This is a genomic window from Streptomyces lydicus, assembly GCF_000717345.1.
GTDB classification, from domain to species: Bacteria; Actinomycetota; Actinomycetes; order Streptomycetales; family Streptomycetaceae; genus Streptomyces; species Streptomyces lydicus.
The window spans coordinates 56966-114636 of sequence record NZ_JNZA01000021.1 but is presented as its reverse complement, the minus strand read 5'-3'; the positions used below and the strand labels follow the sequence as shown (position 1 = coordinate 114636).

Genomic DNA, 57671 nt, shown 5'->3' with positions numbered 1-57671 from the left:
CTCGACGAGGACCCGGTGCACCTCCGGGTCGGTGTCCAGGCAGGCGTCGGAGAGGACGCTGAGGCCGAAGTCCAGGTCGTTCGCCTGGCACAGGGTGGACAGCACCACGGCGCTGGTGGCGATGCCGGTGAGCACGAGGCTGTCGATACCGCGTGCTCTCAGCACCACGTCGAGGTCGCTGCCCGAGAACGCGCTCGCCCGCCTCTTGGTGACCACCACGTCGCCCGGCCGGGGCGCGATCTCGGGGTGGATCTCGGTGCCCGGGGCGCCCTCGACGAAGAGGCCGGCCCGTGCGATCGCAGCGAGAGCCCTGTTGTGCGTGCCGACTTCGGGGAAGCCGGGGCGTAACGCGATGACCACGTAGATGACGGGGATGTTCGCCGCCCGGGCTCCGTCGATCGCCCTGCGCAGGCGGGGCAGGTATCCGGAGCCGTCGTCGGCGATGTCCACGATGTCCCGTTGGACGTCCATCACGAGAAGGGCGCTGCTCATGTCGTCTCCAGGAACGAAGTCGGTTCGCCGTTGAGCCGGGCCGGGTTGCCCATGTTCGGATGCTACGCGGCTCGAACGCGCCCTGAACGCCGTGTGCGCCGTGCTCGTATCAGAGGTGGGGAGAGGCAGGGTCGCCACCGAGTCGGAGGTCGCCGACCCCGTCGAGGATCTTCTCCGAGGACGCGACATGGCGGCTCGCGGTGATGAGGTCGCGCAGGCACCGGTCGAGCGGGGTGCGCTCGGTGTAGACCGAGGCCGATCCCACGGTGTCGTACAGGAGTTGGACCGCCTCCCGGCAGGCCCGGTGGGCGAATTGGCGGGCCAGCGCGGCCGTGCCGCGTTCGGGCGCCCGGCCCGCCGCCTGTGTGGCCCAGACATCCTGCAACGTGGAGTACACATAGGCATCCGCCGCGCCGATCAGCGACTCGGCGTGCGCGAGGTCGGCCGGGGCGCCTGGCCAGGGCAGCGCGGAACGCCTGGCGGCGAGGATCTCCCTGGCGGCGTTCAGCGCGGACCTGCCGATGCCCAGCGGCACGCCCGCCATCTTGAGGGCGAGGTTGTCCGCGCGCAGGTGGAGCGGCTCCTGCCGGGTGCCGGACGGCACGAGACCGAAGGTGTGCCGTTCCGGGACGAACAGCTCGGCGACCTCGAAGTCGTGGGAGCCGGTGCCGCGCAGCCCGGTGGTGTTCCAGGTGTCGAGCACCCGCGCGTGCGCGGCGTCGAAGACGGCGATCCTCGGGGGGCCGTCCGGGGTCTGGAACCCGGCCATCACCCGATCGGCGTGGGCGATCCCGCTGCCGTAGGTCCAGCGGCCCGACAGGAGGTAGCCGCCGTCCCGCCGTACGGCCCGCCCGGCCGGCGGCAGCACCGTCGCGGTGATCAGGTCCGGGTCCGGGAACAGCTCGGTGAACACCTCCGCGGGCAGCGAGACCACGGCCAGCGCGGCGTTCAGCGCGACGGCCGCGCACCAGGCGACCGAGGCGTCCCCCTCCGCCAGCAGATCGACGGCCCGGGTGATCTCCGGCACGGTCATCTCGACGCCGCCCAACGAGGGTGGCAGGGCGGCGCGCAGCAGCCCGGTGGCCTTCAGGCCGTCGAGGACGCCACCGGGAATCCGGCCCTTCTGCTCGATCTCCGGCGCGTACGCCGGGAGGCCGGAGGCATACGCCTGTACCCGGTCCATGACCGAGGCGGCGGTGGGGCCCGCCTCGGCCCGGTGCGGCAGTTCCATGACGGTCATCCGGTTCTCCTGGGTCGGCTGCTTCTCTTGGTTCGGCGGGTACGGCGGGGTCGGCTCACAGGTCGTCCAGGGCCTTGCCGAACTCGGCTGCCAGGGTCTGGAGGTTCGGGGAGCACATGACGCTGTAGTGGTCGCCGGGCACGTCGACGCTCTCGGCCTGGTCGCCGAGGAGGTCCAGCCACTGCCGGGTGGTCGGCGCGGTGGCCCCGTCCATGGCCTGCAGGAGCCGGACCCTGCCCCGGTACGCGGCGGGCTCGTGGTCGGCCAGCGCGCGGCTGAGGCGCAGGAACCGGCCCGCGAGCCGTTCCAGGGTGACGGCGTCGATCTCTTCCGGCAGGACGGCGGCGTGCCGGGCCCGCGTCAGCAATTCCTCGATCGCGGACCGGTCTCCCGTGGGCTCGAACTCGGCCGGCTCGGGATTCCAGTCGCCTCCCGCAAGTCCGGCCAGGTCGCGGGCGAACCGGGCCAGCAGCGCCGCGTCGGAGGTGGGTTCGGCGCGGCCGGGCGGTTCGAGCAGGTCCACGGCCGCGACGAGTTCGACCGTCTTGCCCCGCCCGGCGAGCAGGTGGGCGGTCTCCAGGGCGAGCACGCCGCCCATGGACCAGCCGCCGAGCCGGTACGGGCCGTCCGGGAACCGTTCGGTGATCGCGTCGGCGTAGTGCGTGGCCAGGTCGGCCACGGTCTGCGGCGCCGGTTCGAGGTCGGGGTACTGGAGGGCGTGCAGCGGTTGGTCGTCGTCCAGGAGGGCGCCGAGCCCGGCGTAGCAGAGCACATCGCCACCGACCGGGTGGACGAGGAACAACGGTGGCCGGGTCCCGGTGTCCCGGAGCGTGACCAGGGCTGCCCGGCCTTCGTCGCCGGGCCGGTCGCGCAGCACCTCGGCGAGCGAGGCGACGGTCGGCCGGGCGAGCAGGGTGGCCACCGGCAGCGACCGGCCGGTGCGCTGCCGGATCCGGGCCATCATCCGCACCGCGAGCATCGAGTCGCCGCCGAGGTCGAAGAAGTTCGCGGTGACGCCGACCGACTCGGAGGCGGGCTCGAAGAACTCGGCCCAGATCTCGGCGAGGAGCCGTTCGGCCGCATCGCGCGGTGCGACCGCCTCACCGGAGCGCGGGGCCGTCTCCTCGGGCGACGGCAGGAGGCGGCGGTTGACCTTGCCGTTGTCGGTCAGCGGCAGCTCGTCCAGGAGGACGATGCGGGCGGGCACCATGTAACCGGGCAGTTCCCGGCCGAGCGCCTCGCGCAGCTCGTCCTCGGAGGCGCCCGACACGGCGTACCCGACGAGCCGTCTGGGGCCGCCCCGCTCGCCCTCGGCCACCGCGGCCGCCGCGCGGACGTCCGGCCGGCGCAGCAGGGCCGCCTCGACCTCGCCGAGTTCGATCCGGTGCCCCTGGATCTTCACCTGGGAGTCCGCGCGCCCCAGGAACTCGATGGTGCCGTCCGGCAGGTAACGGCCGAGGTCCCCGGTCCGGTAGAGCCGCTCTCCCGTCACCGGGTGGCGCAGGAACGCCGCACGCGTCTTCGCCTCGTCGCCGAGGTAGCCGCGGGCCAGGCCGGCACCGGCGATGTACAGGTCGCCGGGGACCCAGGCCGGGCGCGGCCGCAACGCCTCGTCCAGCACATGGAAACGCTGGTTCCGCATCGGCCTGCCGTACGGGATGCTCGTCCACTCCGGGTCCACGCGGGTGATCGGGTACTGGATCGACCAGATGGACGCCTCGGTCGCGCCGCCCAGGCTCCAGACCCGCGCGTTCGGCAGGGTCGAGGCGATGGCTCCGGGGAGGGTGACGGGGATCCAGTCGCCGCTCATCATCACCACGCGCAGCGACGGCGGGCCGCCGAGGGCCCGCACATGCGCGACGAACATGTCCATCAGCGCGGGGACGCTGTTCCAGATCGTCACGCGGTGCCGGTTCACCAGTTCCAGCCAGGCGGCCGGTTCACGCTGCGCCGACGCGTCGGGCAGCACCAGGGCTCCGCCGGCCGCGAGCAGGCCGAACACGTCGTAGACGGAGAGGTCGAAGTTGAGCGCGGACAGGGCCAGGACGCGGTCGCCCGCGGTCACGTCGAACCGGTCGTTGACGTCCTGGATCGTGTTGACCGCGCTGGCGTGCTCGATCATCACGCCCTTCGGCACCCCGGTGGAACCCGAGGTGAAGATGACGTAGGCCAGATCGTCGGGCCTGGCCGGGGAAGGCGGCAAGGGGCTGCTCGCAACGGTCTCCGCCGGCTCGGTGTCGACGTGCAGCGAGCGGATTCCGTCCGGCAGGTCGAGCCCGTCCGCGACCGCCGACCGGGTCAGCACCAGCTCGATACCGGCGCTCTCCACGATCATCCGCAGCCGGCGGCCGGGCATGGCCGCATCCACCGGCACATAGGCAGCCCCGGCCTTGAGGATGCCCAGCGCCGCGACAACCTGCTCCCAGCTCTTGTCCATCACGATGCCGACGAGCACGCCCGGACCCGCGCCGCGGTCGATCAGCCACCGGGCGATCCGGTCGGAGCGGCGGTCCACCTCGCCGTAGTCGAGGGTCCGCGTGGCGGTGATGACGGCGGGCGCGTCCGGCCGGCTCGCGGCCTGCCGGAGGAACCCGTCGTGCAGCAGCGCGGAGGGGACGGGGGCGTCCGTGGCGTTGACCGTCTGCCGAAGCTCCAGGTCGGCCACCGGCGCGAGTACGGACGGCGGGCGACGCCACGCCCCCTCGCCGCACAGGTCCCGCACCAGGTCCAGGTAGGCGTCCCACATCCCGTCCACGACGCCGTCGGGGAACATCTCCTCCACCACGTCCCAGTTGAGGACCAGTTCCCCGGCCTCCTCCAGAGCCTGGTGGTCGAGCCACACCTGCGGGGTCCGTACCGAGCTGGACGCCAGCCTGCCGGCGGCGCCGAGCGTGGTCAGTGCCGTGAGCGCGCCACGCTCACCGTCGCCCTGCCCCGAGAAGCCGATCGTGCTGGTGAACACCACGGGCATGCTCGCCAAACCGGTACCGCCCCGGGCGCGGTTGAGCTCGCGCAACACCTCGACGCCGCTGACGTGCCCGTGTTCGAGGTCCGTCAGCAACTGGTTCTGCAGCCGCCTGGCGCCCGAGGTGAAGTCCTCGGCGGGGGCGGCGTCCACCTCCAGCAGGGTGGTCGCGCTGAGGTTTCCGATGATCCTGCCGACATCCTCGTGCAGCGGCCGCCGGTTGAACGCCAGCAGGTTGAGGGTGAAGCGCGGCGAGGCGCTCCAGGCTCCCAGCACCTGCGCGTACGCGGTGCACAGGGCGGCCGAGGGCGAGATGCCCGCCGCGGCGGCACGGTCCTTGAAGCGCTGCCATGCCGCCGGCTCGATCCGGCCCGTGCGGTGGGTGAACACCGGCCGCCGGGAAGAGGGCACCCCCGGCCGAAGACTGGGGGAGGGGTCCGGACGCAGCGGCAGGCGGGGCGCGGACGGGAGGGAGGCGACGCGCGCCTGCCAGTAGGCGAGCGACTTCGCACGCTGCGCGGCATCCGCCTCGGCGGCGGCGAGCACGTAGTCGCGGTAGGTGAGGGCAGGGGCCGGCCTCGTGGGCGTCCCGGAGCGGTAGACCTCCGCCCATTCCTGGAACAGCAGCCCGGCGCTCCGGCCGTCCATGATCAGCGCGTCGACATTGAGGTGCAGCCGGGTCGTGCGCGCGTCGAGCAGGGTCGCCCGGATGTCGAACAGCGGCCAGACCTCGGTGTCGAAGGTCTGGTGCCGCATCTCCTCGTGGATCTCCGCCAGGCGGCGGGCCCGTTCGGCGTCGTCGCACGTCCGCAGGTCGACCGTGGCGATCCGGTAGTCGGGGACCTCGGCGAGCACCCGCTGGTGCCCCTCCCTGGACACGACCGCGCGAAGCATGTCGTGCCGGTTGACGAGATGCCGGAAGGAGGCGGCGAGCCGGTCGAGGTCGGTCTCCTCGACGTCGACCTCGACGAGGAAGGAGGTGGATACGTTGCCGAGCTCGAAGGCGTCGGTGCGGCCGACCAGATAAGCGTGCTGGAGGTCGGTGAGCGGGAACGGCTCGTGGCGCGCCGCCGGGTCGGCGACCAGCGCGCTCCCGGGCTCCTCGGTCCGGTCCGTGCTGCCGCGGGCCGCCTGGACGGTCCGCGCGATCTCGGCGACGCTCCGGCCGTTCAGCAGGTCGGGCAGCGGAATGTCGACGCCGAGCCGCCGGGCGAGGGTGTGCCGGATGTCCATCGCGATCAGCGAGTCGATGCCCAGGCTCCGCAGCGGCAGGTGCAGGTCGTCGCCGGTGACGGCGGCGCCGCGCGCCCGGCCGACGATGCCGACCACCAGCTCGGCGGCGTTCCCGGTCCCGGGCGCGGCCGGCCCTTCCGTTTCGGGCGCGGCGGGCTCGGGCGCGCCGGGCACCGCTTCCAGGCGTACGCCGTCGGCGAGCGCCACGGGCGTACCGTCGGCGCCGACGAGCCGTACCTGCGCGACCAGCGGCCCGCCGGGTGCCGGTGCCTGTTCCCGGTGGGGGCCTCCCGTCCAGAGCCAGTAGCGCTCGCGCTGGAACGGGTATCCGGGCAGCGAGGCGGGCGGCCCGGCGGGCTCGCCGTGCACCCGCGTCCAGTCGATCCGGACGCCCCGCGTGTAGAGCGCGCCGACGCTGTCGAGCAGCGTGCGCCGGGCGTCCCCTCCCTCTGGCCCTTCGCGCAGCGACGACAGGAACGCGCTGTGCCCGGTCGCCCGGAACCGGTCGAGGAGCGGCGAGGCGGGCCCGATCTCCACGAAGGTCCGGTGTCCGTCGCGCAGCAACGCGGCGACGTTGTCGGTGAATTGCTCCGGCTCGGCGGCGTCCGCCGAGGTCCGGACCGCCGCCCGCAGCGCGTCTTCCAGGGACATCGTGCCCGTGACGCACGCGGCCACCAGCTCACCGGTGCCGTGGCCGAGGACGGCGGCGGGCTCCACGCCCCACGACCGCCACAGCTCGGCGAGCGCGTACGCGACGGCGAACGGCGACGGCCGGCCGCCGGACGCCTCGGCGCACCGGTCCAAGGCGCGGCCGAAGGCCGGCTCGGCCTCGGCCAGTTCGGCGGCCGCGTCGGCGTGGAGGGGGTCCGGGCGGCCGGTGAAGAGGAACACCGGGCCTTGACCGGTCTCCGGGGCCCGCGCGCCGACCCGGACGCCGGGCGGCGGCGCCTCGCCCTGGCGCGTCCGGGTGAGGAGGTCCCGCAGCTCGGCACAGGAGGAGGCGACGGCCGTGAGCCGGTGCGTGAAGTGCGCCCGCCCGAGGCTCGTGGTCCGGCAGATCGACGCGAGCTGGTCGCCGTCGGCGCCGTCGGCGAGCAACTCGGCGTAGCGCGCGGTGAGTTCGGCGAGCGCGGCCGGTGTCTTGGCCGACAGGGTCAGCAGGTGCGGCCCGTCCTGCCCGGCGGGCCGGAGCTCCTCGCCGGCCGGTGCCTCTTCGAGGACGACCGGAGCTTCTTCGATGATCACGTGCGCGTTGGTGCCGCTGATGCCCTGCGAGGACACCGCAGCGCGTTTTGGCCCCGACGTCTCGGGCCACGCGGTCTCCTCGGCGACGAGCTCGACCGCGCCCGACGGCCAGTCGACGTGCGGGGTGGGCTCCGCCACGTGCAGGGTGGCGGGGAGCCTGCCGTACCGCATCGACAGCACCGTCTTCATGACCCCGGCGACTCCCGCCGCCGCCTGGGAGTGCCCGATGTTGGGCTTCAGCGAGCCGAGCCGCAACGGCTGGTCCCGCTCACTCCGGTAGGCGGCCAGCAGGGCGCGCGCCTCGATCGGGTCGCCGAGCGGGGTGCCGGTGCTGCTCGCCTCCACCACCTGGACGTCGCCGGGTGACAGTCGTGCGTCCTTCAACGCCTGCCGGATCACCCGCTGTTGCGCGGAGCCGCTCGGTGCGGTGAAGCCGTTGCTGGTGCCGTCCTGGTTCACCGCGCTGCCGCGCACCACGGCCAGCACGGGGTGGCCGAGCCGCCTCGCGTCCGACAGCCGTTCCACCAGCAGCACGCCCACGCCCTCGGACAACCCGCTGCCCGCGGCGGCGGCCGAGAACGGGCGGCACCGGCCGTCCGGCGACAGGCCCTGCATGCGGGTGAACTCGGTGAACAGCTGCGGTGTGGCCATGATCGTCGCGCCGCCCGCCAGCGCCATCGTGCACTCGCCGCGGCGCAGCGACTGGACGGCCAGGTGCAGCGCGACCAGCGAGGACGAGCAGGCCGTCTCCACGGTGAGCGCCGGGCCGCGCAGGCCGAGCGTGTAGGAGATCCGGCCGGACGCGACGCCGCCCGCCGTCCCGGTCGTCAGGAACCCCTCGGCCTCCTCGGGCACGTCGCCGGACCCCAGCCCGTAGTCGTTGCAGGACAGCCCGGTGAACACGCCGGTCTCGGTGTCGCGCACCGACTCCGGGTCGATCCCGGCGTCCTCGAAGGCCCGCCAGGCGGTCTCCAGCAGCAGCCGTTGCTGCGGATCCATGGCCAGGGCCTCGCGCGGGCTGATGCCGAAGAAGCCCGCGTCGAAGTCCGCCGCGTCGTAGAGGAAGCCGCCGGAGCCCGTCAGGCTTCGGCCGCCGTTCCCGGGGTCGTGCAGGCCGTCGTCCCAGCCCCGGTCCCGGGGGAACGCGCCGACGGTCTCCCCGCCCGAGGCCAGCAGCCGCCACAGGGCGGCCGGCGAGTCGATCCCGCCCGGGTACCGGCACGCCATACCGACGATCGCGATCGGCTCGCGGTCACCCTCCTCCAGCTCGCGCAGGCGCTCGCGTGCCTGGTGCAGGTCGAGGGTGACGCGCTTGAGGTACCCGAGCAGCTTCTCGTTTGATTCTGATCCCATGACGGATCGGTCCTCCGTAGGCGGGTCAGGAGCCGGAGAGCTCACGGTCGATGAAGTCGAGGAGTTCCTCGGCGGTCGCGGCTTCGACGAGTGCCGTCACGTCCGCTTCGATGTCCCCGAAGGAGTCCTCCGGGGCGGCCGGTGTCTCCTCGGGCGGTACGAGTTCGGCGTCCAGGACGGCGACGAGCTCGGAAAGCGTCGGCGCCTCGAACAGCAGGGTGAGGGGGAGCTTGAGGTCCGTCGCCGTGCTGAGGCGGTTGCGGAACTCGACCGAGGTGAGCGAGTCGAAGCCGAGCTCGCCGAACGGCCTGTCGTCCTGGATCGCCTCGGGCCGGGAGCCCAGAACGGCGGCCATGTGGGTCCGGATCAGGTCGGCCAGGATCCCGGCGCGTTCACCGGGGGTCAGGCCGGGCAGCTCGTCGCGCAGCGGCCGGTGTCGCAGGTGTGCGGGGACGTTGCCGGGCCGCCCCGCTCCGGCGGCCGCCACCACCCCGCGCAGGACCGGCGGCAGGTCCGTTCCGAGGTCGCGCAGGACCTCGCGGTCGAGCCGGACGGGCGCCAGGACGGCGTGCGGTGACGGCAGTGCCGCCTCCAGCAGGGCCAAGCCGTGCTCGGGAGCCATCTCCACGAGCCCGGCCCGGGCGAAGCGGGCGCGGTCGGCGGCGGTGAGGGCGCCGATCATGCCGTCCGGGTCGTCCCACAGACCCCAGGCCAGTGCGAGGGCGGGCAGCCCCTGCGCGCGGCGGTGCACGGCGAGTGCGTCGAGGAACGCGTTGGCGGCGGTGTAGCCGCCCTGCCCGGCGCCGCCGAGCGTCCCCATGACCGAGGAGACCAGGACGAACGCGGTGAGCGGGTGACCCGCGGTCAGCTCGTGCAGATGCCAGGCCCCGTCGGCCTTGACGCGCATCACCCGGTCGATCTGTTCGGCAGTCAGCGAGGTGACCGGCGCGTCGTCCACCACGCCCGCGGCGTGGATCACGGCGGTCAACGGGTGCCGGTCGGGGACGGCTTCGACCATCGCGGCGACGGCGTCCCGGTCGGCGACGTCCACGGCCGCGAACCTCACCTCGGCGCCGAGCCCCTTCAGGTCGGATGCCAGCCCGGCCGCTCCGGGCGCGTCACCGCCGCGGCGTCCGGCCAGCAGCAGCCGTCGTGCGCCGTGTGCGGCGACCAGGTGCCGTGCGAGGGCCCGGCCGACGGCGCCGGTCCCGCCGGTGATCAGGACGGTTCCGTCCGGGTCGAGGACCGGCGGGACGGTGAGCACGACCTTGCCGACGTGGGTGCCCCGGCGCAGCAGCCCGAAGGCTTCGGGTGCGCGCCGGACGTCCAGGTCGGTGACGGCGGGCCAGGTGAACGCGCCCTCGGCGAACAGCTCGACCGCTCGGTTCAGGAGGCGGCCGAGGTGCTCGGGCGGCAACTGGAGGAGGTTGCACGCCCGGTAGCGCGCACCGGGATGCGCGGCGGCCACCTCCGCCGGATCGCGCGGGTCGGTCCTGCCCAGTTCGACCAGGAGCCCGCCAGGACGCAGCAGCCGCAGCGACTCGTCGACGAGCTCGCCGGTCAGCGAGTTCAGGACGACCGCCATGCGCCGGCCACCCGCGCCGAAGCGTGCGCCGAATCCGGGTTCGCGGGACGAGGCGAGGTGGTCGTCGTCGACGCCGAGGGCACGCAGTGCGGGCCACTTGGCGGGACTCGCGGTCGCGTAGACCTCCGCGCCCAGGTGCCGGGCCAGCTGGACGGCGGCCATGCCGACGCCGCCCGCCCCGGCATGGATCAGGACGCAGTCGCCCGCGCGCACGCCTCCCAGTTCGAGCAGAGCGTGCAGGGCGGTCAGGTGGGCGACCGGTACGGCGGCGGCCCGGGTGAACGACCAGCCGTCGGGGACCTTGACGAGGGTGCGGTGGTCGGCGTGGGCCACCGTGCCGAACGCGGCGGGGAACAGGCCCATCACCCGGTCGCCGATGGCCAGTCCGGTGACACCGGGCCCGGTCGCGGTGACCACACCCGCGCCTTCCAGACCGAGCGGCCCGGGGTCGCCGGGGTGCATGTCGAGCGCGCCCAGGACGTCGTGGAAGTTGAGCCCGGCGGCGCGCACCGCGATCCGGACCCGGCCGGGGCCGGGTTCGGCGGCGGCCTCGGGGCAGGGCCGGACCTCCAGGGCGGTGAGGGTGCCGCGTTCGGGGATGTCGAGGCGCCAGGCCGGCGCGTCGTCGGGGAGCCGGAGCGCGGGGTCACCCACCGCGGACACGAGCCTCGGCACGAGGACGGTGCAGTCGGCGCCGCCACGGACCGCCACCTGGTTCTCGTCCGACGCCAGTGCCGCGGCCGGAACCTCGGTGGCGTCAGGGGCGAGATCGACCAGGACGAACCGGCCCGGGTGCTCGACCTGCGCTGTCCGCACCAGGCCCCAGATCGCCGCCTGCGCGAGGTCCCGGACGGTCTCGCCGGGCCGGACGGCCACGGCACCACGGGTCACCAGCACCAGCCGGGACCCGGCGAGCCGGTCCTCGGCAAGCCACCGGCCGAGCAGCTCCCGCGTCCGGTGGGCCGCGTGCCTGGCCGCCGTCGCCGCACCGGTTCCGTCCTCGCCGGCCGGGCAGGCCACGACGGTGTGCTCGGGTGGCTCAGCCGCCGCGAGCAGCGCGTCCAGGCTGAGGGCGTCCCACGGGACGGGCACCTGTCCGGCCGGCGATCCGGCCGCCGGCTCGGGCAGCGGTTCCCAGTCCAGCGCGAACAGGGAGTCGCGCGCCACGGCGGCGGGATCGGCCGGGCGGCCCGCGGCGACCGGGCACAGTTCCAGCGACTCGACGAGCCCCGCCGGGTCTCCCGAGGCGTCGAGCAGGGTCAGGGGGAGCCCGCCGTCCACGGCGGGCGCCGCGTGCACCCGCAGGGACGCCTGGCCACCCGTACCGAACAGGGACACTCCGCGCCAGCGCAGCGGCTGCATGCGCTGCCCCGCGCGGCCCGGGGCGTCGGCGATCAGGCCGTGCAGGGACGCGTCGAGCAGAGCCGGGTGCAGGTGGTAGGCCCCCGCGTTCGCGGCCTCCGGCTCGGGCAGGACGGCCTCGGAGAACTGCTCGCCGTCGCGTCGCCAGGCGGCTCGCAGCCCCTGGAACACCGGCCCGTACTCGTGCCCTTGCAGGCCGAGGTCCTCGTACATGCGGGCCAGCGGTACCGGCGTCGCGTCGGCCGGCGGCCAGCCCATGGGGGCCGGTGCCGTGGCCGTGTCGGGGCCGAGGGTGCCGGTGGCGTGCTCGATCCACTCACCGTCGGTCGCCCGGCCCGATATCCGGCAGGTCCGCAGGCCGTTGCCGTCCTCGCCCGCCACCCGGACGCGCACGTCGACGGCGCCGTCCTCCGGGAGTTCCATCAGGGTGGAGACCGTCAGTTCCTCGATCCTCCCCCAGCCTTCGGCCGGGGGTGCCCCCACCGTGCCGGCCTTCGCGCCCGCGTGCAGTGCCATCTCCAGGAACGCGGTGCCCGGTACGACGACGGTCCCCGACAGGGCGTGATCGGCCAGCCAAGGCTGGGTGCGGGTCGAGAGCCGCCCGGTGAACACCGTCTCGCCGTCGCCGAGTTCGACGGCCGCGCCGAGCAGGGGGTGGTCGCCCGGGGCCTGGCCGAGGTCGGCCGTGCCGGACGGCCCGGCCGTGCCGGTGAGCCAGTAGCGACGTCGCTGGAAGGGATAGGTGGGCAGGTCGACGTGGCCGGCGGCCGTTCCGGTGAGCCGTTCCCACGCCAGGGGCAGGCCCTGGACGTGGGCCTCGGCGGCGGAGGTGAGGAACCGGTGCAGGCCGCCGTCGTCGCGGCGCAGCGAGCCGGTCACGATCCCGTCGGCCCCGGCCTCCTCGAGGATCTGGCCGATGCTGCCGACCAGCACCGGGTGCGGGCCGACCTCGACGAACGTGGTGTGGCCGGAGGCGATGAGTGCTTCGACCGCCTCCTGGAAGCGCACGGTGTGCCGCAGGTTCCGGTACCAGTAGGACGCGTCGAGCTCGCAGCCCTCCTGCCAGTCGGCGGTGACCGAGGACATCATGGCGATCTCGCCGGTGCGCGGCGCCAGCCACGCCAGCTCGGCCAGGAGCTTCTCGCGGATCGGTTCGACCGCCGGGCAGTGCGAGGCGAAGGCAGCCGGGATCACCCGGGCGTTGATGCCCTCGGCCCGGTAGGCGTCGACCAGCTCGGCGATCGCGTCCGGGGCTCCGGCCACGGCGGTGGTGGCCGGTCCGTTGACCGCGGCGATGCTCAGCGTGCCGAGTCGTTCCCGCACCCGCTCCGCGGGCAGCGGGATCACGGCCATCGCCCCCGTGCCCATCAGGTCAAGGGCCATGCGGCTGCGCAACGCGATGGCGCGGGCGCCGTCGTCGAGGGAGAGCGCCCCGGCCACGACGGCGGCGGCGATCTCGCCCTGGGAGTGGCCGATCACGGCGTCAGGAACGACCCCGGCCGACCGCCACAGCTCGGCCAGCGACACCATCACGGCCCACAGAGCGGGCTGCACGACGTCGATCCGGTCGAGCAGGGGCGCGCCGTCCAGGACGTCGGCCAGCGACCAGTCGATGTACGGCGCGAGCGCGCGCTCGCACTCGGCCAGCCGGGCAGCGAACACGGGGCTTTCGGCGGCCAGCGCCGAGGCCATGCCCCGCCACTGGCCGCCCTGTCCGGGGAAGACCAGAACGGTCCGGCCGGGCTCGCCCGCGCGGCCGGTGACGACGCCGGGGGCCTGTTCGGCGCGGGCCAGCGCGTCCAGGGCCCGGTCGGCCTCCTGCCGGTCACGGGCGATCACCACGGCGCGCTCGTCGAGGGAGGTCCTGGCGGTCAGGGCCGGCGCCGCGCACACCGGGTCGAGCGGCCCGGCGGCCAGCGTCCGGGCCTGCGCCCGCAGCGCTTCCGGTGTCCGGGCCGACAGAACGACCGGCACCACGGGCGGCCGCACCGGCTCTTCGGCGGGTCCGTCCTCGGCGGGCGGCTCCGCCAGGATCACGTGCGCGTTGGTGCCGCTGATCCCGAACGAGGAAACGCCGCCGCGCCGGGGCTCGCCGGTGTCCGGCCAGGGACGGGCCCGGTCGAGCAGGGCCACCGACCCGGCCGCCCAGTCCACGTGCGGGGACGGCTCGTCGACGTGCAGCGTGGCGGGCAGGGTCGCGTTCCGGATGGCCTGGACCATCTTGATGACACCACCGACGCCCGCTGCCGCCTGCGCATGCCCGATGTTGGATTTGAGGGACCCCAGCCACAGCGGCCGGTCCCGGTCACGCCCGTAGGCGGCCAGCAGGGCGTTGGCCTCGATCGGGTCGCCGAGGGCGGTGCCCGTCCCGTGCGCCTCCACGGCGTCGACCTGCTGCGGCGCGAGCCCGGCATCGGCCAGAGCGTCCGCGATGACGCGCTGCTGGGCGACGCCGCTCGGCGCGGACAGCCCGTTGGAGGCGCCGTCGGAGTTGATGGCGCTGCCGGCGATGACCGCCAGCACGGGGTGGCCGTGGCGGCGGGCGTCCGAGAGCCGTTCGACGACGAGCATGCCCGCGCCCTCGCCCCAACCGGTGCCGTCCGCCTGCAGGGAGAAGGCTTTGCAGCGGCCATCGGCGGCCAGCACCCGCTGGCGGGAGAGCTCCACGAACATGCCGGGGGTCGCCATGACCGTGACCCCGCCGGCCAGGGCGAGCGAGCACTCGCCGGCCCGCACGGCCCGCACCGCCTGGTTCAACGCGACCAGCGACGCCGAGCACGCGGTGTCCACGGTCAGCGCGGGCCCGTTCAGGCCGAGGACGTAGGAGATCCGCCCGGAGATCACGCTCGCGCTGGTGCCGGTCAGCAGGTGTCCTGCGACGCCGTGCCCGGCCGCTTCCATGCTCGGCCCGTAGCCGGAATGCATCGCCCCGGCGAACACGCCGGTCCGGCTGCCCTCCAGCGTCGCCGGGTCGATCCCGGCGCGCTCCAGCGCCTCCCACGCGACTTCCAGCAGGAGCCGCTGCTGCGGGTCCATGGCGAGGGCTTCCCGCGGGCTGATCCCGAAGAACTCCGCGTCGAAGTCCGTCACGTCCCGCACGAAGCCGCCCCGGCGGACGTAGGACGTCCCGATCCGTTCCGGGTCCGGGTGATGGAGCGTCGCCAGGTCCCAGCCGCGGTCGTCGGGAAAGTCGCCGATGGCATCGGTTCCGGTGTCGACCAGGCTCCACAGATCATCGGGCGAGCGCACCCCGCCGGGGAACCGGCAGGCCATGCCGACGATGACCACCGGGTCGCTGTCGTCGGCGCGCTCCCGCACGACCGTCGGACAATCAGCGGTGGACGCACCGGCCTTCAGCTCACCGATCGCGGCGGCCAGCGCGGCCGGGCCCGGATGGTCGTACAGGAGGGTGCTCGCCAGATTCAGCCCCGTCGCGACCGACAGCCGTTCGCGCAGTTCGAGCGTCATGGCCGAGTCGAGACCCATCTCCCGGAACGTCCGGCCGGGCCGGACGTCGCCGGCCGAACCGGCGCCCAGCACGACCGCCGTGAGGCTCTGCACCAGCTCCAGCATCGATCGCCTGTCCACGGCCGGGGCCGGGGCCGGGGTGGCGTCAGGCGCCTGCTCGGTGACCGTGGCCCCGGGCATCCCGGGCGGCCAGCAGGAGCGGCGCTGGAACGGGTAGGTCGGCAGGTCGGTCAGAGGTGCCGAACCGGGCAGCAGCGCCGCCCAATCCACCGCGACGCCGTGCACGAACGCCTCGGCCGCCGCCGTGAGGAACCGATGACGGTCCCCGTGTCCGCGCCGGAGCGTGCTCAGCGCGGCGCCGTCCCCGCCGTACGCGTCGATCGCCTGCCGGACCCCCATCGCCAGCACCGGATGCGGGCTGACCTCAAGGAACGTCGAGTGGCCCGAGAGCAGCAGCCCCTCGACGGCCGGTCCGAACCGGACCGGCTCGCGCAGGTTGCGGAACCAGTACCCGGCGTCCAGCTCGGCGGTGTCGATCGGTTCGGCGGTGACGGTCGAGTGAAACGGCACGCCGATGGAGCGCGGGGCGATCCCGGCGAAGGCGGTGAGCAGTTCCTCCCGTAGTTCCTCGACATCCGCGCTGTGCGAGGCGTAGTCGATCGGAACCCGGCGGGTCCGCACCTCCTGCCCGTAGTGGGCGGCCAGCGCGTCGAGCGCGGCGCCCGGACCCGCGACCACCGTGTGCGCGGGGCCGTTGACCGCCGCGATCGACAGCGAGGTCGCCACCGCGACGAGGTCCCGCCGCACCTGTTCGGCCGGAAGTGCCACCGACAGCAACCCGCCGCGGCCCGCGATCCGGTTCAGCACCCGGCTGCGCAGGGCCACGATCCGCGCGCCGTCCTGGAGGGAGAGGGCGCCCATGGCCGTGGCGGCGGCGATCTCGCCCTGCGAGTGGGCCACCACGGCGGCGGGCTCCACCCCGACCGAGCGCCACAGCGCGGCCAGCGACACCATCACCGCCCACAGCGCGGGCTGGATCACCTCGTCGCCCTCCAGCGGCGGCGCACCGGGGACACCGCGCAGGACATCGGTCAGCGACCAGTTCACGTACGGGCGCAGAGCGTCGGCGCATGCGCCGATCCGATCGGCGAAGACCGGGGCGGTTTCGAGCAACTCCGCCGCCATGCCTGCCCATTGCGAGCCCTGGCCGGGAAAGACGAAGACCGGCCGGACCGGCGGCCCCTCGTGACGGCCCTCGACCACGGCCGCCGACGGCTGCCCGGCCGACCGTGCCGCCAGTTCGGCGAGGAAGCCGTCCCGGCCGTGTGCGACGACGACGGCGCGGTGTTCGAACGTGGTGCGCGTGACGGCCAGCGACCGGGCCACCGAGGCCACGCCGAGTTCCGGCCGCGCCGCCACATGAGCGCGCAGCCGTGCGGCCTGGTCGCGCAGCGCAGGTGCGTCCCGCCCGGACAGGACCCAGGGCAGCGCCCCGGCATCGCCTTCGCCACCGGCCCGCGCGGCACCTCGCCGCGCACCTTGCCAGTCCGAGAGGCCGTGCCAGTCCGAAAGGATGACGTGGCAGTTGGTGCCGCCGATCCCGAACGAGCTGACGCCGGCAATCAGCGGCTCCTCGGGCGACGGCCAGGACCGGGTCTCGGTGTTCACCCGCAGCTGCAGCGCATCGAGCGGGATCCGCTCACCCGGCCCGGAGTGGTTCAGGCTGGGCACGAGTTCGCGTGCGCCGAGGCACAGGACGGCCTTGATGAACCCGGCGATCCCGGCCGCGCCCTCCAGGTGACCGATGTTCGTCTTCACCGACCCGACCAGAAGCGGGGCGTCCTTCGTGCGGGCCGAGCCCAACGTCGCACCGAGTGCGGCGGCCTCGATCGGGTCGCCGACCCGCGTCCCCGACCCGTGCAGCTCGACGTAGCGGACCGTGCCCGGCTCGACGCCCGCGTCGGCACAGGCGGCGCGGAGCACCCGCTCCTGCGACGCACGGCCCGGAGTCGGCAGCGTCTCGGTCGCACCGTCGTTGTTCAGGGCACTGCCCCGGATGACGGCATGGATGCGGTCGCCGTCCCGGACGGCGGCTTCCAGCAGCTTGAGGACGACGACCCCGCCGCCCTCGCCCCGGACGTAACCGTTCGCGCGGGCGTCGAAGGTGAAGCAGCGCCCGTCCGCCGACAGCGTCCCGGCCCGCTCCAGGGCCAGGGTGCTCTCCGGCGCGAGGATCAGGTTCACCCCACCGGCCAGCGCAAGGTCGGACTCACCGACCCGCAGGCTCGCGCACGCCAGGTGCACGGCGGCCAGCGACGACGACTGCCCGGTGTCCACCACCAGACTCGGACCGTTCAGGCCCAGCGCGTAGGAGATCCGGTTGGCGATCACACCACGCTGCAACCCGGTCAGCGTGTGCCCGGTCACCGCGTCGGGACCCAGGCCGTGCAGCAGGGTCGCGAAGTCGTCGGCGATCGCCCCGAGGAACACGCCCGTCCGGCTGCTCTCGAGGACGGCCGGCAGGGTCCTGGCGTCCTCAAGGGCTTCCCAGGCCAGTTCGAGGGCCAGCCGCTGCTGCGGGTCCATGACGACGGCCTCACGCTGCGAGATACCGAAGAACCCGGGATCGAACCCGTCCACCCGATCGAGGAACCCGCCGCGCGCCGGACCCCGGCCGGCACGCCGATCGGTGATCGCGTCACCACCGCGGCGCAGCAGCCGCCAGAACGCGCCCGGCCCGTCTGCCTGCGGAAACCGGCAGCCGATTCCGACGACCGCGACCGCGCGTGAAGGGAGATCACGCATGCCGTGCTCAGCAATGTCCATCGTTGATGCGCCCCAGTGCTCTTGCCGAATGGCGGATCCCGCGACGGGTGTGGAGCCGTTGGCGAAGACGGTCCACACCCGGTCGCCCTGTCGTCTGCTACTGCGCGGCGCTCACCGGACTGCTCGGGTGTACCTCGCGTTCGATGCGCGGCATGATCTCCGGGACGTAGATCTTCTGGATGGCATCGCCGGAGTCGTGCGCCTCCCAGTGGGCGCGGCTCGCCCAGCGCTCGACGAGTACAAAGCGGCCCACGTCGTCCTGCGACTGGTATGCCTCCCAGCTGACGCAGCCGTCCTCGGCGAGACACAGCGGCCGCATCCGGGCCAGGGAATCGGCCACCGGTGCGATGTCGTCGGACTCGGGGACCCGGACGATGACAATGAGGTCGAACATCACTGCTCCTTGGAGTGGGGGGTGCCGGTCCGGCCGGCGTTACGGGCGACGGTGGGAAGCCACTGGGCGATCGGGGTGAAGCGGTAACCGAGGGCCGCCGCCCGGTCGTTCGCCATACCGAAGTCGGACGGGCAGGAGAACGGGGACAGGTCGGGGTCGCCGGAGGGGTCTTCCTTCTCGATCACGTCGGCCGTGAGCCCGGTGGCGCTCTCCACCGCGGCGCAGACGTCATAGACATCGGCGGTGTCCGGCGAGGCGACGTTGACCGCTCCGGTGGCATCGGAGAGCGCCGCCCAGGCGAGGAAGCCGGCGGCCTCCTCGGCCCGTACCAGCGACGTCCGGCCGGGCGCCGTGTGGGCGACGACCGGCTGCCCGGCCGTGACGCGGTCGAGGTGAAACTGCAGCCGACCGGTGAAGTCGCCGTCCGCGGCCAGGACATGGGCGACCCGGGCCAGCAGCACCGGCACCTTCGCGCAGCGGGTCAGCGCGGTTTCGGCCTGGCGCTTTCCCTCGCCGTAGTGGGCGTCCAGGTAGCCGGGCGCGGACCACGGAAGCGTGGTGTCGAAGTCGTAGTCCGCCGGGTCGAGTTCCTCTTCGCGGGCTCGGGCACTGAACGGCGGGGCCTGGAAGCGCCAGCGGAAGGTGTCCTTGTTGTACACCTCGATGGTGCTGGTCATGACGAACTTCCCGGCCCGTTCGCCGAACGCCTCGCACGCCTCCACGGCGGCGATCGGCGTGTAGCACATCTGATGAACCACCGCGTCGAACCGTTCCCCCGCCACCGCGGCGGTCAGTTCTCCGGGGACGTTGACATCGGCGCGCAGCCGCCGCACCGCGTTGCCGAACGGGTCGGGGGTCTGCCCCCGATTGACGAGGGTGACCCGGTGCCCGTCGTCCAACAGCTGTTGCACCAGGACCTTCCCGAAGAACCGGGTGCCCCCGATGACGCAAATATCAGACATTTTCCCTCACTGTTTCTTTGTTCTCCGTTGCCTCTGCGTCCTCAGTCTGCCGAGTGTCGGTGGCCGTACCGGAGCGCCGGCTGCTCAGGCAGATGAGTGCACAGCCCGCCGCCAGCAGGGCCGCGACGTACCAGTTGCCGCCCGCCACGCCGGAGGAGCGCGACAGATCGAACAGGATCCCCGCGGCCAGGGAGCCGGCCATGTTCCCCGCACTGCGGAAGAAGTGCATCGCGCCCATGGCCTTGGCCAGTCGGTGCTCGGGAACTCTGCGGGCAATCCAGAGGTCGAACGACGGTACGAAGAGAATCTCTCCGAGCACCACCGTCAGACAGCCGACCACCACCCAGGGGGCGGTGCGACCGGCCCCGAAGGAGACGAACGCGACGGTCATTCCGGCCAGGCCGACGGCCATGACCGCCCCCGGGCTGAATCGGTTGTTGAACAGCTTGAACAGCGGGTACTGGAGCACCAGGATGCTGAGACCGGTGATCCAGAACGGCGCGGACGGGGCCCACCCCGGCACATACTCCGCCATGTGCAGCGGGATACCGACCACAAATCCCAGGGACAGGAACCAGAACGCGGCGGACAGCAGGAAATAGCGGGTGGCGCCGCTTACGTCGATTCCCTTGAACGCGGTCAGGCTGAACAGCGGAACGCGTTCGCCCGCGACGTCCGGCGCACGCTGGAAACCGTCTCGGGGAATCAGCGCCGAGGTAATCAGGCAGAATCCGACGAAGAACACGAACACCACCGAAAACAGGGTCCGCAGTTCCACATGTGCCAGTACGGCGCCCAGCAATGCGCCACCGAAAAGGCCAACCTGACCCGCCATCTGGAACGCGGAGAATGCCTTGGGGCGTTCCTCCTCGGGAAAGGAGACCAGGACATTCTTCAGCCCCGGGAAGGAAATCCCTGAGCCGAAGCCGATGAAGAACGCGAGGACGCTGTACGCGAACACGCCATCGGTGAACCCCATGAGCCCGAGCGCTACGGCTTCCAGCGCGGTACCGAGGAATACGCCCCCACGGACACCGGCGCGTGCCGCGATCCCTTCGTAGCAGAAGGTGGCAAGCAGGCGGCCGACGTACGTCATACACATGACCAGGCCGGCCCAGAACCCGCTGTCGGACCCGCCGAGGGTGGCGACGAGTACGGGGAACCAGATGTAACTCCCCGTATTGGCAAGCAGGATGCCCCCGACCACGCCGACGAGTGCGCGCTTACGGTCCTTGATCAAAACTCCTCCTTCCGGTCCGCCCCGGCGGCACGCAGCTCGGCGATGGTGCGCGCGACGGCCTGCCGGTCGATCGGCACGCCCCGGACGACCGTGCTCAGCGGGAGGGCGGACAGCGGCCGGCCCGGAGCATGCAGGTTGTAGGTGGCGGCCGCGCCGACGCTCAGCGGATGGACGCCCCGGGTGTCGCCGCTCACTTCGTCGAAGTAGCGGCGGCCCCCGATCGTCGCCTGGTGCCGCAGCCGTCCCTCCAGCGAGGCGTCGTCGCCGCGCAGCAGGTCGAGCTCGCTCAGGAACGAGTAGCCGTGGTACGCACCCGTGTTGCCCGAGTCGGTACCGATCAGCAACGTGCCCTCGTGCAGGGTGGCCAGGGCGTTGCGGCGCATGTCGGCCAGCGCTGCCGTGCGGGTCTCCTGGCAGCCGTACTCGATGCCGTACGGCTTCTCGATGCCCTGGGCGAACTCCAGGTTGCGGAGGTCCTGGGTCTCGGCGAAGCCCTCGCGCCCGTACTCAGCCCGGAATTCCTCGCCCGTCATGATCATGGTCCGCAGGCCGGCCAGGGTGGAGACGAAGCGGGCCCCTTCGAACTCCTTCCAGTCGGCCGCGTCGAGCGTCCGATCGCGCACGGTGTGGGCGAAGAGGCGGAAGCCGCACTCGTAGGCCCAGCGGGTCTCCTGGAGGGTGTTGCAGTCGATGACGGCGGTGATGCCGCGCTCGGCGGCGATCCGGGCGGTGAATTCCAGCACCCGCCGGGACAGCCGGGAGAACTTCACCGGGCTGCCCGGCTGTTCGGTGCCGTCCGTGAACATCACCTTGAGGAAGGTGCCGCCCCGTTCGACGTTGGAACGTATCGCGTGTTCCAGATCGGTCTCGGTGCCGATCATGTGCACCGGGGCCGGGAACTCGACGCCGTGGCCGGTGAGGCCGGCGGCATTCGTCGTCGCGGTGACCGCGTAACCGCAGTGCACCAGCTCCGGGTAGGGCAGCGCCGATTCCGCGCGGCCCTGCTCCCAGTCCTCCTTGACCAGCGGGAATCCGAACATGTCGACGACGTGCGTGACTCCGCTGTACAGGTACTGCAGCGCGACGATCCGGGCATCTTCCAGCGAGTCGTCGAAGTTGGCGGGCAGCCCCACGTGGGCGTGGGTCTCGACGAAGCCCGGCCACAGCTCGGGCGTCGTGAGGTCATCGGCTTTCCGCTCGGCGACCGGGCGGATACCGGAGAAGTGCCCGTCCTCGACGGTGACGTCGAAGACCGCCGTCGGGTCCAGCTCCGGAATCGCGACGCGCATCACCGGGCCACCCGCACGGAGAGGGTGAACTCGATGTCGTCCAGGGCCGCCTGGACGCGTCCGGCCGCCTCGTCCCGGTCCTTGCCGGTGAAGATGAGGTGGCCGAGCCAGTCGAAGTTGCTCTTCGACAGGCGCGACACCTGACGGCCCGGCTTGGCGTACGCGAGGGCCTCGATGAAGCCGGGAGCGTCCTTGAGCCGGTCGAAGCCGATGGAGACCAGCTCGCCCTCGACCGGGGAGCCGAACCAGTGGCCGCTGGCGATGACGTCGCCGGGGATCGGCAGCTGGGGGCGCTCGCCGAGGGCCTGGCGGATCACCTCCAGGTAGGCGTTGACGCCGCTGGTGAGCTCCATCAGCTGCGGCACGATGCCGCCCGTGAGCCGGCCGTTGACCTCGCACAGCACCGGGCCGTCCGCGGCGAGGATGTACTCGGCGTGGATGAAGCCGAAGTCGATGCCGAGGCCCTGGAGGACCTTCTCGTTCATCGCGAACAGCTCGTCCTGGAGCGGGTGGCCGCGGAAATACGTGAGGCCCATCTCGATGAAGTACGGGAAGCCGCTCAGATTGCGGTCCGTGATGCCGAGGTTGACGATCTCGCCGCCCTTGAGCACGCACGCCTCGACGGAGACCAGCTCGCCCTCGACGAACTCCTCGACCACGATGTCCGGGATGCGGGTGACCCCGCGCCCGTAGTCGCCGACCGACGCCAGCTCCGCGAGGTACGCGGCGAGCTCCTCCTCGTCGCGGAGCAGCAGCACGTGCAGGCTCGCGGTGCCGTCGGAGGGCTTGATCACGCACGGGAAGCCGATCTCACGGACCGCGGTCTCCACGGCGTCGCCGGAGGTGGTCTCGGCGACGTGCACGAACCGCGGCTGACGCACGTCGGTGTCCCGCAGGGTGAGCCGGGTGCGGTGCTTGTGGCGGGCGTTGAGGGCCCCGTCGACGCTCATGCCCGGCAGGCCGAGGGAGCGGGCCACCGACGCCGCGTGCACCGTGTGGTACTCGCTGTACGTCATGACGCCGTGCACCGGCTTCGCCGCGTGCACCTCCTTGGCGAGCCGCTCCAGCTCGTCGATGGAGAACACCTTCGCGCTCTTGATCACGTCGCACCGGGGGTGCGCGAACGCGGCCTCGGCCAGCGGCGAGGCGCCCAGGTAGAAGTCGGGGTCGGCGGACACGAAGGTCACGTCGTGCCCGAGCTCCAGGGCGTTGGCGATGCCGGCGATGCCGTTGGGGTTGCATTCGATCATGAGGATATGCATGGGAATTTCCTTGTCTTCAGGGGGTTTTCGGGGTGACTGCAGAGAGACGGGCGACGGTCAGCGGGCGAAGCTGCCCGCGGGTACCGGCTCCGAGGCGCCGGTGCGCGTCCGGGCCACCGCGGACAGCACGGCGGGCAGATCGAGGCCGAGCGCCGCCATGACCTCGTGGTGGTCGCCACCGGTCGAGGGCCATCCCTGACCGGCCCCCACCGCCGTGACTTCGCACCGGGGCAGCAGCAGCGCAAGCGCCTCGGCCACTCCGCCCTGGCTGCGGTGTTCCTCGACGACGACGAACCGGGAGTGCCGGCGCGCCAATTCCGCGGCTGCCTCGGTCAGGTGCTCGTGGTCCAGATAGACCAGGTGGGCGTGGGAGGCCCCGGTGGCGGCGCGGGCGGCCAGCGACAGGCGGGTGCCCTCCTCGCCCACCGACACCAGGCAGAGGTCATCGGAATCCGCCAGGAACTCCCAGTTGACCAGGGGCAGTTCGGTGCCGGCCAGGGGGAGTGACTCGTACGTGGCGTTCCGGCCCGTGCGGATGTAGTGCGGCCTGCCACTGCGCGCCGCGGACCGGACCACCGCACGCATCTCGGCCTCGCCGAAGGGGGCCGCGATGGTCACGCCGGGAACGCTGCGGAGTACCGCGAGGTCCTCCAGGCAGTGGTGGGTGGTGCCGAACCAGGCACCGGACACACCCGCGTACGGTGCCACGACGGTGACCCCGGCGTTCAGGTAGCCCAGCGTCAGCTTCAGGCTCTCCGCGGCCCGCAGCGCCGCGAAGGGGGCGAAGGTGCTGACGAAAGGCTTGTAACCACCGGCGGCCAGTCCCGCTGCCATGTCGACCATGGCGCCCTCGGCGATACCCACGTTGAAGAAGCGGTCGGGGTGCGCGGTCTGGAAGGGATGGTTCTTGCCGCCCAGATCCGCCTCCAGGCAGACGAGGGAGGAGTCCTCGGCGGCGAGGGTGGTCAGCTCGTCGCGGTAGGCGTCACGGCCGGAGAGAGTCATCGGATCGCTCGCTTCCACTTCGCGGCGCGCGTGGCGTCGATGGTCACGTAGTGAGAACCCGCCTTGCCTTCCACGGCCGGCACACCCTTGCCCTTGACGGTGTGGGCGACGACGGCGAGAGGGCTGCGTGCGGCCGACCGGTCCCTGGCGAACAGCTCGGTCAGCGCGGCCAGATCGTGCCCGTCGGTCTCCACGACCTCGAACCCGAAGGCGGCGAACCGCTCGGTCAGACCGGGCAGCGGCGAGATGTCCGCCACGAACCCGTCGTTCTGCCCGCCGTTGCGGTCCACGACGAGCACGAAGTTGCCGAGTTCCTGTGCCGCTGCCACCTGGCAGGTCTCCCAGACCAGCCCCTCCTGGAGCTCGCCATCACCCGCGACGGCGATGCCCAGGCCGCTCTGTCCGCCGAGCCGGCGGGCCATGGCCCAGCCCGCCGCGTACGGCACGCCGTGCCCGAGGCTCCCGGTGGGGAACCGGACACCGGGCACCTTGGGTCCCGGGTGGCCGGTGTAGGGCTGGCCGGCCTGGCCGTACAGCGGCGCCGGGTTCTCCGGCAGCATGCCGCTGACGTGCAGCGCGGCATACAAGCCCGCGGCGGCGTGCCCCTTGCTCAGCACGACCTCCGTGCCGTCCGCGGCGGAGGCGCGGTGCAGCGCGGCGATCAGGATGTCGAGCACCGACAGGCTGCCGCCCAGATGGCAGCCGCGCTCGGACGCCGCCATGTCGACGACCAGCCGCCGGGCCTGCAAGGACCGCTCGGCCAGGGCGGACGCGAGTGCCTCGGCGCTCGGGGGACTGTCGAGCACGGCAGTCATCGGAGGCTCCCTTCCGGAAGGGCGAACCAGCGGCTCACCGCGTCGGCGAGCAGCGCGCGGGCGGCGCGGTACTCCTCGCCGCCGATGCGCTCCTCGTCGGTGTGGTCGAGGGCGGAGTCGCCCGGCCCGTACGCCACCATCGGCACGTCGTGCCAGGTGGTCGCCAGGGTGTTCATGTCCGACGTCCCCTTCTTCACCACGAAGCGGGGCCTGACCCCGGCCTCGGCAAAGGCTCGGGTGAACGCCTTGGCCAATGGGCCCGAGCGGCCACCCTGGTGGCCCGGGGTGGCGCGCAGCGCCTCGACCTCGACACCGTCACCGGCGTGCTGCAGCGCGGCGGTGCGCAGCGCCTCGAGATCGGCCCCCGGCGGCACCCGGAAGTTGAGGATGCCGTGCGCCCGGTCGCGCTCCCGTCCCCGCTCGCACCGGATGTCGATGACCGCGCTGAGCGCCTCCGGCGCGTGCTCCAGCACCGACGCGCGGATCTCACCGAGCACGCGGATCAGGCGGTCCGGGGCCGACACCGCGTCCATGCCGGCCGAGTGGCCGGTGGGCACCGAGGCGGTCACCGCCAGTTTGAAGAGCCCGAAGTAGCCGAGGGTCAGCTTCCCCGACCCGCTGGGTTCGCCGATGACGACGGCGTCCGCAAGATAGTGGTCCCGTACGTGGAACGCCCCCTTCGAGGAGGAGATCTCCTCCTCGACCGCGCCGACCACGACCAGTTGACCGTCCTCGGGTACGGCCGCCTCCGCGAGCACCTCGAGGAAGGCGGCGAGACTGCCCTTGGCGTCGACGCTGCCGCGCCCCCACAGCTCACCGTCCCGCCACTCGGCAGGCCAACGGTGCGGGACCGTGTCGAGGTGGCCCAGGAGCAGCAGCCGGCGGGAACCGGTGCCTCGGGACGCGACGAGGTTGCCCGCCGCGTCGATGCGGGCCTCGATGCCCCGCCCCCGGCACCATTCGGCGAGACAGGAGGCGAGTTCCGCCTCGTCGCCGGAGACCGAGGACACCGAGACCGCGCGAGTGAGCAGGTCGAGGTCGTCGGCGGGTCCGCGGGTGCGCCAGAACCGGGTCCATCCGGACGCCTCGCTCATGGTGTGCGGACCGGTGATGGCCACGTCGGCGCTGCTGTCCTTGAGGGCGATTTCGGCCGCGCGCACCTTCTGGCGCATGCGCCCACCGGCGTACCGCGCCCCGTCGCCCGGGTAGGCGTCGCGCAGCGTCGAGTCCGGGTCAGCCGGATCGGTCAGCAGTCCCGCGGTGCCGGTGACCAGCCGGAGGTGGTCGGCGTCCAGCGCGACCGCGAGCACCGCGGCCAGTACGTCGGCGTCCACGTTCAGTGGCGCCTCACCGTTCCGGTCCGCGACCGGTGGGGACAGACAGACCACGTCGTACGCGTCAAGCAGGGCGTTCAGCGCCTCGGTGTCGGCCTCGGCGGGTACTCCCGCCCGGTGGTCGCGGATCACGACAGGGCGGTCTTCGGCCGACAGCGCCTTCAGCGGTCGATTGGCCCGGCCGACGACCAGGCCGTTGCGCGCGGCGACGGCCGTGAAGACCCTCAAGCCCTGTGCACGCAGGCCGCGTTCGACGGCGGGCAGGGTGACCCGCTCGTAGGCGTCGACGAGGTGGTCCATCTCCTCGGGAGGGCAGTACCGCACCACGTCGCCGTTGGTCAGCCGGAGCGTGGGGACCGGGCGGCCGATGGCCGCGTAGTGGCGTTCGATGCCCGAGGCCCCGCCCGCCACCAGGAGCACCCGGGCGCCGCGGGCGACCACGTCGGCGATCTCCTTGTGGATGGCCGCGCGGTCGAGCGTCGCACTGCCGACCTTGAGGACATACAGCGGACGGGTCATGGCGACACCGCCGTGATCGGCAGTCCGGCTGTCTCGTCGAAGCCGTGGATGAGGTTCATGGCCTGGATGGCCTGACCTGCCGCGCCCTTGATCAGGTTGTCGAGGGCGGCCACCGTGACGCACTGGCCGTCGCGGACGGCGACCGCCACCTCGGCGACGTTCGAGCCGGTGACGGCCTTGAGCATGGGGAAGTCCTGCGGCGCCTTGGGCGCCGGGCGGACCCGCACGAACGGCTTGCCGACGTACGCCTTGGCGTAGGCGCGCTTGACGTCGAGGGAGGTGACTCCGGGCCGCAGCTCGGAGTACGCGGTCACCATGATGCCGCGCGTCACATCCATGCTGTGCGTGGAGAACCTCAGGTCGACAGCGGCGCCCGTGAAGTCGGCGAGGGCCTGCTGGACCTCCGGCGCGTGCCGGTGGCCGTGCAGCTTGTGCACCCGGAAGTTGCCACTGCGCTCGGCCGGCTGCTCGCCGCTCCCGCGGCCGCCGCCGGTGGATCCGGTCTTGGCGTCGACCACCACCCGGTCGGCGACCAGCGGGCCGGCGCCGGCGAACAGCGGGTACAGGGCGTAGACCGTGGTCACGGCCATGCACCCGGGGAGGCTGACGAACCGGCTCTCGGGGATGCCGGGGCTCAACTCCGGTACGTAGTAGGTGAAATCCTCCAGCGGCAGGTGGGCCGCGGTCTTCGGGTAGTGCTTGCTGACCTCCTTCTCGTCGCGCAGCCGGAAGTCCCCGCCCAGGTTCAGCACGCGCTTGGCCCGGTCGGCGACCAGCGGCAGCCGCTCGGGCAGTGCACCGGTGGGCAGGCAGCCGAAGGCGACATCGACGATGTCCGTGTTCGCGAGCTCCGCCAGTGGCCGGAACGTGAGGCCGGACGCCTTGGGGTGGTTGCGCAGCCAGGGGTGGCTGCTGCCGACGGCGGTGCCCGCGGCGCGCTCCGCCGAGAGGAACGCGAGTTCCACCTGCGGGTGCTCCAGGAGCAGCCGGATCACCTCGCCGCCGGTGTAGCCGCTGGCGCCGAGGACGGCGACGCGGATCTTCTCGTGCGTGGTGTCAGCCAAGGCGGGCCGCCTTGTCGTAGGGACGACGGTAGTCACGGGTCTCGACGAGCTTGCGAATGGCGTCCGGACGACGAGCGACCTTCCGGAAGGCGTCCGCGTAGCGCAGGATCCGCTCGTACTCCACCGGGGAGCGCAGCTCGCGGCAGAGGACGAGGGTGCTGTCGAGCATGCCGAGGGTGACCGGGAAGTCCTCGGGCCGGTAGTCGCGCACGGCGCCGGGGTTGAGGGTGAACGGGTAGCCGTTCCCGAAGCCGTCCCGGTGCTGGAAGGGCAGGTGGCACGGGATCGGGGTGTTCTGCCACTCGCGGGCCGGGACGCCCTCGGCGACCAGGAGCTCGTGCACGGCCTCCTTGACCGCGAACACCGGTATGTCCTCCAGGCCGACGGCCTCGGGGTGCAGGGTGGTGCGGTACATGTTGTACGCGTGGACGTGCCCGTCGGGTACGTGCGGCGGGGTGAACAGGCCGGTCTCGCGCAGGGCTTCGCCGAGCAGCGCGGCATTGCGTGCCCGGATCTCGTCGTAGTACGGCAGCCGCTTGAGCTGGCTGGCGCCGAAGGCCGCCGCGACCCACGACATGTCGTAGTCGATGCCGTGCCGCTCCAGATAGGCCCGGGCCCGGTCGTAGCTCTCCTCGGTGGCGAAGAACGCGATGCCGCCCTCGCCGCCGAGCGGGAAGTTCTTGTCGGCCATCAGGCTCTGGCCGGCGGCATCCCCCAGGGAGCCGGCCACCTGCTCGCCGACCTTCGCGGAATGGGCGTGCGAGGCGTCCTCGACGAGGGCGATGCCGTGCCGGTCGGCGAGGGCGCGCAGGGCGGCCACATCGGCGGGCAGGCCGTGCACGTGCACCGGCATCAGCGCGCGGGTGCGGTCGGTGATCGCGGCGGCCGCGGCCTTGGGGTCCATGCAGTAGGTGGCCGGGTCGATGTCGACGAACACGGGGATCGCGTGTGCGGCGACGACGGCCTGCGCGGTCGCGATGAAGGTGAACGCCGGCACGATGACCTCGTCGCCGGGCTGCACACCGGCGCCCACGAGGGCCATGTGCAGACTGGAGGTTCCGCTGGCGGTGGGCAGCGCGTGCGCCGCACCGACGTAGGAGCGGTACGCCTCGGCGAAGTCGGCGACAACCTTCTCGGGCGCCTGCCGCTGGGCGAGCATCAGGTTGAAGACGTCTTCCTTGGTGATGACCGGGAAGAGGGTGCGACGCGCCGCCTTGGGAATCATGGCCCCGCCGCCGAGGGCGGCGAGTTCGGCGTTGAGTTCGGCGGGGTCGGGCAGGGGCAGCGGGGCTGCCGGGAAATCAGTGATCATGAGCGTGCTCCGGTGGGGGCGGCGGGACGTGCCGCCTGGGTCAGGGCCATCCGCGCGCAGGCGGCCACGAGGGGGCTGAGCCGGTAGTTGAACTGGACCCCGGGCACCAGGGAGGTGCTGGCCTCTTCCTGCGTCCACATCGTGCGCAGGTCGTAGGCACCGAAGATCTTCAGTCGCTCGGCGCGGGCCCAGACCTTGTCGTCGTCGGTGAGGACGGCGGCGGCCGGCCCGAAGCCGAGTCCGGTGAGGTCCACGACGAGGGCGGGGGCGGTGGCGGCCCGGGTCAACTCGCCCAGCTGATCGGCATTCGCGGAGTCCAGCGCCACGTGGTCGTACGCGGCCGTCCCCCGATCCTCGACACTGACGCCGAGCCAGTTGATGCCGAGCCAGTTGAGAAAGCGGCCGGTTGCCGCGTCCGGCTCGGGGACGGCGACGGTGTCTCCGTGCCCGATGCCCTGGCCGGCGAGTGCCGCGTGGATCGCGGCGGTACGGCTGTTGACGAGGACGGCACGTGCGCGTCCGGTCTGCTTGGTCAGCAGTCGTTCAAGTCCGGGCAGTTCCCGGTCGCTCTTCTCGATGCTCATGACCACGCCCGTGGTGAGGACGCGGGCGAGCACCGTTGCGGTGTCGAACAGTTCCATTGGTCTTCTCCGTGTCACACGGCTGAGGCCGTGAGGATCTCCGCGACGTAGGCGGCGAGGTGGCCGGCCACGTTCACTCCGTGCTGGGCGGAGGAGCGGGCGAATTCGGGATTGGCGTTCACTTCGAGCACGAGCAGCTCGCCGGTGGACCGGTTCTCGACCAGGTCCACCCCGTAGAAGCCGGGGCCGAGGGCGTCGACGACCTGGTCGCAGAGCTTCTCCATCCCCGCGGTGATCTCGATGCGTCGGACCTCGGCGCCCAGGTGGGTGTTGGTGCGCCAGTCGTCCGACACCCGCTGGATGGCCACCACCGGGGTCCGCCCGACGACCACCACCCTCAGATCGTGGCCGGGCTTGTCGATGTACTCCTGCACGACGACAGGGAACTGCTTGCCCGTGGCATCGGTGGACTCGCGGCCCGCGGCCCACGCCTCCACGCAGTCGGCGTGGGTCATCTTGCTGACCCCGCGTCCCCAGGAGCCGCTGACCGGCTTGACCACGGCGGGCATGCCCAGGTCGGCGACGGCCTTGCGGACCTGGTCGAAGCTGAAGGCGTGCCGGGTGTCGGGGTGCGGGATGCCGTGCCGCGCGAAGAGCAACGCCTGCAGTCCCTTGTCGTTGCACGTCTCGATCGTGGCCGTGCGGTTGAGGGTCCGGACTCCGGCGTGTTCCAGGCGGCGGGAGACGCTGATGGCATCCCGGTGGGAAAGGTTCCTGATCAGGGCGAGAGCGGGCGGGCCGGAGTGGCCCGCCACGATCTCGGCCAGATCCTCCATGAGCAGCGGTTGCGCCGTCAGACCCTGGTCACGCAGTGCGCCGAGGAGCAGCTTCTCCTCCGGGCGCAGCATCGTGACCGAGAGCAGGACCTGGTCGGAGGTTGTCACTCGCCCCAGTCCTCTTCCACCTCAGGAGCAAGGTCCAGACGTATGGCCGTGGCGGACTTCTCGACGACCTCGTGTTCCTGACCGCAGGCCCCGCACTCGGTGATCTCGCCCTTCTCCCAGTCCTCGCGCACCTCGAATTCGGTGTCGCATACGAGACAGCTGGCGACAGTGGTCGCAAGTGTCATGTCCATGACTCCTCTAATTGTGGAATGGCGTCGTAAGATTTGCCGACGCCGTTACTTGCGCAGGGATTTCGGTCCGCGCGCATTCCGGGTCCTCCGGCACCAGTGGATGCCTCGGGATGTCGGAGGGCGCCACTTTCGGTGGCTGCAAGAAGCCTGCCTGGCGGTGATACCACTCACCTACCGGTCCGGTACCGCTCGCTGCGGTAGTCGCGACCTGGTATTTTCCAGGCAGCACTAGGGGGGTGCGCATTGATGGGTGCAGAAAGAAGCGGTTTACGCTTCAACGTTCTTGGATCCCTGGAATGCCTGGTCGACGGGCATCGGATCAAGCTCGGCGGGCCGCTTCAGGAGCGCATTTTGACGTCCCTGTTGCTGGAGTCCGGGCGGACGGTGTCCATAGATCGCCTCGCCGAGACAGCTTGGGGAGAATCCGCACCCGATACCGCCAAGCAACAAGTGCGTAAAGCTATTGCCGATCTTCGACGGCGCATACCGGAGGGCCCGGGGCTGATCGTTACCGAGGACGCCGGGTACCGCGTGTCCGTGGAGCCGCTCCAGGTCGACCTGCACCTCTTCTCGCGCCATGTCCAGAAGGCCACATCCGACCGCTCCGAGGGAGAGTTCAGCGCTGCGGCCGGTGAGCTGCGGAAGGCCCTGGAGCTGTGGCGGGGGCCGGTGCTGAACGGGACGGGCGGACCGGTCCTCGGCGCGGCGTCCACCGTCCTGGAGGAACGGCGCCTGGCCGCGGCGGAGGAGCTCTTCGCGCTCAGACTCCAACTGGGCGAGGACAGCGGCATCGTCAGCGAAATACGCGAGTTCGCCGACGCCTACCCGCTGCGCGAGGGGCTGCGCGCCCAGCTGATGCTCGCTCTGTACCGTGCCGGTCGGCAGGCTGAGGCGCTCCACGAGTACGCCGCCATGCGGGACTTGCTGGCGGAAGAGCTCGGGATCAGTCCGTGTCCGGACCTGGCCGGCCTGTTCGAGAAGATTCTTCGGGCCAGCCCCGAACTGGACACGCCCGCACAAGCGCCTTCGGCCCCTTCCCCCCGACCGTCCGAGGACGGGGCACGCGCCACCGAGAACGCCCCGTGCACCCTGCCGTATGAACTACCGGACTTCACCGGCCGTCACCTGGAACTCAGATTCCTGCTCGACCGGGGACAGGCGGGCGAAGGGGCGCGCATCGTCGCCGTTGACGGGATGGGCGGCGCGGGTAAGACCACCCTCATCGTGCGTGCGGCGCACCGCCTGGCCGCCTCGTACCCGGACGGACAGCTGTACATCGACCTGCGCGGCTTCACCCCGGGGGAACACCCTCTTGCACCCGAGGAGGCGACGCGCATACTGCTGCGCTCCCTGGGGACACCCGACAGCGCGATCCCCGATGACACCGAGAACCGTCTCGCGATGTGGCAGGCCGCCTCGGCCTCGCGGAGACTGCTCCTCGTCCTCGACAACGCGGCCGAGGCCGCTCAGATACGCCCGCTCCTGCCCGTCACGTCCGCGTGCCTGGTCCTGGTGGCCAGCCGTTGCCGGCTGCTCGACCTCGACGGGGCCCACTGGATATCAGTGGGCACGCTGGCGCCGCAGGACAGTGCGGAGTTGCTCACCCGAACTCTCGGCGAGGAACGCGTCGCCGCAGACCCGGAAGCCGCGAAGTCACTGGCCACCCTCTGCGGTCATCTGCCGCTCGCACTGCGCATCGCCACGGCCAGGCTCCACAATCGCCCCCGCTGGACGCTGCAGTACTTCGTCGACCGGCTCCGCGAGGAGGATGCGCTGCTCACGGAGCTCCGCTCCACCGAACGCAGTGTCGCCACGACCATCCAGCTCTCCTACGAGGCCCTGGGGGAGGAGCACCGCCGGGCGTTCATGCTCCTCGGAGTGCACCCCGGGCCGAACTTCGACCCTCATGCGGCCGCGGCTCTCACGGGCATGACGCCCAAGGACGCGGAGCAAATGCTGGAGGACCTGCTCGACTCGCAACTACTGCAGCAGCACGAGGCGGGGCGGTACTCCTTCCACGACCTCATCCGCAGCTTTGCCCGCAGCCTCTGGGACGATTCCGTGCGGCACGAGAAGGACACAGCCGTCGGCCGGCTGCTGAATTACTACCTGGGTGCGACCAACGAGGCGTGCCGGATCCTGTTCCCCGGACTGCGCCAGTGTGCGTCCGCTCCGACAGGCAACGCGCCGGGGCTGCCTGCCTTCGGTGACGCACAGACCGCCCGCCGGTGGTACGACCAGGAGAGCAGGGGCCTGCAGGCCAGCGTCCGACTGGGACAGAAACACGACTTTCACCGCTTGGCCAGCTACCTGGCCAGAAATACGGTGCTCCACCTGCATGCGCAGGGAGCCATCCGGGACTTCCGGGAGCTGGCGGAGGTCGCGGTGGCCGCGGCACGTCGGGCGGCGGATACCCAAGCCCTGTGTCTGAGCCTGGCCAACCTGGCCTCGGCCCACCAGATACTCGGAGAGTTCCAGTTGGCGACGGAGGCCGCGGAAGAGGGCCTGCGGGTGGCCCGGTCGCACGGGGATTCCGTCAGCGAGGCAGCCTTCCTGGACCTGCTCGGCTGGGCACACATCGTGCTCGGCAGCCTTTCCGAGGGATACGACCTTCTGTTGCGGGGAATCCGGCTTCACCGCGAGTTCGGAACCCTTCGGCGGGAATCCATCGCGCTGTGCAATCTCAGCACCCTGCACCTGTGGCAGGGGCGGGTCACGGAAGCGATCGCGGCCGCCGAACGGGCCGTCATGCTCTGCCAGGAAGTCGGCGAGCAGGAGCACGAAGTAGCCGCCCTCAACGACCTGGTCATAGCGCACCTGGACGGAGGCGACGACGCATCGGCACAGAGGTACCTCGACAGGGCCCTGGCACTCGGCGAAGAATCCGTGATGCCCAGGAACCGTGCCATGTCCCTGGCTCTATGCGCCGTTCTCCACCAGCGGAACGGTCAGGGTGACGAGGTGATGACGCACATTGATCAAGCACTCGCGCTCGTCAGCCCTCTGGGTACGGTGACATGGCAGTGCGAGGTCGAGAACATCGCGGGACTGGTCCACCAGCGCGGAGGCGACCACGAGAAGGCGCTCGGCCTGCACCGAAGTGCCCATCAGAGGGCACTGAGCATCGGCTACCGCATGGGTGTGGCGCACGGACTGCACGGCATGGCGAAAGCCGAGCAGTCGCTGGGACGGCATGACGTCGCCCAACAGCACTTGCGCAGCGCCGAGGAACTGTTCGCTGCCATGAACATCCCCCGAGCCATCCTGGGCTCGCCCGGCCGTGCGCCTGTGTGCTGCACTCTTGGCTCTTTTTGCTGCAGCACACAGGCGTCGGGCGTCAGTCAGTAGCCCGGCTTACTGGTGGGTGGAACCCGGCCCCTCGTTGGTGGCCAGAATGTGCACACCCTTCCCCGCCCCGTCGGCCTCAAAGTTGTGCACCACCACGCCGGTCCCGAAGGCAACGGTCAACGCGATGATCCCGATCAGGCCGGCCAGCTTGCTACGCATGTTTCCCCCTAGATGTGCCCGTTCCTCTCGAACAGAACCGATATTGGTGCAGTCATGGTCCGTTTTTGTTCCATTTGCATACCCTTGCCTCGCCCCAGGGCCGGAGGCCGAGAAGGCATCACGCCGACCACGGTCGTGAGTGGTCAGGGGTGAGGTGCTCCGCCAGGACCTGCCGTTCCACCAGAGGCTAGGGCGCTGTGCCCGAACTCGCCCTGGCAACTGGCCAGTTGGTGGTCGCGAGGGCCCACGCTCCACCGCCCTCGTGCGGCCATGCGCTGCCCGGAGCGCTGCGGCGAGGCCGCCGCAGGCCGCGACGCCGGGGTTTCGTCTCACCGGCGCAGGCGGAGTGATCAGCACCACAGCACCGGGGCGCGCTGTCCCTGTGTGTTAGCCTCAACCGTTTGGACGGCTGTGACAGCTGTGACGGCTGGTAATTCTGCCCGTCCGGTTCCCCTTGTCCGTCGGCTGCTCCTTTCCTGCCGGGCCTTCCTCGGTACGTTCCGCATACGGAAGGCTCTTCATGAACCCCCCGGACCACCTCGGCACCTCGCACGGCGACCTCGCTCAGCCGGTGCCCCTCACCCCGGCGGTGCCCCCGGTCGGCTCCTTCGCCGACCTGGAACTGCCGCCCGCGGTGCTGCGAACGCTCACCGAGCTCGGCGTGCGCGAGCCCTTCCCGATCCAGGCAGCCACGCTGCCCAACGCCCTCGCGGGACGCGACGTCCTGGGGCGCGGGCGCACCGGATCGGGCAAAACCCTCGCCTTCGGCCTGCCGCTGCTCGTACGGACGGCCGGGCGGCGCGCGGAGCCGAAGCAGCCCCTCGCCCTGATCCTGGTGCCCACCCGGGAGCTTGCCCAGCAGGTCACCGAAGCACTCGCGCCGTACGCCGACGCGCTCCGACTGCGGATGGCCGCGGTCGTCGGCGGCATGTCGATCGGCCGGCAGGCCGCTGCGCTGCGCGACGGGGCCGAGGTCGTCGTCGCCACCCCCGGCCGCCTGCACGACCTCATCGAGCGCGGGGCCTGTCGCCTGGGACGGGTACGGATCACCGTCCTCGACGAGGCTGACCAGATGTGCGACATGGGCTTCCTGCCGCAGGTCACCGAGGTGCTCGACCAGGTGCACCGCGACGGCCAGCGGATGCTGTTCTCCGCCACCCTGGACCGCGACGTCGACCACCTCGTCCGGCGCTACCTCCATGATCCCGTCGTCCACTCGGTCGACCCGTCCGCGGGCGCGGTCACGACCATGGACCACCATGTGCTCGTCGTTCATGGCCCCGACCGGTATGCCGTCGCCACCGAGATCGCCGCCCGCGACGGCCGCGTTCTGCTGTTCCTGGACACCAAGCACGCGGTCGACCAGCTCACCCGGCACCTGCGGGCCAGCGGGGTGCATGCCGCCGCCCTGCACAGCGGGAAGTCCCAGCCGCAGCGCACCCGGACCCTCGCGCAGTTCAAGGACGGGCAGATCACCGTCCTGGTGGCGACCAATGTCGCGGCCCGTGGCCTGCACGTCGACGACCTCGATCTCGTGGTCAACGTCGACCCGCCCACCGACCCCAAGGACTATGTGCACCGCGCGGGCCGCACCGCCCGGGCCGGTGAGTCCGGCCGCGTCGTCACGCTGGTCCTCCCGGGCCAGCGCAGCGAGATGAGCCGCCTGCTGGGAGAGGCCGGCATCGCGCCGACGACCACCAAGGTGCGCTCGGGTGAGGCGGAGCTGAGCCGGATCACCGGGGCCAAGGCTCCCTCCGGCACCCCGCTCGACGGTGGGCCCGCCGCAGGCCGGGCCAAGAACACCAATGTCCCCTTCCGTGGCCTGGGCACCAGCAAGGACGCCTCCCGCAGAACCGGCGGCAAGTCCCGCAAGGCCAGCGAGGCCCGTATGCTCGCCGAGGCCCGCAAGGCAGCCCGGGTGCGCCGCGGCGGCTGAGAAGCGCGGCGGCCTTCGGCTTCGGGCAGGGCCGGTGGCTCCCGGCGTGTGTGCCATGGTGCTCGCCATGAAGTCTGAGTCGAGCCGTCCGGTGCGCCACATCGACACGGGACGATGGCTGGCGCAGTTCGCAGACCGCATTCTGGTGGTGTGCCCGTGCTGCGGGGGTCGCGCTCTCGTCGTGCCCCGGCCAGATCTTGAGGCACCTCGGTATTTCAGTGAGCTGATGTTCATGCCGCGCCGTCTCGTGTGCGCGGCGTGCGGGGCCACCCACGAATGGGAAGCCGAAGTGCAGGGCGCCGCACTCATGGGCGCGGCCATGGGCGGCACCGAGGATCCGTTCTTCCGGCAGCCGCTGTGGCTGCAGACCCGTTGCGTCGGGCGGATTCTGTGGGCGTACAACGAGAAGCACGTCGATGAGCTGGGCGCCTACGCCCGCGCCGTGCTGCGCGAACATCTCGCTTCGCCGACGACGGCGATGTTCCCGCGGCTTCCGGTGTGGATGAAACGAGCCGACAACCGGCCCGAAGTCCTGGCGGGCCTGGAGAGGTTGCGGGCTCTCGCCGCACGCTCAGCACCGAGTGACCGCTCCGATGCCGCTCATCGGCGGGACGACCGGCCGCGATTGCGCGGGAGCACGTTCTTTCGGGGCGGCCCCTACTAGGAGCTGTCCGACGGATCGGACCGCCTGAAACGATCAGTTACGCGTCCGCCGTACCCGGCCGGGCACCGCCGATCGCGCAGCAGGCGCCGGGCGCTACGCACGAGCAGCCATCGGGCAAGTAGATTCACCATGAACCGAGTTACTGCTACGGACCGGCGTTCCTTCGCCGGGAGGAGGGACGCCCCATGGGTTCCCACGCCCGCCCCAACCGCATACACCGCACCGGAGTCCGGGTCGCGATGGTCGCACTTGTCGGTGCCGCCCTGCCGATCACCGCCGGCGGCCTCGCCGAGGCTGCCACCCCGGGTGCCACACACTCCGCGGACGACAACGGCCACAAGGGTGGCGAGGCCACCACAACAGCCGACCAGAAGCAGGGCAGGCAGGGGCAGTTCCGGTCCGCCCAGGCGGCGCAGGGCACTGCCCGGGGCGAGGCAGCCGGGGCGCAGGACGCGAAGGACCAGGCCGCTCCTCAGATCAACGCCGACCACGCCTTCCTGCTGGACGCCCGCGACGGCAGCCAGGAGCGGGAGCTGTGGGGCGGGGCCAAGGCGGACGAGAGCGTGCCGATGGCCAGCACCACCAAGATCATGACCGCCCTCGTGGTGCTCAAGCACCCGGAGTGGCTGAACCGGCAGATCACGGTGAAGCAGGAGTACCGGGACTATGTGCAGAAGGTCGGCGGCAGCACCGCCGACCTCCAGACCGGCGACAGGCTGACCGTCGAGCAGATGCTGCACGCCATGCTGATCCCGTCCGGCGACGACGCCGCGATGGCCCTGGCCGACAACTTCGGCTCCGGGGGCACGCAGGACGCGCGGATCGCCGACTTCGTGAACCAGATGAACGTCGAGGCGCAACAACTGGGCATGACCGGCACGCACTTCGACAGCTTCGACGGCATCTCGCAGGGCAACAACCACAGCACCGCCCGCGACCTGGCCAAGCTCGGCCAGCGAGCAATGCTGCAGCCGGTGTTCGCCGACGTCGTGAAGAAGACGCAGTTCAAGACCGAGGCTCCGGCGGCCAACGGCCACATCCGGTACTACACCTGGGACAACACCAACAAGCTGCTGAGCAGCTACGACGGTGCCCTGGGCATCAAGACGGGCAGCGGCCCGGAGTCCGGCTACGCCCTCGTCTTCGCCGCCAAGCGGGACAACCGCACCCTGGTCGGCGCGATCCTCAGGGATGACCAGGGCCGCTTCGACGACGCCGCCAAGATGCTCGACTGGGGCTTCGCCCACTGAGCGGGCAGCGCGTTTGAGCGCGTGCCTCGTGGCCTGCGAGGTGCCGTTGCGAGCCCTCCAGCGCGGATGACGGGAGAGTGCGGCCGAATGTCGCTGCGCGGCCCAGGGCGAGCCTGAGAAGGGCGCCTGCCAGGCATCAGCCCTGGTCAGGCGCCCTTCTCTCGCGTCTGGAAGAACCCGGCGTCTTCGGCGAGTAAGACGCCAGCAAGCTCGGGGTCAGTGGCCCGTATCGCCAGCAGCCCTGTTCCAGCTCCGTGCCGGCCGGTGCGCTGTGCCGCTCACCGGCCCCCCACGGTGCGCCGCAGGCCCGTGCCTGCGGCGCACTGTCGCATCCCACTCAAAGGAAGGACTGCGCCGACGGAGCTCCACGGCTGCCTTCGCCGACGAGCGGACCTTGTCCGGGTGACGGTCGTTCACTAGGCACATCCAAGACATGTGCTATGAAACACCTGGCATTACACGGCGTGGGGGCGAAGTGATGGCTTCATTCGAAGGTTGTCTGGTGGGTCGTGCGGCTGAGATGGCGGTGCTGTCCAGGCTGGCGGACTCCACGCTTGCGGGCGAGGGGCAGGCCGCGTTCGTCGTGGGTGAGGCCGGCCTCGGGAAGACCACGGTGCTGGAGCAGGCCGCAGCGGCCGCAGAGCGCAGGGGCCTGCAGGTGCTGCAGGGGAGTGCCCAGGATCTGGAAGAGGCATGGCCGTTCGCGTTCATTTCACGATGCTTGAGGCTGGAGGAGTCGCCCTCGGATGCCCGGCGGGCCCGGGTCGCCGAGGTGCTGCGTGGCGATGCCCGCTACGGGGTGCCGGGCGCCAAGAGCGAGGCGGCCGGGGCATACGCCGCGACGATCGAGGCGATGATCGGGCTGGTCGAGGACTTGTGCGCACAGGGGCCGCTGGCGCTGTTCCTCGACGACCTCCAGTGGGCGGACTCGGCAAGCGTGGCCGTGCTGCACAAGCTGGTGCGTTCGGTGCATCAATTGCCGCTTCTGGTGGTGGGTGCTCACCGGCCCGTTTCCCGAGCCGGGGAAGTCGACCACCTGTCGCGGAGCCCGATCGCCGGAAATCGCACCCTGCTGGAGCTGGCACCCCTCGATACGGAGGCCGTGGCGGCTCTGCTGGCAGACCTGTGCGGCCGGTCGGCCGGCCCGCGACTGCGCCGTATGGCCGAGGGAGCCGCAGGAAACCCGCTGTACCTCACCGAGTTGATCGCCGCGCTGAGGCGCGAGCACGCCATCGAGACCGGTGAGACCACGGCGGACGTCGCCGCCGGCTACTCGCTGCCGCCGCTGACCGCGCTGGTGACGCACCGGCTTCGCCATCTGCGTGATGACGTGCTGCAGGTGCTGCGTGTCGCCTCCGTACTGGGCGCCAGTTGTACCACCGCCGAACTCGCAGCGGCGGTGGACCTTCCGCTACGTGACCTGCTGGCCGTCATAGGGGAGGCCGAGGCAGCCGGGGTGCTGCGGGACACCGGTCAACACCTGCGCTTCCGGCATGAACTCATCCGGCACGCCTTGTACGACGCCGTGCCGGGGTCGGTCCGGGCGATGCTGCACATGAGAGCAGCGCAGTGTCTGGCCGAGGCCGGGGCAGCTCCCGAACGCGTTGCCGAGCACCTCCTCAACGGGCTGCCGAGCCCGGACTTCCTGATCACGTGGCTGGAAGGATCCGCGGCACGGCTCACCACGCGGGCCCCGACCATGGCTCTGCGACTGCTCACCACAGCGCTGGAACTCGGCGACCCCACGGCTGCCGGGTACGCCAACCTCCGTCTCCACCACGCCCTTGCACAACTTTCCTGTGGTCTCCTCGCCGAGGCGGAGGAAAGCGCCCGCTGCGCCCTGGCCAAGGCGCCTGATCCCGGGTGGGAATGCCTGATGCGCTGGATCGTCATCCAGGCCGCGTTCGCCCGTGGCCGGCCCGACCTGGCGCTGGCGGAGGCGCGGGCCGGATGCCGGCCGGACGTACCGGAGATCGAGGCGGTCCGGCTCCAGGCGTTCAGCGCCGTATGTCTCTTCGCGCTGGGCGACCTCACCGAAGCCGGTGCGGTCGCCTCACGTGCCCGGCGCGCGGCCGACAAGGCCGGCGACAGTCAGGCCCTGGCCGGCGCCCTGCACGTACTGGCAGCCAAGCGCTTCCTCGAAACTCCTGATGCCGAGGCGGTTGAACTCGCGCGGCAGGCGTCCCGCCTCACGCCCGACACGATGCACCCGGCGCAGTGGGTGGGGCTGCAACTCGCGCTGGTGAACTACTACGTCGACCTCGATCTCGGGCACGACGCCCAGCGGACCCTCGCCGCCCTACGCATCCCGGTGGAGCGCACCGGGGGGATGTTTCTGCCCTGGTACCACCTGTCCTGCGCGCTCCTCGCGTTTCACGCGGGGCGCTGGGACGATGCGCTGGCGGAGATCGCCTCAGGTCTCGACTGCGGCGGCCAGGACGCGCTGAGCCGGGCGCTGCGGGCGGTGGCGGCACTGATCGCGGTGCACAGAGGCAGGCGGCCCCTCGCCGAGGCACATCTGACCGCTCTGCTGACCGAGGTCGACCACTCGACGGTCGCCGCCTTCTACGAGTATCTGCCGTTGTGCGCCGGTGTCCTTCTGGACGAAGCGCGGGGCGATGCCCGGCGCGCCTACTCCCGACTCGCCGAGGCGTTCGACAGCGGCGTCGGGCATCTGCCGGGCCAGCTGATCCTCGGCTTTCTGACACCTGATCTGGTCCGCCTCGCCCTGGCACACGGGGACCAAGCGAACGCACAGCGATACGCCGCCGCCGCGCAACGGCGCGCCGACCACAGCGGCGGCCTCTACCACCTCGGTGACGCCTACCGCTGTCAAGGTCTGCTGAGCGGGGACCCCGATCTGCTCATGGAAGCGGTCCGCTGCTACCGCAACGCTCCGCGGCCACTCAATGCGGCGCACGCCCTTACCGATGCGGCGGAACTGCTGGCCCGTAGGGGGCGGCTGGATGACGCCCGCGTCCTGCTCGATCAGGCGCTGGACACGTTCGCGCGGATGGGTGCGGTCCGGGACGCGGCCCAGGCGACGTCCCGGCTGCGTGCGGTCGCCGTTCGCCGGGGCTCACACCGGACCCGAACCGGTTCTCGCGACGGCTGGGAAGCACTCACCCATACCGAACGTCTGGTTGCGGAGCACGTGGCCGAAGGGTGTTCCAATCCCGAGATAGCGTCTCGGCTGTCCATCGCCCGAAGCACCGTCAGCACCCATGTGTCCAGCATCCTCAGAAAGCTGGCGATGACCTCACGGGTCGAAATCGCCGCGGAGGTGACCCGCCGGCAGAAGTCCGGGGGGCCACCTCCGCAGGACTGACCCCTTCGGGGCTCGACGCGTTGTTCCCCGGCTCCGTTCGCGGAGGCCGGGGAACCGTCCGACGGCGTGCCGTCAGATCACGCGGCGGACTGCACTCGGGTCACGGGGGAGTGCCCGGTACCGGTCAACGGTTGTTGACGCACTCCGGAGCGGGGCTGTCGCTCGTGCACAGCACCAGGTCGCTGCTGCGACTGTCGGTGCCGTCCTTCGCGGGCACGGTGGCGGTGCCGTCGCCGGACCAGGTGTCACCGAGATCATTGGTGAACGTCCACTTGCCCGTCACCGTCTTCATCAGCTGGCCTCGCATGGCCCAGCTGTAGTTGCCCGGCTTCACGGATATCTTGTTCGCGTCGCTCACGGCGTCGGTCTGGGTCCACGAGTGCTCGTAGCGTGCGGTGAGCGCCGTACTGACCTTGGCCGTGACGAATTCGACGTTGACCCCGACCTCGCTGGTGACGGTGAGGGAGGTGCCCACCGTATTGGTCTGGGACGTGGTCTGCGTCCAGGTGATGGTCCGTTCCCCGGCGTCGGTGCTGTTGTTCCACACGTTGGAGCTGACCCGCTTCAGGTCCCCCACGGAAGCCACGCTGTCGCCGGTGACCGCGTAATCGCACGACTTGACGGTGCCGGCACCGTTGCTGCACTGCTTCAGGGCGTACGCGGTGGCCAGGTCCGCGAGGGTGGGGCCCGTGTAGTCCGGGCTGGGCGTCGGGCCGACGGTCCACTCCTGATTGTTGGCACCGTTGCAGTCGTGGATACCCACGGTTGTGCCGTCGTTACTGCTTCCCCCGAACACATCCATGCACTTATCGGTGTTGACGTTCCGGATCAGGTAGTAGCCGTCACCACCGTTCGAGGGCTGCAGATACCAATTCTGCTTGCTGTTTTTCTGGTCGCAGTACGCCGGCTCGACGAGGTGGCCGTTGTCGGTGTTGAAGTCGACGCACTTCTGCGTCTTGTCGTTGCGGATCAGGAAACTCCCGTCCCCGTTGGGAAGGATGCTCCAACTCGCCATAGGTGACTTGTTGATGACCATTTCGGTCTTGTAGTCCGGTGAGTCCGCAGCCAGGTCCAATGACGGCGCAAGGCCGTCGCTCTGGGGCAGACGCGGCGACAGGGACAGGCCGGTCATGGCGGGGGTGTCCGCGTGAGCCGTTCCGGTCGTGAGCGGAGAGACTGAGGTGGCGAGGGCGACGAAGGCGACCGCGGCAAACGCGGCCGTCGTCCGCCGCGCTGGCCCGTGGGGGGTCGGCTCGGTGATCATGGTTATTCGGTTCTCCTCGGGCAGTTCTTGCCTGTGGGGGCGGGTGGGTAACCGGCCCTCTTGCCGCGGCAACGCCTTCGGACGAGGGGGGAAGCGTCCCGTCCCTGGCTGTGGCCCTGCTGCGGCGGTGCCAACGTACGGAGGTCCGCCCGGTGTTACATCCGTCAACTGACGGAGGACTTGCCTGCAAGGGCACTCGCGGCGGTGTCGCCTTCTCTGTTCGACAGGGCCACGAAGGGCGTGGCCGTGGTTCCCGCGGTATGCGTCACCATCGGCGCCCACCGACGACCGCCGGCCTCTCCATGACGGCCGGCGGTCTGAACGTCGGCTCAGCGGGGTTCGCCGAACCAGCGGTTGAGCGCCGGTTCCGGGTCGGCCGCGCCAGCCCAGCACACGTAGCCGTCCGGCCGGATGAGCATCGGTTCGGTGCGGGCGCCCTGGCCCACCCGGTCCACCCGGTCCGACCAGGGGCCGGCGACCCCGGCGAACGTGTCGCCCGGGTCCAGCAGGATGCCGTGCCCGGAGCGCAGCAGTTCGTGCACCCGGGCCGGGCCGAGATCCAGGTCCGGTGCGGGCCGGCCGACGAGCGAATGGGCTTCGGTGCCGTGCAGGGGATAGCGGATGGCCATCCCGGACATCAGGTCGGCCAGATGGCGCTGGGTGTCCGGCAGTTGGGCCATGGCGGTGAAGATCTCCCGGGCGGCCAGCACCTCCGGATCGCGGGTGCCGGCCCAGTCCATCAGCAGGCTCTGTGCCCGGACGTTGCGCAATACGGCGGCCCCGGCCGGATGCCGTTCCGCGTGATACGTGTCGAGCAGATTCTCCGGTGCCCAGCCGTGCACGGCGGCGCCGAGCTTCCAACCGAGGTTGAGCGCGTCCTGCATCCCGGTGTTCATGCCCTGTGCGCCGAGCGGAAGGTGGACATGGGCGGCATCGCCCGCAAGGAACACCCGCCCGTGGCGATACTGCTCGACCTGCCGTGACGCGTTGGTGATACGGCGGGCGTAGCGCAGTTCGAGGAGGTGCACCCGCGGTCCGAACACGGTGCTCAGGCCATGGCGGATTTCGTCTTCGGTCACCGGGATATCCCTCGGCAGTGACCGGCCCGGCCCGCCGAGGACCAGTCGGTGCAGCTGTCTGCCCTGCGGATCGGTGCCGAGCGGGAACACTGCCGCCCAGTGCCCGTCCTCGTTCCAGGTGTGCGACGTCGGCGCATCGACGCCGCCCAACCGCACGTCGGCCGCGGCGATCGTCAACGTACCCGGCTGACCGGGGAATCCGGCCCGCAGCAGCGACCGCACGGCGCTGTGAGCGCCGTCGGCGGCGACGAGGTAACGGGAACGGAGGGTGGCGCCGTTGGCGAAGGCCGCGGTGACCCCGTCGTCGTCCTGGGCGAGGGCGACCAGTTCGTGGTCCCGCCGGACGTGGAGGCCGTGCGCGGCGAGATGCTGCTCGAAGAATTCCTCGATCACCACCTGCGGCACGGACCGCCATGGCAGACGGTGCCGGTTGGCGTCGTGCGGGAGGGGGATACCGGCGAAGTGGCCAGTGATGGCGGGGTGCTCTCCGGTGGCCAGCAAAGGCTCCAGCAGCCCTCGTTGGTCGAGCGCCTCCAGCGTGCGGGACTGCACGCCGCCGGCCCTGGACAGGTCGCTGCGCTGCGACAGCTTGTCGGCCAGCACGGTCGACACCCCCGCTATCAGCAGCTCGTTGGCCAGCGTCATTCCGGTCGGGCCGGCGCCGACGATGAGCACATCGGTGTCCACGGACTCTCCTCTGCTTGCGTTGATCAGGACAAGAGCAACGCTCCGTCGGCCGAGCCGCCCAAGCCAGAAACCGGCTCCATTGCGTTGAAATCTGACACCTCCTAACTTGATCTCGGTGGAATCCGACTACGACGAGCTCGATCGGCGGCTCGTGCACGCCCTGCAGATCGACGGCCGTGCCCCGTTCAGCACCATCGCCGAGGTTCTCGGCGTGTCGGATCGCACCATCGCCCGCCGCTACGCCCGGTTGCGGTCGACCGGGGCGGTACGGGTGCTCGGCGGGGTCGCCCCAACCGCGCTGGGCCCGCACCCCGCGCGTGGAGGGCGTGACCGCGCACTCCGTGCTGCACGCCTTCTACGGCGGCCCGAACAACCTGGTCGGAAAACTCGGGTGGCTGGACGAGGAGGCGATCGAGCGACTGCGCCCGCCTCCGATGCCACATCGACGGGGACCGGTGCGGCTCGACGACGGTGACCGCAAGCTCCTCGCCCTGCTCGCGACCGACGGCCGGGCCGGGTTCGAGCAGTTGGCCGCGGCGACCGGCTGGTCGCCGACGACGGTCCGGCGCCGGATGACGGAGCTGCGCGAACACGGCCTGCTCTCTCTCGACATCGACGTCGACTGGCGCATGTTCGGCGCGCACGCCCGAACGTTGCTCTGGCTCTCGCTCGCCCACAGCACACTGCTTGTCACCAGGTCGGCGCGCTCCCTGTCACCAGCAGCGCGCGAGCACGGCGGATGTCCCCGGCTCCGGCGCTGTGAGTGCGCCGCTTGGTCCGTAACTGGCGGAAAGCGCTGGTCGGGAGCGGGCTGCCGGTGGGAGGAACGGGGAGAGGCAACCTCTACCGGCCGTCGGCCCAGGCGGGCCGCGCGAAAGGCGCCCGACCGGTAAAAGACCATGTCAGGCGCCATTCATCGGGACCTTGGAAGAACCCCAGCTTCTTCGGCGAGTAAGACACCAGCAAGTTCTTCGTCTGCTGGTGTACAGCGTTCACGGTGGTGCTGACCTGCTGAAATGGTGGTGATGACTGCCATCGGGGGAGCATTGGTCCGCATACGGTCCGGATCTTGGCGTCAGTTCCTGCCTACTGAGCCAGGTCTGTCGTCGCGCCACAGGCAGAGGCCCCGTCAGAAGTTGCCCGGTGGGGCCTCTCGTTGCTGATGCTGCCTGGTGCGACAAGCGCGGAACCGGGCAGCGTGTCCACGCTTCACGGACGTGCCGGCCCAGGAAGATCAGCAATGAAGAGACCCGCCCGATCATTGAAGCCTTGAACACTCCGCATGCAAACGCTGCGCCGTATTGAGGTCCCTTCTATAGCTCCAATCGTCCCTGGGAGAGAAGCCCAGAAGGGCACTGAAGAACTCCACGGCGCCTGACGTCAGAGCTTCCAGGACGTCCTTCTCTCGGCCTACGGCCGCCCGCTTCTCCTCTCGGTCGGTAAACTTCGCCAAGATTTCTCCGCGGCCCATCTTTTTCAGGCTGAAGGTAAACCTGCGCTCTGGAAAATTGAGCACCCCACTCCGGCCCGCCATGAAGCCCTCAACATAGGTGAGGAGCAAAGACCAGAGTGCATCGATCGTGTCGGTGTCACTGCGTCCGAGGATCAGGGAGTCACCGACATAGAGCTCGATCCCCCCTTGGATTCGCCGATCCCGGGAGAAGGTGATTCCGGCAAACTCAATGGGCGTGAATTCTCGGGAATCGGAAACCACGAAGGTTCGCAGTTTCACTGTCACTGCTTTGTCGCGCGTCATGCCGCACCTGCCGTTCGGAGTCTCACTTATGGGAGCGGAGCCGCCTGGTAGATCACTGCCTGAATCGATCCTGGGGTAGCGGCGAAGGCTCCGCCTGGTGGGTGACTGGCCAAGCTCGGCGTGCTGCCAGATGCTCGTCTTGCCTGGCTCCGGTCGCTTGGCCAGCTGGTATTCGGCGGAGAAGGGGTGGCGGGGGTCCTTGTCGTCAGAGCCCTGGTAGAGGGTGTTGGTCCGGGCATGGTCCGGATCTTGGCGTCAGCTTCCTGAATGCGGGGCAGGGCCGTCGGGCACTGGCCTGGAAGGGTCTCCCCTCAGGCCGTGGCCGCGGCCGCTGCAGTCGGCACCAGAGCGACCAGGGCGGCATAAACAGATCCGGATCGTGCGAGCCGGTCCGAGCAGTCGCTCAGCGTCTGCACGGTCACCGTCGGGTGGTGTCGATCGGGTTTCCGGCACCGACCCTCTCGTAAGAATGGTGAGTAACTCCCTCGTAAGGTCAGACGCCGGCTCGGGAACGGTCGTCCTGCGTCCAGGCAGACGTCCGTGGCAGCCCCCGATCCTGCCGGCGTTGGAGACCACGGCGCCCCGGGGCCGCCGCGGCCGAAGTGTGCGAGGCGGCTGTGCAGCGGCCCGCTAAGATCCTTGAGGTAGCGATCCAGAGCCTGCCGTGGCCGAGACCGCGCGACACGGCGAGGGCACAGTCTCGTATGGCAGCCGCGCCCGCACAGGTCGCCCGCCCGGAATCCCCCGGGGTGATCGAGCCGAGCTCTTCCACGTAGCCGAGCGCACTGTCGGCGTAGGCCGGCAGGGGCCGGCCAGAGATGGTGGCGCTGCTCGAGGCCCCATGGAGCGCAGGGCGATCCGGGCCGCCGCCTGCAGATCGTCCATTGGGTGGGCCACGTAACCTCGCACTGGCCGACGTAGGTGACGCCCCATCAGCGAGTGTGCGAAGCCGTCGTCTGTCCCGGATGCGGAGTGACGATGCAGCCGCCTGCGTACGGGAGCCGTCGCGGTCCGTGAGTGTGTAGGCCCCTGAACTCGCCGTGGGAGGAGGTCATTTGCCTCCAGCGCAGTCGTAGAGGGTGAAGCTTCCGTCCGAGATCTGACCGTAGGCGCTTGGGGAGACGCGGGTGCAGCTTTTCTTCACCCAGACCGACGCCGGAGTGGACGGTCGGCGCGTGGTGAGGAGGGCGTAGCGCAGTTGGTGGGCGGAGACCAGGTCCCTGAGCCGTGGTGCGGTCGGATAGGGGGTCAGGCCGGTGAAGCCGCCCATGACCAGGAGGGGTTGGGGGGTGGCGCGCAGCAGGGGCTCGGCGCCGTACGCGGCCTGGGTGGCGAGCAGGTACTTCTCCCCGGAACGGTGCGCGGAGAGGTAGTCCAGCAGTGCGGTGTCCCGTGCGGACGGTGTGTTCAAGGGGTTCCGGAGGACCTTGGCCCGGTGATGGTGCGTACCGTGGAAGCCGGGGCCGACGGGGCCGGCCAGGGGTTCGATCGGTGAGCCGGGGTAGCGCGGGTTCAGGCAGGAGGCGGCCCAGACGGCCGGGGCGAGGAGCACGGCCGCCAGCGACGCCGCCAGGGCGCCGTGCATGGCCGCTCGGGTGGTGCGGGGCCCGCTGGTCCACAGTCCGACGGTCCCGCACAGGCCGAGCATCAGCACCACCGGCAGCAGCCAGGGCACGAATTCGCTGTGCGGGCCGTCGATGACCGCGGCCCACAGTGCCGTGAGCCCGACAGCGACGGGCAGCGCCGCCCGGCGTCGGCCGCCGGCGCGGTACTCGGACCGGAAGAGCGCGATTCCGCCACCGGTCAGCGCGGCGAGGGCCGGGGCCAGTACGGCCGTGTAGTAGCCGTGGTTGCCGTTGGAGTTGCTGAAGACCACGAGGTGCATCACCAGCCAGCCGCCCCAGAGCAGGAACCCGGCCCGCAGCCCGTCGGTGCGCGGTCGTCCGGCGCGCCACCACACGCCCAGCGCCAAGGCCAGTACGGCGAGCGGCAGGAGCCAGGCGATCTGCGGGCCCACGTCATGGTTGACCACCATGCTCCACCCAGTGTTCCCGCTGGTGCGGCTGGCGGCGGTCCCGGCGACGGCGCCCAGCGCGTGCGGGTCGTGGCCGAAGCGGCTCAGCCCGTTGTAGCCGAAGACCAGGGTGAAGGGGTTGTTGTTGCTGGTTCCGTCGAGGTAGGGACGGTTCGCGGCGGGGGAGGCCCATACCAGCAGCAGCCAGGAGCAGGAGACGACGAGTGCGGTGAACCCGGCGAGCAGCAGCCGCCGGGCCCGGTCCCACCAGGGGCCGGGCGCTGCGAACTGGTACACCGCGGCGAAGACCGGCAGGACGAGCCATGCCTGGAGCATCTTGGCCTGGAAGGCCAGTCCCACCCATGCCCCGCAGACGAGCAGCGGCAGCAGTCTCCCGGTACGGACGGCCTTCTGCAGCGACCCCGCCGCCAGGACCAGCAGCAGGACGAGCAGGGTGTCGGGGATGTTGTGCCGGTTGAGCGCGACGGTGACCGGGGTGAGGGTGAGTGCCAGCGCGGCCAGCAGCCCTGCCAACGGCCCGGCCCAGGCACGCACGATCCGGTGCAGCGCCCAGACGGCGAGGAGGCCCTCCAGCACCTGCGGCAGTACTGCCGCCCAGTTGTACGGCCCGAGGATCCGGACGGAAAGGGCCTGCGGCCACAGCGCTCCGGGGATTTTGTCCACGCTGATCGAGCCGCTCGGGTCGAGCCCGCCGAAGACGAAGGCGTGCCAGTCCGCCGCCATCGACCGCACGGCCGCGCTGTAGTACGGGTGCACCGCGGCACGGTCGATGGCCCAGGTGTAGAGCACCGCGGCGGCTGCCAGGATCAGCAGCAGGGCGTATGACTCCCGGCTGAGGGGGGTGGGTTGCCGGAGCTTGGCGCGGACGGCGCGGATGCGGTCGTGGCGGTCGGTGGGGTCCCGGGTGACGGGGACGGTGGCCATGGCGGGGTCTCTCCTGGGGCGGCGGGCTGGGGACGTCGGCTTCACAGGCGGCGGGCCATGCGGAATCCCTGGGCGTAGAAGCCGGAGCCGTCGAGCGTCGCGCGGCCGGCCAAGTCGCCCATGGTGGGCCCGTTGGCCCGCGAGCGGCTGGAGTAGAAGCGCGGGCGCCCTTCGGTGTCTGGCCCCAGGTAGATGCCGCAGTGGTCGATGCCGTGCGGTCTGCCGATGTCGATGGCGAAGAAGACGAGGTCGCCGGGGAGCAGCTGACTGAAGTCGGCAGGCGGCCGGCCGGTGTTCGGGATCAGCACTACGCCGGGGGCCCGGGTGGCGATGGCGTAGGCCCGACGGGGCAGGCCGATCCCCGGGTTGTTGGTGGCGTGCATGGGGTAGCCCATCCGGTAGCCCCAGACCAGGCGCATGAAGCCGGAGCAGTCCACGGCCCCGTAGCGCTCCTTCTCCGGGTACTTGCGGGTGCCGTCCGGGAAGGTCCAGGGGACGCCGAGGTAGTCGTAGAAGTCGGACTTCTCGTCGCGATAGTGGAACGACGTCTCCGACTGCCCGGGAACACGCGGCCCGAAGCGGGCGTTGCCGCCGTAGCGCAGGCCCGATGCGGTGTGCAGATCGGGCGCCCCGTCGCCGTACTGGAAGGCCACGGCGAAGGCGTCCGGACTGCGGTCGGCCAGGGCCTTGGGGAACCACTCCCGGAACCATCGGGTGTGCTCCTTGCCCTGGCTCCATGCGCTGCCCATCAGCCGTATCCAGGCGTCGCTGCGCACCACCGCACTGGTGGTGCGCGGCTCGCTCCAGGTACGGGTCGGGCCGGTCAGCAGCGCGGTGCGGGCGCCGTCGGTGAAGGTGGCCAGCACGCGGTCGTCGGCGGCGCGCACCACCGTACGGGCGGGCGCGGCGCGGCGCTCGAAGCGGTAGCCGCCGGCCGGTACCGGGACGTCACTGTCCGGTGCGTCGCTGCGGAAGTGGTGCCAGGCGTATCCGGTGACCGCTCCGGCGGAGGCCAGACCGGCGGCACAGACCAGGACCTGGCGGCGACTGGGCCTGCCGGACGGGGTGGGGCGGGTGCCCATGTGACCTCCTCGACGTGCGGACGGGTACGGCGGATGCGTGCGGCTAGCCGACGGGCAGGGCCCCCAGCAGCAGCCCGGCGACCAGCACCACATACGTGCCGAGGGTCACCGCCGTGGTGGAGACCACGGTGGCCGCCAATGGCTGGCGGACCAGCTGATAGGCGATCAGGCCGGGCACGATGAAGCCCAGGGTCTGCGCGGTGTACAGGAGCGGGAACTCGTGCTGGAGGGCGAGCATCACCGTGGTCTGGAGCAGCACGGCGGACAGCACCACGGCGGCGAACAGCCGCTTTCCGTAAAGGATCACATGACGCTGGAGGAGCTTGGTCGCGGCGAGGGTGAGGGCCGTGACGCCGATCATCATCGCGGCCCGGACCACATCGGTGACCAGGGTCAGCGCCAGCCAGCCGGGGGTGATCATGCCGCCGGGGGAGAGGTTGGTGGTCAGATAGCAGATCAGCGAGAAGAGCAGTCCGAGGGCGATCCCCAGTGCGGCGGTCTGCGGAGTGACGATGACGGGGATCACAGCGGGTTCCTTGCGGTTTCGTTCCGGGCGTCGGCAGGGGCATCGGCATGGGCGGAGGAGGGGCCTTGGGCGTGTGCGCCGGACGTCGGGCCGTTCATCGACCCCACCCAGCTGTACGGCTCCGCCTCGGGCGGGTGCGCGACCGGAAGCGGCTCGTCGGCGTGGTCCGGGGGCAGCTTGCCGAGGTGGTCCAGGAGGAGTTCGCCCTGGCCGTGGATATTGCCGACGGCCACCAGCGAGGAATCCGGGGCCAGTTCGGCGAGGAGGGCGTGGGTCAGCTCCTGTGCGTCGCGCCGGTCGCCGCCCAGGTCCACCACCCGTCCCGGCGAGCCCGGCGGGATGCCGTCGCGGGCGCTCTTGGTGGGATGCCCGATGAGGAAGACCGTCTCGGGGGCCAGGTCGGGGACGATCGCTCCCATCTGCCCATTGCGTTCCACCCGGTCCGGGCGGCAGTTGATGACGAGGTTCAGCGGGCGGCGGATCGCCCCGAGTTCCTCCAGCTGACGGACGTTCATCAACGTCGACTCGGGGTCGTTCGCGGCGAAGACATTGGCGAAGCGCAGCCGCTTGCCGTCCGGTGTGCGGTAGCGCTCGACGGAGAGCACACCGGGGTCCGGCGGCGCCTCCCGCATACCGCGCAGGGCGGTGGCCCGGTCCACACCGAGCAGTTCGGCCACGGCCAGCGCGATGGCGACGTTCTCCTTGAACGTGAACCAACTGAACTCGCGCAGCTCCTCGTCGGTGACCGACTCCGGATCGACGGCGATCAGCCGGCACCGCCGCTTGTCCGCCTCCTCTTCGAGGATGTGCAGCCGCTCCTGCTCGGCGGTGACGCAGACCCCGCCGAACGGCATCGACCGGGACAGCGAGCGGGCGACATCGTCCAGCGTCGGCCCCATTTCGGCGAGGTGGTCCTCGCGCACGTTGCACAGCACGCCGATGGTGGAGCGGATCAGCTTCTCCTGGTTGACCTCCTGCAGCGCGGGCATCACCGCCATGCACTCGATCACCAGGGCGTGCGGCCGGTACGCCGCAGCGCGCCGGACGATGCCGATCTGCTCGACGACGTTCGCGATGCCGAACTTCCGGTACACCGGCTCCTCGGTGGCGTCCGGGTGGATGAACCGGGCTGCGGTGCCGGTGGTCTTGGCCACGGTGACCAGACCGCCGCCGCGCAGCGCCCCCGCGCACAGCCGGGTGATCGAGCTCTTGCCGCGAATGCCGTTGACCAGCACCCGGGTGGGAATCTGCGCCAGCGCGGCGTAGTGGCGCCGCTGCTCCAGCACGCCGGCGACCAGCAGCACGGCACAGCTCAGCAGCAGGACAACATAGAGGAAAAGCACGTCGGTCGATCCTTCACTACGGTGCGCTGCCGCACTGGAACGAGGGGGCAGGGACAGCGGCCAGATCGGCTCCCGCGCCACGGTCCCGCTCCACCAGCGCCTGCCGGAGCAGTTCCAGACTGCGGGTGACCGAACCGCACTCGTCGTGGTGGACCGGGAACAGCACGGTGCGGCGGTCGCCGGCGGCGAGCCGTTCCGCGCATCCGGTGAGCGTGCGCAGCGGTCTGACCACCACGATGTGCAGCCAGCCCAGGCAGGCGCTGCCCGCGGTCAGGGCGAGCAGCCCGGCCAGCATGGTGCGTGCCTGGACCTGATATGCCGCCAGTTTGAGCGCCGCGGCCGGCTCGGCGGAGACCACCCGCCAGCCGAGACCGGCGGCAGGCCCCTTCTGTGCCAGTGGCGCGGCGGCCGCGACCGACAGGCCCTCGCCCGGGGAGGTCCCCGCGTGCAGTACGGCCGATGCCGACTTGCCCGCGCCGCCGGGGGCCGCGTCGGTCTTCGCCACCAGACGGGTGAGGCGCCGGCTGGGAAGGGACTGGAAGGCTTCAAAGCCGACGCTCGCCGCAAGCACTCTGTGGCGCTCGTCGGTCAGCCACACGCTGCCGAGCCCGGGCCGGGAAACCAGGTCGTCCAGCGCGTCCACGCCGATCTCCGCGACGACGACAGCCGGGGCGGTGTCCTCGGCCTTCTTGGCGCCCTTGGCCTTCCCGGGCGCCGGGATCCGGGCGTAGGCGGCGATCGCCGGGATCTTGCCCGACGTGTTGACCTGGGTGATTCCCTCGCCGGTTGGCGGGACGAGGGTGCGCACCGGCTGCTTGCCCACCTGCTGCACGAGGGCACCGGTGCGGTCCAGCACATACAGCGACCGGAACGTGGGGTGGTCGGCGCGTTCGCGCCGCAGCACCTCCGCCGCCCGCTCGCGTGACGCACCGGAGAGGGCCGACGCCGCCGCCGCGAGGTCGGTGCGGCTCCCGCCGAGGGACCGCTGCACCCGGTCGGCGGCGGCCTCGGTGCGTGCCTGCTGATCGGCGACGGCGGCTGCCGGTACGGCCTTGGCCGCCGGTACCCGGTTGAGCAGGAACAGCAGCGGCACCCCCCACGCGGCGATCACGAGAGCGCAGACGAGCACCAGCGCCCGGACACCGGGACGGCGCCGCACCTCCTGCTCCGGCTCCGGCCCCGTCTCGCCGAGCAGTTGGCGGCGTATCGACTCCAGCGCCCGGCCGGCCCTGCCGGGCTCGCCGAACCCGAGAACCGGCACCGGCCGCGCCAACTCCGCACGCTCCTCCGGCACTTCGCCGACACCCCTGGCCAGCCGGGCGGCGGACAGATGCAGCCGCAGCAGCGGACGCTGCATCGTGCCCCACAGCACCAGGGTGACCAGCACGGCGATCACCACCAGCGCGCCCGCGGCCACCAGGGCGAACCACATGTGGTCGGCTCCCGCCTTCGCCGGAGGCACCTCCCGGGCCGTCAGGACGGTCAGTCCCAGGCCGGAGGCGTCGTCCTTGCCGTCCTCCGAGACGACCGAGGCCCACCCCGTGACCCTGCGCAGCCCGTGGCGACCGTCACCGAGCACGCTGCCCGAGACGTCGCCGGTGTGAACGCTGGTGTTCGCGGCGTTCGCCGCAGCGGCAGGCAGCGCGCGGTGGCCGGTAGCGGCCGTCAGGGCCGCGCCGGTGGTCGGGGCGGAAGCACACACCTTGCCGTTCCGGTCCACCAGTTGCCCGGTGCGCCCCGCTCCGTACACCGCTGGAGCAGCGACCTTTTCGGAGACGACAAACAGGAGTCCGCGTTCCTCCGCGTCCTGATCCCCTCTCAGATCCCCCGCCTGATCCTGGTTCTCGTCCTGCTTGCGGTCCGCAACGGGGACGCTCACCCGGGCGAAGAGCAACAGCCGCGGTGCGCCAGTGCCGGAAGTGACCACCCGGGGCGCGATGTTGCCGGTATCGGGCCGCGCCAGATCCTTCGCATCCACCCCGGTCAGCGGCACCTTCTCCCCACTGGCCGCCAGCGGTTTGCCGGTGCGCGGGTCGAGCAGCACACCGCCCGCCGCAGGGTGCCCGGTCGGGAGAAGGGACCGAAGAACTGTCGCCGGTTTGCTGCTGCCGGCGGGTGTGGCCGACGCCGCAGAGCGGCGCACGGCCCTGGCACTTGCGTTGATGGAGGTCCCGACCGAGTCGGCGGCATCCTGGGCGATCTGGCGTTCCGCGTCGCTCAGGGCCTGGGGCACATCCTGTTCGTGAACGGTACCGAGACCGAGAGCGGTCAACGCGGAAACTGCCAGCAGGCCGCAGAGCAGTGCGGCGATCGGTGGGCGGACGCCTCCGAGCATGGGCATGTCGGCGCGGCGTCGGGTGCGGTGCGGACGGGGTGCGCGGGCAACGGCGTGCAGGACAGCGTCCTCTCGGCATGTGGGGAATGGCCGTGCGGCAACTCAACCAGTATGAATACTGGGAACACAGGATAATCACAAGGGTGTTCGTTCTGTGCCCTCTGTGCCGTCCCATACGGCACGTGGCTCAACTCGCCCTGAGAAGCGGCCGCTTACGCGGTCTCGACATCGTCCCGGCGCGCGGAATTTCCCACGCAACAGCCGACAGGGTCGTTTGTCCCTTCGTTCCCCGTCTGCATTCGATCCCTTACGCACAGTCGCGGTTGCGCCGAAGGCAGCCACCGAAACTGCCCCTTCCCGGGGAAATGGGCAATTCCACAGGGGGCGGTCGTCCCGGTCGGCAGTTACGAACTGCCGCGTAATAAACGCGCTCAGTGAAAACGGTGAGCAAAGTCGAAGCAAACCTGGATCCGATGGCCACCATCATGCGATGGCGTGAACCAGCCACCTTTCACAGAGGCGTGCTGGCCGGGACTGACGCTCCTTCAGTCAACGCACTGAGGCAAGGAAACGGTCGTGCACGTCCGGCCTCCCCCGGCTTGGACCTTGCTGCTGCAACTGGTTGCCCGGGGATACCGAGTGGCCCGGCGCTGACAACTGCTACCGGCCGCACCAGGGGATTTCCCCTTCGTGCATCCCGCACGGACACTCCACTTGCTCAACTCGGTGGCATGCACCACCAGCGCCGACAGACAGTGCCCAGCGCAGTGGGGTCCAGCGCAAAAGGCCGGTCACGGGGGCCCGGCGACGGACGGTGTACGAAGCCGGCACCGCGCAATTCCGGACGCGTCATGAGCGCTCACCTCACCCACCGCCGTCGATAACTCCCCGCACTGTCAAGTGGGTTGGCTGGGCCATGGCAAAACTGCATATACGATGACCGCCAGCCGATCGCTGATCACGTGGCGATCACCACCATGGAGGGGGGCTGCCCATGAAGCACGCACGAAGGCGCCACAGCCGGTTGCGCACCCGGGTCGCCGGCACCACAGGACTACTGACCCTCGCCCTGGGCGCCGGGATCGCGCCGGCCACCGCCGCGGAGAAGACCGCCCATGCGCCCATGGCCGCGGCGGCGGCCTTGGACGCAGCGGCGTCCGCGGACACGGAAGCGGCCGTGGAACCGCCCCAAGCCCCGGGCCAGCTGACTCTCCCTGCTCCGACCGGTCGCCATCGCGTCGGGACGGTCGACCTCCACCTGCGCGACTCGTCCCGCATGGATCCGTGGGTGCCCGGACAGCAACGCGAGCTGATGGTCTCGCTGTGGTACCCGGCGACACACACGAGCCAGTACCCCGCCGCGCTCCTCCCCAACAGCCAGCAGGTGCTGCCGGGCGGGGTGACCCTGCCCACCACGGCCGGGCACACCGGCGCCCCGGTCGCCCGCAAGGACGGCAAGCTGCCGGTGCTGCTGTACTCGCCCGGCGGGCGTGGGAACCGTGCGACGGGCACGGCACTGGTTCAGGACCTGGCCAGCCGCGGCTACTTGGTCGTCACCATCGACCACACCCACGACACCGGCGATGTGGTCTTCCCTGGCGGGCGACATGAGGTGAGCATGCTGCCGCCGGGCACCAAATCGCGCGACTTGATCGACGTCCGGGCGGCGGACAGCCACTTCGTCATCAACCAGTTGGCCGAGATCGCCCGTGGCCACAACCCGGACGTGGAACACAAGCCGCTCCCCCACGGGCTGACCCAGGCCGTGAGCACGAAGCACATCGGGATGTTCGGCGCTTCCCTCGGCGGCGGATCAGTGGCCGCCGCCATGCACGCGGACTCCAGGATCGACGCCGGCGTGAACCTGGACGGCCAGCTCTTCGGCCGGTCGGAACACCAGCGGCTCGACCGCCCCTACATGCTGTTCAGTTCCGAGCACCACAACCGCAACACCGACCCGAGCTGGGCGCGGCTCTGGGAAAACCTGCACGGAGAGCGGCTCGACCTGAAGCTGCGCGGCTCCGGGCACAACTCCTTCGTCGACAACCAGGTCCTGTTCCCCCAGGCGCCGGCCGCATTCGGGATAACCCCGGAAGTAATGCAGCAGGCACTCGGCACGATCGACCCCAACCGCTCCATCGAGGTCCAACGCACCTACGTCGCCGCCTTCTTCGACAAGCACCTGCGCCACCAGCACAGCAGCCTGCTCGACGGCCCCTCGCGCCATTACCCGGAGGTCGACTTCATCCGCTGAACCGACCGGACGTCACCGTCGGCCACTGCCCGGCGCGACGGTATGTCCCGGCCGTACACCCGCACCGCACGCTGACCTGCTGCAGACGCTCGACGGGTGCCCCGTGGCCCAGGCAGCAACGGACCAGGCGTGTCCATGAACCTCGTCTGGGCAATGTCCGACCTCGGCCCACCTCCGCCTGCGGGAAGAGCATGTCTCGGTGTGGGGCACCTCGCGGGTGCGCGCCGTCGGATGCCGGGCACGCAGCGGCGCCTGCTGGGTGAGTCGGGGGTTTTGGTCCGTGACTGGTCCGGAAGAGCTGGTCAGGAGCGGGATACGGGTGGGAGGAACTGGGAGTTACGACGTAAACCTGGCCCTGCTCCGAGCGGACGGGGCGGAAGGCGCCTGGCAGGCAAAAGCCCAGGTCAGGCGCCTTTTCTCGGGCCCCTAGAAGAAGCCGAGCTTCTTGGCCGAGTACGAGACCAACAGATTCTTCGTCTGCTGGTAGTGGTCCAGCATCATCTTGTGGTTCTCCCGGCCGATGCCGGACTGCTTGTAGCCGCCGAAGGCCGCGTGCGCCGGGTAGGCGTGGTAGCAGTTGGTCCATACCCGGCCGGCCTGGATGGCGCGGCCCGCGCGGTAGGCGGTGGAGCCGTCGCGGGTCCAGACGCCCGCGCCCAGGCCGTAGAGGGTGTCGTTGGCGATGTCCATCGCGTCGTCGAAGTCGTTGAAGGGGGCGACCGCCACCACCGGGCCGAAGATCTCCTCCTGGAAGACCCGCATGGCGTTGTTGCCCTCGAAGATCGTCGGGCGGACGTAGTAGCCGCCCTCCAGCTCGCCGCCCAACTCGGCGCGGGAGCCGCCGGTCAGGACGCGGGCGCCCTCCTTCTGGCCGATGTCCAGGTAGGAGAGGATCTTCTCCAGCTGGTCGTTGGACGCCTGGGCGCCGATCATGGTGTCGGTGTCCAGCGGGTGTCCCTGGACGATCTTCTCCGTACGGGCCACGCCGGCCGCGAGGAAGTCGTCGTAGTGCCCGCGCTG

Annotated in this window: 33 protein-coding genes and 1 pseudogene (2 of these 34 running past the window's edge); 7 read left to right on the top strand and 27 right to left on the bottom strand. The window is 71.1% G+C overall.

What is annotated here, in order from left to right:
* The 17 genes from OO62_RS21285 to OO62_RS21205 all read right to left on the bottom strand — a co-directional run.
* A protein-coding gene (locus OO62_RS21285; protein ID WP_033269094.1) for a cysteine hydrolase family protein crosses the window boundary here: on the bottom strand, positions 1-492 show its 5' portion. Its footprint begins 69 nt before the window's first position; the window shows 492 of its 561 coding nt (coding positions 1-492); the start codon lies at positions 490-492; the stop codon falls past the left edge of the window.
* Between the two features lie 109 nt (positions 493-601).
* The gene (locus OO62_RS21280) at positions 602-1732 is read right to left on the bottom strand and encodes an acyl-CoA dehydrogenase family protein (protein ID WP_033269093.1); all 1131 of its coding nucleotides are present in this window, start codon (positions 1730-1732) and stop codon (positions 602-604) included.
* Positions 1733-1787: 55 nt separating this feature from the next.
* The gene (locus OO62_RS37085) at positions 1788-8528 is read right to left on the bottom strand and encodes a hybrid non-ribosomal peptide synthetase/type I polyketide synthase (protein WP_051733482.1); all 6741 of its coding nucleotides are present in this window, start codon (positions 8526-8528) and stop codon (positions 1788-1790) included.
* 25 nt (positions 8529-8553) lie between these two features.
* Positions 8554-17748 carry a type I polyketide synthase gene (locus OO62_RS21270; RefSeq protein ID WP_063739038.1) on the bottom strand — a complete coding sequence of 3065 codons (9195 nt, stop codon included), beginning with the start codon at positions 17746-17748 and terminating at the stop codon, positions 8554-8556.
* Between the two features lie 118 nt (positions 17749-17866).
* Positions 17867-18163: a putative quinol monooxygenase gene (locus OO62_RS21265; RefSeq protein WP_033269092.1), complete on the bottom strand. Its 297-nt coding sequence runs from the start codon at positions 18161-18163 to the stop codon at positions 17867-17869.
* On the bottom strand, positions 18163-19125 hold the full coding sequence (locus OO62_RS21260; protein ID WP_033269091.1) for an NAD-dependent epimerase/dehydratase family protein: 963 nt from the start codon (positions 19123-19125) through the stop codon (positions 18163-18165). Before OO62_RS21260 ends, OO62_RS21265 begins: the two co-directional genes overlap by 1 nt.
* The gene (locus OO62_RS21255; protein ID WP_051733480.1) at positions 19118-20365 is read right to left on the bottom strand and encodes an MFS transporter; all 1248 of its coding nucleotides are present in this window, start codon (positions 20363-20365) and stop codon (positions 19118-19120) included. Before OO62_RS21255 ends, OO62_RS21260 begins: the two co-directional genes overlap by 8 nt.
* Positions 20362-21654, bottom strand: coding sequence for an amidohydrolase family protein (locus tag OO62_RS21250; RefSeq protein ID WP_051733479.1), 1293 nt, complete (start codon positions 21652-21654; stop codon positions 20362-20364). The genes OO62_RS21255 and OO62_RS21250 overlap by 4 nt, the downstream gene beginning before the upstream one ends.
* Positions 21654-22916 carry an ATP-grasp domain-containing protein gene (locus OO62_RS21245; protein ID WP_033269089.1) on the bottom strand — a complete coding sequence of 421 codons (1263 nt, stop codon included), beginning with the start codon at positions 22914-22916 and terminating at the stop codon, positions 21654-21656. The genes OO62_RS21250 and OO62_RS21245 overlap by 1 nt, the downstream gene beginning before the upstream one ends.
* 57 nt (positions 22917-22973) lie before the next feature.
* Positions 22974-23921 carry a transketolase family protein gene (locus OO62_RS21240; protein ID WP_033269088.1) on the bottom strand — a complete coding sequence of 316 codons (948 nt, stop codon included), beginning with the start codon at positions 23919-23921 and terminating at the stop codon, positions 22974-22976.
* A complete protein-coding gene (locus tag OO62_RS21235) occupies positions 23918-24736 on the bottom strand; it encodes a thiamine pyrophosphate-dependent enzyme (RefSeq protein WP_051733478.1) in 819 nt (272 codons plus the stop codon). Before OO62_RS21235 ends, OO62_RS21240 begins: the two co-directional genes overlap by 4 nt.
* Positions 24733-26589 carry a M20/M25/M40 family metallo-hydrolase gene (locus tag OO62_RS21230; RefSeq protein ID WP_033269087.1) on the bottom strand — a complete coding sequence of 619 codons (1857 nt, stop codon included), beginning with the start codon at positions 26587-26589 and terminating at the stop codon, positions 24733-24735. Before OO62_RS21230 ends, OO62_RS21235 begins: the two co-directional genes overlap by 4 nt.
* On the bottom strand, positions 26586-27653 hold the full coding sequence (gene argC, locus OO62_RS21225) for an N-acetyl-gamma-glutamyl-phosphate reductase (RefSeq protein ID WP_033269086.1): 1068 nt from the start codon (positions 27651-27653) through the stop codon (positions 26586-26588). Before argC ends, OO62_RS21230 begins: the two co-directional genes overlap by 4 nt.
* On the bottom strand, positions 27646-28965 hold the full coding sequence (locus OO62_RS21220; RefSeq protein ID WP_033269085.1) for a DegT/DnrJ/EryC1/StrS aminotransferase family protein: 1320 nt from the start codon (positions 28963-28965) through the stop codon (positions 27646-27648). Before OO62_RS21220 ends, argC begins: the two co-directional genes overlap by 8 nt.
* Entirely contained in the window at positions 28962-29606 is a 645-nt protein-coding gene (locus OO62_RS21215) for a DegT/DnrJ/EryC1/StrS family aminotransferase (RefSeq protein ID WP_033269084.1), read from the bottom strand. Before OO62_RS21215 ends, OO62_RS21220 begins: the two co-directional genes overlap by 4 nt.
* 14 nt (positions 29607-29620) lie before the next feature.
* Positions 29621-30490: a RimK family alpha-L-glutamate ligase gene (locus tag OO62_RS21210; protein ID WP_051733477.1), complete on the bottom strand. Its 870-nt coding sequence runs from the start codon at positions 30488-30490 to the stop codon at positions 29621-29623.
* Positions 30487-30675: a lysine biosynthesis protein LysW gene (locus OO62_RS21205; RefSeq protein ID WP_033269112.1), complete on the bottom strand. Its 189-nt coding sequence runs from the start codon at positions 30673-30675 to the stop codon at positions 30487-30489. Before OO62_RS21205 ends, OO62_RS21210 begins: the two co-directional genes overlap by 4 nt.
* Before the next feature lie 252 nt (positions 30676-30927).
* On the opposite strand from OO62_RS21205, the gene OO62_RS21200 reads away from it, so the two are divergent.
* Positions 30928-34029, top strand: a complete 3102-nt coding sequence (locus tag OO62_RS21200; RefSeq protein WP_228332595.1) for an AfsR/SARP family transcriptional regulator — start codon at positions 30928-30930, stop codon at positions 34027-34029.
* Positions 34030-34035: 6 nt separating this feature from the next.
* Here the strand turns inward: OO62_RS21200 and OO62_RS39660 are convergent, their stop codons facing one another.
* On the bottom strand, positions 34036-34188 hold the full coding sequence (locus OO62_RS39660; protein WP_157850161.1) for a hypothetical protein: 153 nt from the start codon (positions 34186-34188) through the stop codon (positions 34036-34038).
* Positions 34189-34708: 520 nt separating this feature from the next.
* Between OO62_RS39660 and OO62_RS21195 the strand changes: the two genes are divergently transcribed.
* From OO62_RS21195 to OO62_RS21180, 4 genes are all read left to right on the top strand, one after another.
* On the top strand, positions 34709-36124 hold the full coding sequence (locus tag OO62_RS21195; RefSeq protein WP_033269083.1) for a DEAD/DEAH box helicase: 1416 nt from the start codon (positions 34709-34711) through the stop codon (positions 36122-36124).
* Between the two features lie 55 nt (positions 36125-36179).
* On the top strand, positions 36180-36788 hold the full coding sequence (locus OO62_RS21190; protein WP_228332596.1) for a hypothetical protein: 609 nt from the start codon (positions 36180-36182) through the stop codon (positions 36786-36788).
* Between the two features lie 185 nt (positions 36789-36973).
* On the top strand, positions 36974-38038 hold the full coding sequence (locus OO62_RS21185; protein WP_033269082.1) for a D-alanyl-D-alanine carboxypeptidase family protein: 1065 nt from the start codon (positions 36974-36976) through the stop codon (positions 38036-38038).
* A gap of 502 nt (positions 38039-38540) precedes the next feature.
* Positions 38541-41366 (top strand): helix-turn-helix transcriptional regulator, encoded by a 2826-nt coding sequence (locus OO62_RS21180; protein ID WP_164993237.1) that lies wholly within the window; start codon positions 38541-38543, stop codon positions 41364-41366.
* Between the two features lie 124 nt (positions 41367-41490).
* Here the strand turns inward: OO62_RS21180 and OO62_RS21175 are convergent, their stop codons facing one another.
* Both OO62_RS21175 and OO62_RS21170 read right to left on the bottom strand, forming a co-directional pair.
* Complete coding sequence (locus tag OO62_RS21175) at positions 41491-42630, bottom strand: RICIN domain-containing protein (protein ID WP_033269080.1); 1140 nt, start codon at positions 42628-42630, stop codon at positions 41491-41493.
* Positions 42631-42959: 329 nt separating this feature from the next.
* Positions 42960-44396: an FAD-dependent monooxygenase gene (locus OO62_RS21170; protein WP_033269079.1), complete on the bottom strand. Its 1437-nt coding sequence runs from the start codon at positions 44394-44396 to the stop codon at positions 42960-42962.
* Positions 44397-44511: 115 nt separating this feature from the next.
* On the opposite strand from OO62_RS21170, the pseudogene OO62_RS41765 reads away from it, so the two are divergent.
* Positions 44512-45082: pseudogene (locus OO62_RS41765) on the top strand (Lrp/AsnC family transcriptional regulator); the annotation flags it as partial.
* A 572-nt stretch (positions 45083-45654) separates the two neighbouring features.
* On the opposite strand, the gene OO62_RS21160 reads toward OO62_RS41765, so the two are convergent.
* From OO62_RS21160 to OO62_RS21135, 6 genes are all read right to left on the bottom strand, one after another.
* Positions 45655-46152 (bottom strand): hypothetical protein, encoded by a 498-nt coding sequence (locus OO62_RS21160; protein WP_033269078.1) that lies wholly within the window; start codon positions 46150-46152, stop codon positions 45655-45657.
* A gap of 1051 nt (positions 46153-47203) precedes the next feature.
* Positions 47204-49111 carry an ArnT family glycosyltransferase gene (locus tag OO62_RS21155; protein ID WP_033269077.1) on the bottom strand — a complete coding sequence of 636 codons (1908 nt, stop codon included), beginning with the start codon at positions 49109-49111 and terminating at the stop codon, positions 47204-47206.
* 41 nt (positions 49112-49152) lie between these two features.
* Complete coding sequence (locus OO62_RS21150) at positions 49153-50193, bottom strand: NlpC/P60 family protein (protein WP_033269076.1); 1041 nt, start codon at positions 50191-50193, stop codon at positions 49153-49155.
* A 43-nt stretch (positions 50194-50236) separates the two neighbouring features.
* Positions 50237-50719, bottom strand: a complete 483-nt coding sequence (locus OO62_RS21145; RefSeq protein WP_033269075.1) for a poly-gamma-glutamate biosynthesis protein PgsC/CapC — start codon at positions 50717-50719, stop codon at positions 50237-50239.
* On the bottom strand, positions 50716-52062 hold the full coding sequence (pgsB, locus tag OO62_RS21140; RefSeq protein WP_033269074.1) for a poly-gamma-glutamate synthase PgsB: 1347 nt from the start codon (positions 52060-52062) through the stop codon (positions 50716-50718). The genes OO62_RS21145 and pgsB overlap by 4 nt, the downstream gene beginning before the upstream one ends.
* A gap of 16 nt (positions 52063-52078) precedes the next feature.
* On the bottom strand, positions 52079-54106 hold the full coding sequence (locus OO62_RS21135; RefSeq protein ID WP_228332598.1) for a cache domain-containing protein: 2028 nt from the start codon (positions 54104-54106) through the stop codon (positions 52079-52081).
* Positions 54107-55391: 1285 nt separating this feature from the next.
* Here OO62_RS21135 and OO62_RS21130 point away from each other — a divergent pair.
* Positions 55392-56651 carry an alpha/beta hydrolase family protein gene (locus OO62_RS21130; RefSeq protein WP_228332599.1) on the top strand — a complete coding sequence of 420 codons (1260 nt, stop codon included), beginning with the start codon at positions 55392-55394 and terminating at the stop codon, positions 56649-56651.
* Between the two features lie 426 nt (positions 56652-57077).
* Here OO62_RS21130 and adh read toward each other — a convergent pair whose 3' ends face one another.
* Positions 57078-57671 carry the 3' portion of an aldehyde dehydrogenase gene (gene adh / locus OO62_RS21125; RefSeq protein ID WP_033269071.1) on the bottom strand. 930 nt of this gene lie beyond the right edge of the window, so 594 of the gene's 1524 nt are visible here — the last part of the coding sequence; the start codon falls outside the window, past its right edge — the gene reads right to left on this strand; its stop codon occupies positions 57078-57080.

Coding starts and splice junctions, on each gene's coding strand:
- OO62_RS21280 (WP_033269093.1), bottom strand. CDS start 1,732: ATGACCGTCATGGAACTGCCGCACCGGGCCGAGGCGGGCCCCACCGCC.
- OO62_RS37085 (WP_051733482.1), bottom strand. CDS start 8,528: ATGGGATCAGAATCAAACGAGAAGCTGCTCGGGTACCTCAAGCGCGTC.
- OO62_RS21270 (WP_063739038.1), bottom strand. CDS start 17,748: ATGCGTGATCTCCCTTCACGCGCGGTCGCGGTCGTCGGAATCGGCTGC.
- OO62_RS21265 (WP_033269092.1), bottom strand. CDS start 18,163: ATGTTCGACCTCATTGTCATCGTCCGGGTCCCCGAGTCCGACGACATC.
- OO62_RS21260 (WP_033269091.1), bottom strand. CDS start 19,125: ATGTCTGATATTTGCGTCATCGGGGGCACCCGGTTCTTCGGGAAGGTC.
- OO62_RS21250 (WP_051733479.1), bottom strand. CDS start 21,654: ATGCGCGTCGCGATTCCGGAGCTGGACCCGACGGCGGTCTTCGACGTC.
- OO62_RS21245 (WP_033269089.1), bottom strand. CDS start 22,916: ATGCATATCCTCATGATCGAATGCAACCCCAACGGCATCGCCGGCATC.
- OO62_RS21240 (WP_033269088.1), bottom strand. CDS start 23,921: ATGACTCTCTCCGGCCGTGACGCCTACCGCGACGAGCTGACCACCCTC.
- OO62_RS21235 (WP_051733478.1), bottom strand. CDS start 24,736: ATGACTGCCGTGCTCGACAGTCCCCCGAGCGCCGAGGCACTCGCGTCC.
- OO62_RS21230 (WP_033269087.1), bottom strand. CDS start 26,589: ATGACCCGTCCGCTGTATGTCCTCAAGGTCGGCAGTGCGACGCTCGAC.
- OO62_RS21220 (WP_033269085.1), bottom strand. CDS start 28,965: ATGATCACTGATTTCCCGGCAGCCCCGCTGCCCCTGCCCGACCCCGCC.
- OO62_RS21215 (WP_033269084.1), bottom strand. CDS start 29,606: ATGGAACTGTTCGACACCGCAACGGTGCTCGCCCGCGTCCTCACCACG.
- OO62_RS21205 (WP_033269112.1), bottom strand. CDS start 30,675: ATGACACTTGCGACCACTGTCGCCAGCTGTCTCGTATGCGACACCGAA.
- OO62_RS21200 (WP_228332595.1), top strand. CDS start 30,928: ATGGGTGCAGAAAGAAGCGGTTTACGCTTCAACGTTCTTGGATCCCTG.
- OO62_RS39660 (WP_157850161.1), bottom strand. CDS start 34,188: ATGCGTAGCAAGCTGGCCGGCCTGATCGGGATCATCGCGTTGACCGTT.
- OO62_RS21195 (WP_033269083.1), top strand. CDS start 34,709: ATGAACCCCCCGGACCACCTCGGCACCTCGCACGGCGACCTCGCTCAG.
- OO62_RS21190 (WP_228332596.1), top strand. CDS start 36,180: ATGGTGCTCGCCATGAAGTCTGAGTCGAGCCGTCCGGTGCGCCACATC.
- OO62_RS21185 (WP_033269082.1), top strand. CDS start 36,974: ATGGGTTCCCACGCCCGCCCCAACCGCATACACCGCACCGGAGTCCGG.
- OO62_RS21175 (WP_033269080.1), bottom strand. CDS start 42,630: ATGATCACCGAGCCGACCCCCCACGGGCCAGCGCGGCGGACGACGGCC.
- OO62_RS21160 (WP_033269078.1), bottom strand. CDS start 46,152: ATGACGCGCGACAAAGCAGTGACAGTGAAACTGCGAACCTTCGTGGTT.
- OO62_RS21155 (WP_033269077.1), bottom strand. CDS start 49,111: ATGGCCACCGTCCCCGTCACCCGGGACCCCACCGACCGCCACGACCGC.
- OO62_RS21150 (WP_033269076.1), bottom strand. CDS start 50,193: ATGGGCACCCGCCCCACCCCGTCCGGCAGGCCCAGTCGCCGCCAGGTC.
- OO62_RS21130 (WP_228332599.1), top strand. CDS start 55,392: ATGAAGCACGCACGAAGGCGCCACAGCCGGTTGCGCACCCGGGTCGCC.